Raw genomic sequence first — 57671 nt, forward strand, 5'->3', positions numbered from 1 at the left:
TGAACGAAGTCAGCGCCATGCTGACTCGCATGAAAGAACTGAACGTACAGAAAGAAAACGGAACATACAGTGCAGGCGACAAGTCGAACATCAGCGCCGAGTTGAACCAACTGGGACAACAAATCGACGACATCATGACGAACACGAAATTCAACGGTATTGCAATTACGTCGAACGTATCGGTGCAAGCGGACGATAGCTCGTTCAAGATCGATATCACAGGCGTATCGAGAACAGGCTTCAGCGGTCTGACTTCGACGACGACGCTTGCTAATATTACATCGGCAATCGAAACGGTTGCAAAAGAACGTTCGAGCCTGGGTGCGGTACAAAACCGTCTGGAGTACACGTCGAACAACTTGGGAACGACTGTAGAAAACCTGACAGCAGCCGAGTCGCGTATCCGTGATACGGACATGGCGAAGGAAATGGTCGCCCTGTCGAAAAACAACATCTTGCTGCAAGCGTCGCAATCGATGCTGTCGCAAGCGAACCAATCGCCGCAAGGCGTACTGTCCCTGCTTCGTTAATTTTAAGTTCTTTCTTAACAGCCTGCTTTCGAGCAGGCTGTTTCTTTTTTGTTTTTTAGAAATACTATTTAAACTTGGGATTACGCAGCCGATATATATAACAGGGCAGGCAAGTCGTTGACGAACCAAGCCAACCACACGGATGTGGGAATCAACCAATTCAGGGAGGAAACAAACAATGATTATCAATCACAACCTTCAAGCCGTAAACACGCACCGCAACATGGGACTGAACAGTGCCGCAGCCAGCAAGAACATGGAAAAACTGTCTTCGGGTCTTCGCATCAACCGTGCAGCCGACGACGCAGCGGGCCTGTCGATCTCCGAAAAAATGCGTGGACAAATCCGCGGTCTGGAACAAGCGCAACGTAACGTTCAAGACGGCATTTCGTTCGCACAAACGGCGGAAGGCGCAATGAACGAAGTCAGCGCCATGCTGACTCGCATGAAAGAACTGAACGTACAGAAAGAAAACGGAACATACAGCACAGGCGACAAGTCGAACATCAGCGCCGAGTTGAACCAACTGGGACAACAAATCGACGACATCATGACAAACACGAAGTTCAACGGTATTGCAATCACGTCGAGCGTAAAAGTGCAAGCCGACGATAGTTCGTTCCAAATCGATATTACGGGTGTATCGAGAAGCGGCTTTAGTGGTCTGACTTCGACGACGACGCTGGCTAACATTACATCGGCAATAGAAACGGTTGCAAAAGAACGTTCGAGCCTGGGTGCGGTACAAAACCGTCTGGAGTACACGTCGAACAACTTGGGAACGACTGTAGAAAACCTGACAGCAGCAGAATCGCGTATCCGTGATACCGATATGGCGAAGGAAATGGTTGCTCTGTCGAAGAACAATATCTTGCTGCAAGCATCGCAATCGATGCTGTCGCAAGCGAACCAATCGCCACAAGGCGTATTGTCCCTGCTTCGTTAAGATTAAAAATCAGTTGATAGAAAACCTCGCAAAAGCGGGGTTTTTTATTTTTTATATTCAGTTTTCATAAAGAATTCAGACTAAATTCCGATATATAAAGTAACGACAACTTAGTAGTGCGGCAAAGGTATACTTAATCAGAGCGGAGGTCCAATTATGAGTTCGAACATAACAGGCGGTTTAGGAGGAGCAACTCCTATGCCGCAACCGTCCTTTAGCAAAAAGGAGTACACACCTACTTTCAGTGAAAGCCCTGAAAGTTCTGCCCAAGCCGCGCCTTTAACCACAATTCCTCAAATTCATCAAGATCAAGAAAAAACGATGCAAGAATTGAGGAAGGCAATCGATGCCATTCAAGGACCGCAAAAATCGCTTGAAATCTCTGTTCATAAACAAACGAATGCAATTATGATCAAAGTCATGAATAAGGAAACGGGAGATACCATTCGGGAAATTCCTTCGGAAAAAATTTTGGATGTAGTAGCGAAGATGATGGAATTCACGGGAATACTGGTCGATAAGAAAGTATAACGGGGAGGAATTTACGTGGTAACAAGAATCTCAGGCATGGCTTCGGGGATGGACATTGACTCCCTTGTAAAATCTTTGATGACGGCAAGACAGGGTCCGTTGAACAAGCTCAACCAACAAAAGCAAACCCTCGAATGGCAGCGCGACGATTATCGTAAAATGAGTACCAAGCTTGTTACCTTTATGCAAGATAGCATTACTAAGCTTTCCCAAAGCAGTACAATTAATGCGCAAAAGGCTACGGTTACGGGGAACACAAGTGCAGTTACTGCAACTGCTTCTTCTACAGCAAGCGGAACGATGACGATTGACGTTAAGGAATTGGCAACTTCGGCTTCAGTTTTAACTGATAAGTTGAAATGGACTTCCACGACAGCCGGAAAGTTGGCGATGAGTGACCTGAAAGATGGTGATGGGGATCCGCTTTTTACATCTGGCGGCAAAGTTACTATAGGTAATGCTCAAATCGAATTTAAACCTACTGATACAATTGAGTCATTTGTAGCACAAATTAATTCAAATAAAGATGCTGGTGTAACAGCTGTTTATAGCTCTTCAAGCGGTTTGTCTTTAACTTCAAAAACAGTTGGCTCGCAGAGTATATTGACCTCAGCTACTGCAGCGAAACAAGGAGTTACGGATGCACAAGCTGCTGTAAAAAGCGCTCAAGAAGAAGTAGATAAGAATTCCGACCCTACTGCCAAGGCTGCGGCAGAAAAAAAATTGGCGGACGCAAAGATCGATCTTGAAACAGTCCAAAAAGTTATTGGTATCGATGAGAAAATCCAAGAAGCTTTTGGACTAAAGATAGATGCTACCGGCAGCAAAGGTACAGATTCGGAAGTTATCGTTAACGGCTTGTCTGTCACAAATTCTTCTAATACATTTGAAGTAAGTGGGGTTTCACTTACGTTGAATGCTAAAAGTGTCGGCAGTCCGACTACAATTACAGTAGCGAAAGATACAGAGAAAGTAGTAAAAGCCGTTCAAGATTTCGTCAACGCTTATAATGACGTTCTCTCCTCCGTCAACAGCAAGGTCGGCGAAGAGCGCTACAAAAAATATACACCACTTAGCAGCGATCAAAAGAAAGAAATGACCGATGACGAAATCAAACTTTGGGAAGATAAAGCCAAAAGCGGTATGCTGAAGAACGATCCAATCCTTCAACGAACTGTAAGCGATATGCGGTCAGCTCTAATCCAAGGCGTAGATATCGGCAGAACAGTAATAGAAGATGGAAAAACTGTCAATAAACCGCTGACCATGACTGAGCTAGGGATTACGACAGGCACCTACGACACAAAAGGTAAACTCGTGTTGGATGCAGATAAGCTGACTAAAGCTTTGAATGATAATCCCGATATCGTCAATCAGTTCTTCGGTCAAAACTATTCAAAGGCTACATTGAACAATAACTATGCGGCAGATGATGGGATCTTGGCGAAGATGAGAAAAATCTCGACAACTTCTCTTGCAAGCCTAGCTGAAAAAGCAGGTACGTCTAAAGTCAGCAGCGATTTGACTTCGACCTTCTTGACCACAAGTTTGATGGGCCAGCGGCTGACATCGATCGATCGTGAAATCACGAACTGGAACAGCCGTTTAACTCGAATCGAAACGAACTACTACAAGCAATTTACGGCCATGGAAACGGCCATGAACAAATACAATACGACAATGTCCAGTCTTTCGAGCATGTAATTACAGGGAGGGCATAAATTTTGATCTACTCACCGCATCAGAAATACCAACAAGCACAAGCTCAGACCGCTTCCAAGCCGAAGCTGTTGATTATGCTGTATGATGGAGCCATTCGTTTTGTTAAAGCTGGTATCGACGGAATCACGACGAAGAATGTAGAAGTGGCCAATAACAATCTTTGCAAAGCTCAAGCAATTGTACATGAGCTCGTATCCTCTTTGAACTTCGACTATCCGATCTCTAACGAACTTGTCCGAGTATACGAATATATGCTGAACCGTCTGATTGAAGCTAATGTGAAGAAATCGGTCGAGCCTGCAGAAGAAGTATTGGAGTATTTGAACGACCTGCGTGAAGCCTGGCTAGAAGCAAGCAAATCCTCGGGCATGGCAGGAAGTATGTAATGACAGCCACAGAAGTCGGAAAAATTCTCGATGACTTGCAGGCAATCACCGAGGAAGCCGTTGCCCGACTGAATCTGATGAATGAAGAAGAGCTTCTCCAGCTGGCAGACCAACGAGAAGAACTTGTAAAAGCTTTAGAGCCATATAGACCTGACATTACTCCTGAGAACCGTACACAGATTGCTCACATACTGGGTTTTGACTCTTTGATTCTTAGCAGAATGAGCTTTCTGAAAAACGAGGCAGGTCAATGGATGCAAAAGCAAGGAGCAATTAAAAGCCAGCAAAATGCTTATCATAATGCTTATGCAATGAATAGCGTGTTCATCGATCATAAAAATTGAAAAAATCCCCTTTCGATCAAAAATCGGTCGAAGGGGGATTTTTTTGACTTAATGTTCACTCAACCCTAAAAAAATCCGATATAGTAAATATAGAAATTAACATTTTCGGAATGGTGGTTATCGCGTGTCCTATTTCCAGGCTAACCTAGCAGTGCTTCAAGAACGTTTTCCGAATACTTTGAACGTTATTAAACAAGATGAGGATAATGCAAGAGAAGCTTTTATATCAATTTCTGAACCTCTTGAAAAAGATCAGGCCTGGCTCAATGCAGTTCGAGGTTCCGTTGGCGATATGAGCGTTATTTTTGTATACGGATTTGGGAATGGTATTGGGCTTGCCGATTTGATCGAAATGTATCCGGATCGTTTTTTTATCGTACATGAACCAGATTTAAGTTCTTTTCATAAAATGGTATACGATTATGATTTTAGAGAACTATTGAAGTGGCCAAAGCTTCTCTGGATCTCGGTAGGCGAATCTCAATTGAAAATATTATTTCATAAAATTTGTACTTATATGAACGAAGAATTAGCCTTTGTAGCATTAAGGCATTATCTCGAAAATGATATGGATGTACTACAGAAGCTTAAAGAAGAATTTGTAGATTATCGAAACATATTTGAATCCAATCGCTCTACCGAGAAAAGATATCAAAAAGAATGGTTTGAAAATAGTATAAATCAAATTGCTAATGTTCTTAACGCACCTTCCCTTTTTGAATTTACTGGAAGCTTAAAGGGGTGCACAGCTGTCATTGTTGCTTCCGGTCCTTCTTTGGAACAGGATATTGAATGGATTCGTGAGTTAGCATCGCATGCTCTGGTTATTTCTGCAGGATCAAGTATTCAAGCGTTGGCGAAGCATGGAATTCGTCCACATATTTCGGCAATTATGGACGGAGGAGAAATTAACGAGCAAATCTTTTCCGTAGAAGGCGCCTTGCAGTCTTCGCTATTCTATACATCATCCGCGTATTACAAAATTTCGGAAAGAAAATACGGCGATTCTTTTCATGCAGTTGTACAAAATGATATTACCAGTAGATACTTGCTTGATATGAGTGAGAACGATCCTTTAATGATTCCTACACCTACAGTTACAGGAACGGCAATTCAAGTCGCAGCTTGGCTTGGGGCTTCAACCATTGTTCTGACAGGACAGGATCTTTCTTTTCAACAGGATAAATTTTATACTTCAGGCGTAGCTCATACTGATACTGCAGATATGGAACGAATTGTTCAAGATTCAAAGCATCATGTAATGAATGTTTATGGAGAGTATAACCGTACAAACAATTCATTTTTAATGATGAAAGATGCGATAGAAAGTCTGATTACGAGCATTCCTAAAATCCAATTTATTAATGCGACACGCGGAGGAGCCGCAATCGTGGGAGCTGATTGGAAACCGATAGAAGAAGTCTATGAAGAAGTTAAGAATCAAGTCATGGAAAAAGAAACAATTAAGTGGCTCTTGCAAAAAGAAAATAAGGGTATTCGAACAGATGACGTTTTTCAAAATCGGATCTTGCTTGTCAAAAACCGAATTATTAATGTTTTAAGCGATAGCCTTAAGTTACAGAATGAACTTCTTCAAATAAAAAGACAAATCGATAAACTTCCCGAACTTAGTAGAAAAAAGGCAGCGAAAGCTTGGAATACTTTAGAAGATATTGAGAAAGCTTGGGCTAAAGTTGTTTCAAGAGAGTGGTTTAATCCGGTATTTGACACTATTTTATCTGATCGTTTGGATGATTTTGATCGCGCGCTTCCACAAATCAAAGTTGAAACAGAAATTCGAAAAAAGTCCGATTTGCTCTATCAATATTTGGGAGGATTGATCACGGCTATTCAAACAGAAATCCCTTGGGTACAGCAGCTCATGCAAAACGGACTTGCTAGGATTGAAAGAATCAACGATAAAGGATGAAGTCGTACATGGAGCAGAGTATTTATAAAGGGAAAAAAATTCTGATTATCGGTGGGACTGGAACGATTGGTCAACATTTAACACGTATGTTATTGAAGGAAGATCCTCAAGTTCTTCGCATTTTTAGCCGAGATGAACACAAGCAGTATGAGATGAGTCTCAGTTTTCGGTCGGAGCGAGAGCGTTTGCGCTTTTTGATCGGAGATATTAGAGACTCTGATCGGTTAAACAGAGCAATGGAAAGTATCGACTATGTTTTTCACTGTGCTGCGATGAAGCACGTGCCGGCGTGCGAATATAATCCTTTTGAAGCTGTACAAACAAACGTTTTAGGAACGCAAAACGTAATCCAGAATGCTATCAGCAATAAAGTAGGAAAGGTTTTGTTTATCAGTACTGATAAAGCCATTTCTCCGACAAATACTTATGGCGCGACCAAGTTAATGGCAGAAAAACTTATCTCGGCAACCGAGCTCAATAAAGGAGATAATTCTACCATTTTTGCGGCTGTTCGATTCGGAAACGTTATGGGCTCGCGCGGCTCGGTCATTCCGCTTTTCAAAAAACAGATCAAGGATATTGGAGAGATTACCGTTACGGACTCCGATATGCTCCGTTATATGATGACGCCTACTCAAGCCGTGAAACTTATTCTTAAAGCAAATCGGTTAGCTTCCGGTGGTGAAGTTTTTGTTTTAAAAATGCCGCTCGTCCGAATTGGAGACTTGGCGGTTGTAATGATCGAGGAGTTAGCCGCCCAATCTGCTTCAGGAACAAAAATTGCGATCAAGCAAATTGGCTTGCGTCCCGGCGAAAAGCGATTTGAGGAGCTAATGACGGATGACGAAGTCGAATATGCCAACGAAACTGAGGACTTATACATCATTTTTTCTCAATATGGAAGAAACGACATTTCCAAAGAAGCTCCGGGAAAAAAATGTCTCAGTAAGCCTGTTCCTCAAATGGAGAATATCATTTCCAAAGAAGAAATCAGAGCATGGCTTTTGCAGGAAGAGCTCATTTGACTTTAGCTTTTTCACACTGGAGGATTGTTTATGATCGCAGTTGTTGGCGGAGCGGGATATATTGGTTCGCATGCGGTAAAGCATTTGATTGAAAAAGGTGAGCGGGTGGTCGTATTTGATAATTTGTCAAATGGACATCGTGAATTGCTTCATCCTAAAGCCGCTTTTTTTCAAGGAGATTTGGCTTCTCGGTCGAATTTAGAGGCTTTTTTCGATCAATACGAAGTAGATTCTGTGATTCATTTTGCAGCATTCGCCTATGTAGGGGAATCGGTCAAACAACCTGCGAAGTATTACCGGAACAATATGGCCAATACATTAAACCTGCTGGATGCGATGTTAAAGCATGAGGTGGAATCTATAGTTTTCTCCTCAACCTGCGCCACTTACGGTAATCCGGTTAAGCTGCCGATTGACGAAACTCATCCCCAGCAACCAATTAACCCTTACGGACGCACGAAATTGATGATGGAACATATGATGGAGGACTACGCGTCGGCTTATGGAATGCGCATAGCGGCGCTTCGCTACTTTAATGCAGCTGGTGCGGATTTAGAGGGAGAGATTGGAGAATGGCATGAGCCGGAGACACATCTGATTCCGTTAGTATTAGAAGCGGCAAGGGGAATTAAGGATGAACTTTTGATTTTTGGACATGATTTCGATACAAAAGACGGTACCTGCGTACGCGATTATATACACGTCATGGATTTGGCAGATGCGCATTATCGGGCTTTGATTTATCTTCGTGAAAATTCAGAAAATCTCAAATTGAATCTGGCCAATGGAGAAGGTTATTCCAATCTTGAAATTATTCAAATGACAGAGCGAATTACCGGGCGGAAAATCAACTATACATTAACTGGGCGAAGAGAAGGAGATCCGGCAATTCTAATCGGTTCGGCAGCACAGGCAGAAAAGCTTTTGGGCTGGAAACCAAACTACACGTTAGAGCAGATTATCGAGTCCGCTTGGAACTGGCATGTGAAGAAATGGGAGGAGAAAGTATGAGAAAGCGCATATTGGTGACAGGGGGCGCTGGTTTTCTTGGGTCGCATTTGATTGATCGTTTAGTTGCACGCGGAGATGACGTGGTGTGTATAGACAATTTGCAAACAGGTTCATTGCAAAACATTTCCCATGTACGCGATCAAATTGCATTCGTGGAACATGATATCATTCAGCCTTTGCCGGAACTCGGAGAGTTTCATGAGATTTTTAATTTGGCCTGTCCTGCCAGCCCGGTTCACTATCAGGTTGATCCTATTCATACGTTCAAGACCAGCGTGTTTGGAGTACTAAACTTGTTGGAGCTAGCCAAAAAACAAAATTGCAAAATTTTACAGGCGTCCACATCAGAAGTATACGGAGATCCTTTTGTGCATCCACAGCCTGAAAGCTATTGGGGAAATGTCAATCCGATCGGCGTTCGAAGCTGCTACGACGAAGGAAAACGCGGGGCTGAAACGTTGCTGTTCGACTACGCTCGAATGTACGGAGTAACGATCAAAGTGGCACGTATTTTTAATACTTACGGACCGCGTATGGATTCGAAAGATGGACGGGTCGTCAGTAACTTTATTGTCCAATCTTTACGAAAAAAACCGCTTACAGTATACGGAAGCGGCGAACAGTCACGTTCTTTTTGTTATGTAGAAGACTTGATCGAAGGTTTTTTACTTTTGATGGATACGCCTAAAGTTGTTCAAGGACCAGTCAATCTGGGAAATCCTTATGAGTTTACAATGTTGGAATTGGCGCAAAAGGTGAATATGCATACGGGAAACCACGTGCCTTTAAAATTTGAAGCATTACCGCAAGATGATCCGAAACAAAGAAAGCCGGTTATTGAAGAAGCGCAGCGTCTTCTGAATTGGATACCGTCTGTGCTGTTGGATGAAGGTTTGCAGCGTACAGTCGATTATTTCAAAAATAACCTTTCGATAAAAAGCGAATAGAATAGATAAACGGAGTCCTATACCATGATTGCAGAAAGGGTTCGATGGAATGAATATTGCGGTAATTGGAACGGGTTATGTAGGTCTAGTAACAGGAGCTGTTCTGGCAAGCATGAATCATTGCGTAACCTGCTTGGATATCGATAAAGAAAAAATCGATTTATTGAATCAAGGGATTTCACCTATTTACGAACCTGGTATGGATGAACTACTACGTACCCATATTCAAAAAGGGATGCTTCTTTTTACTGTGGATAAAGAAGAGGCTTTTCGGCATGCAGAAGTGGTTTTTGTGGCTGTAGGTACACCGCAAAGTGAAAAAGGAGCAGCAGACCTGCAGTATGTGGAGCAAGCGGTCAAAGACATTGCAATGACCATTGATCATGATGCAATCATAGTTGTAAAAAGTACGGTTCCGGTCGGAACGAATGATCGAGTAGAAGAAATTGTTAACGTGCATAAACGCTTTGATATCAAGGTGCAGGTTGTATCAAATCCAGAATTTTTGCGTGAAGGTTTCGCTCTGCATGATAGCTATCATGGAGATCGAATTGTAATCGGTGCAGAATCGGAAGAAGCCGGCAATACGGTACAATCGTTATTTTCCGGTCTAAACGTACCTGTGCTTCGTACGAATCGTCGAAGTGCCGAGATGATTAAGTATGCATCGAATGCTTTTTTGGCCGTCAAAATCAGTTATATAAACGAAATCGCAAACTTATGCGAGAAAATCGGGGTCAATGTGCTGGAAGTAGCGGACGGGATGGGAGCCGATCAGCGAATTGGTCGTTCCTTCTTGAATCCTGGTCTTGGCTATGGGGGCTCCTGCTTTCCAAAAGATACGGAAGCTATTGCTTATCTGGGCAGAGAGCATGATGCCCCGCTTACCATCGTAGAAAGTACGATTAAAGCGAATTTTCGACAGCGGGAACTTTTTTTGAACAAAGTACTAGATTATTTTAATGGCAATATTCAAGGGAAAGTCATCAGCATGCTTGGGCTTGCTTTTAAGCCAAATACGGATGACTTGCGTGAAGCCCCGTCTCTTTATTTAATTGAGCAGCTCAAAAAACATGGTGCTGTGGTAAAAGCATATGATCCTGTAGTTAAGCATTTGGCAGAGTGCTGCGCGAATATAGAAGAAGCGCTGCAAAATGGTGAACTGATTTTGTTGGTTACGGAATGGGAAGAATTCAAGCAGATTGACTGGGAAGTTTTGAATCGTGGCCGTGTCGGAATTTTGGATGGACGTTATGTGATGAACATGAACAAAGTTTACCAGCTTTAATAAATTGCAAAGGAAGGGATTTATATGGATACGGTCGGCTTTTATCAAAAAGTGAAAGAAAATCCTTATGAATTTCTAGCAATTTACGGAACAGGTAGCGGAGCATTAAAGCTAATCAATGAATTGGGGGATCTGTATCACGAAGTAGATTACGTACTGGATTCATTCAATGAAGAAAAACTGTTTTGTAAGAAGAGACTTTATCGTCCTGCAGAGATAGAACAAGAAATGCTTCAAAACACGTTGATTTTGGTTGCTTCCGAACGTTTTACGGAGATTAAATATCACTTGAAATTGTTAAGTGTTGAAGAAAAGCAACTCGTTCCAATATTTACACAAACGATTTTTGACGAAAATAGGTTGAAAAATAGGATTATACATGGAATTAAAGTCGGAAAATGTACTTATGGATTTGAAAAACACGTGTTTGCCGGATCCACCGTAAAAGAAATAGGTGCTTTTTGTTCGATTAATGAATCTGCAATGATTGGTACTATGACCAATCATCCGGTTCATTTTATTACTACACATCCATTCTTGTATGTTCCTGTACAGGAGGGAGCCAAGGTGAATTCGTTTTTAGATGAAATGGAGATCTTTGATTATAAGGAACGTGCCCAGGAAATCGTAATAAAAAACGACGTTTGGATCGGAGCCAATGTGGTTGTTATGCCCGGAGTGACCATAAACGATGGTGCAATTATAGGAGCAGGCGCAGTTGTTACAAAAAACGTACCTGCATATGCCGTAGTTGGCGGTGTGCCAGCCAAAGTCATCAAGTATCGTTTTGAAGAAGAAGAAATAGAATTGCTGGGGAAAATAAAATGGTGGGAATGGGAACTAGAAGTCATAAAAAGTCGTTCGCGTTTCTTTACGCAACCTAAAGAATTTTTGAAGCAATTTAATTTAAAGTAAGCGAACATGTTGAATGCGTCTTATTTCAACATAAGGGGGATACTTATTATGAAGGATACTCTTATTTTCGGAGCATCAAAGTTAGGTTCGGCGGTTTTAATGCTCTGTGGGGGAGCCTACAATGTCGTTGGATTTTTGGATAATGATCAAAACAAAAAAGGAACTTTTTTAAGTGAACTGCCTATCTATCAGATAGAGGATATAACCTTGCAAGACTATCACATCATTATTGCAAGTTCGTACTTTGAAGAAATTCAAGAACAACTTCATGGGTTAGGTTATTACTCATATGAAGTATTCAGTTATGGCGTATCCATGTTAGGCAATCAAAATAGCTTGGTGAAAAATGAAGGTAAGTTAAAAAAAATTTCCGTAGGTGCGTTACTGCATGATCTCCCGAAAATTTCTATAGAAGATTTGAGTTTTGTAGGAGGAGGATCTACGGCACTGGATTATTTTTTATTGAAAGGGTTGGCTCAAAAGATCGGCGCAGGTCTTTACTTAGAAATCGGAACTTGGACTGGAGAAAGTATTGCAGCAGTGTCAGAAGTCGTAAATCATTGTATCAGTATTTCTTTGGCTGATGAACATTTGACTGCAGATTTTAAAAATAGGCTTGAAAAAGATAATTTTAGCAGGTACTTCTCGAAAAAAGCTAATATTACGCATTATAAAGGCGATTCTCAAACATTCGACTTTTCGGCGCTGGACATTCCTGACTTGATTTTTATTGATGGTGATCATTCGTTTGAGGGAATACGTAAAGATACGAAAAATGTTTTTGATTTTGTAGGTTATGAGAATACGGTTGTTGTTTGGCATGATTATCGCACCATGAGAAATGAGATTATCAATTCCACCCATAAGGCTGTACAAAGCGTACTTTCTAAGAAATATCAGGATCGATTGTATTTAGTTGAAAATACAATGTGCGGGCTTTATCTCCCTGAAAAATACGCGTTCTTAGCGCAACACACCGAGTTGGAAAAACAAATGTACTCTTACCGGGTAGAGTTGTTTTCCAAATTAAATGAACTTTAAGAGTAAGGAGACGTAGTATGAATATTGTATTTGCGGCCGATAATCATTATATACAGCACTTATCTGTAACCCTCACTTCTTTGCTAGAAAATGCAACGCATAAAGACAAAATTACTATCAATATAATTGGAAAAGATATCGAAATCAAGAACAAGCTTTTTTTGGATCAGTTAGTGCAAGGTTATGGTTCGAGAATCGTGTACAAAGAAATAAATCCCAATCTATTGAAAGAAGCAGTGATTAATGGTCATATTACAGAAGCGACTTATTATCGAATTTTGATTCCAAATTTATTCGAGGCGGACGTGAAAAAAGTACTGTATTTGGATTGTGATTTGGTGATCACCGCAGATATCTGGGAGCTTTGGGATACGGAGCTGGATGGACATGCTTTAGGAGCTGTACGCATATACGAATATGTCAATGATGGAAGAGTGCCTGAAAATGCGACTTATTTTAATGCAGGGGTGCTTTTGATTAACTTGGATAAATGGAGAAGTGAAGATCTTACGCGTAAGGTTCTTGAATATATCAAGGCCTACCCGGACAGACTCCTGTCTTGGGATCAAGATGCATTAAACGGCGTGCTATATGAAGAATGGGTCGAACTGCCGTTCCACTGGAATTTTAGAAGCCAGTTGTTTGAACTGAATAGTGAACAATTTCCTTTCGTGGAGAAGCGAATATTTGAAGAAAGCCAATCTAATCCTTCAATCGTACATTTCACTACAAACTCGAAGCCTTGGCATTATATGAATGAACATCCTTATAAAAATGAATATTTCAAGTATTTAGATAATAGCGGCTATCCTTATACAAAATATAAAGAAGAAGCAATATTGAAAAGATTGAATTATATTTTGTTTGGTGCAGGTTTAAAAGGCCAAACGGTTAAAACTCGTCTGGAAAAAAAGGGACTTAGAGTAACAGGGTTTTTGGATAATAGTCCAAGTAAATGGGGAAGTGTAATTGAAAGTTTGCCAGTGCTGAAACCAGATGTGGACAATATCGATTTCGATAAGAATGTAATTGTCGTCAGCAGCCAGTATGAAAAAGAAATATCGGAGCAGCTAATCCAATCAAACCTCAAGCCAAATGAGCATTTTTTTAATGACATCGATAATTTATATTTGTTAGCGAATCAGCTTGAAAAGAAAAAGAACCGACGATGAAGATTATACATTTTACCAGCGGGGAGATAAGCGGTGGAGCAGCCAGAGGAGCATTATTTCTGCATGAAGCTTTAAAGAAAGAAGGACTGGATTCTGTTTTTTTTGTTGGACATCAGGATGCTTTGATATCCCACCCGAATGGAGCATATCCGACCTCTGAGAAATCCATTATGATGAAAAGGTATAGAAACGTCGTTTTTGAAAAATTTATGCTTAAAGAATATGACCATTCGGCTCAGGATTTATTCAGCTTAGGGACCGGAACCTTTGATCGCGAAATTGTGGAAATTAGCAAAGTTGCCGATATTGTTCACCTTCATTGGATAAATAATCAGATGCTGAGTATAGAGGCTATATCCCAAATACGAGTTCCGATCATATGGACACTTCGGGATATGTGGCCTTTTACCGGAGGATGTCATTATTCCAAAGGGTGCAATCAATATACCAAAGGTTGCGGAAATTGCATTCTATTGAAGAGTCCTAGTACAAAAGATCCTACCTACTGGACCTATCAACAGAAGTTGGCACATCTTTCTCGAAATATATATCCGGTTGCATTAAGCGCTTGGTTGCAAGAGTGTGCAGCTCAAAGCCGATTATTTGCACAAAATGATGTGCAGATGATTCCGAATTGCATAGACATAAACACTTTTACTGCCTTTGCAAAAGAAGAAATGCAAAGCAAGCTAGATCTGCCAAGCGGAAAAAAAATCATTTTATTTGGAGCTGTCAATTCTTTTTCGGACGAAAGAAAAGGTTTTGGGCTCTTAAAAAGAGCGCTATTGGATATGCCAAATAAACACAGATACCATTTGGTAACTTTCGGAGATTCAAATGACGGAGTAGTGGCAGATATGGGTTACTCATTTACCAACTTCGGTAGGGTAAGTAGCGACTTTTTGCTGGCTCAAATTTATTCTGCGGCACATGTGTTTGTTGCTCCTTCGATAGAGGAAGCATTTGGCAAGACAATTGCGGAAGCTATGGCTTGCGGTACCCCGGTAGTTGCTTTTAATGCTACGGGTCCACGGGACATTATATCGAATCTGGTAAACGGGTATCTTGCAGAGCCGTTCAGTACAAACGATTTAATCAACGGCATAGAATGGATTACAGGCCTTGAACCTTTTGAAGCGCAAAAGCTTGGCGAGCACGCTCGGAAACAGGTATGCGAACAATATAGCCAATCTGTAATAGCAAGAAAATATATGGAGCTTTATCAGAATGTTTTCAATCGAGATAGCGCTGCGATTTCGGTTTTACAGGATTCCGGAGAACTTACTTGTAAAAGAGAGCGAGATCAGAAGGATTTCTCTCACTTCCTTCTTCAAGAGTTCCAATTATATAATAAATGGTATATTTTTGATGATAAATGGTTGCAGAATTTTCGTTCTCAAAAAAGAAAAGTGGCTGTATACGGAGCTGGCAGTTTTGGCTTGGAAGTAGCAGAACTCTTGGCCGAGTATAGGTTTTCTGTCGATTGTTTTATTGATAGCAATGCCCAAAAAGCTGGCACACTTTTCGGGGGGTACGAGATTAAAAACGTGGCAGAATGTACAGATCATTTTATTTTCATTGCTTCAGAATGGTACAAAGAAATTGAAAAAACAATCGTAAACAAAGGTTTAAGCAAAAATCAGTACGTAATATGCATGAAATGGGGATAGTCTATCGCAATGAAAACAGCTTTAATTACAGGCATTACAGGTCAAGATGGAGCCTACTTGACCCAATTTCTTTTGGAGAAAGGCTACTATGTGCATGGATTGATTCGACGGGCGTCAATAGAACGCTTTGACAGGATAGAAGCTTATCTTAATCATCCTCGTGTCAATCTTCACTACGGTGATATGACGGACTCTTCCAATCTTATTCGTCTTATGTCAGAAATCAAACCCGATGAAGTATATAACCTAGCCGCAATGAGTCACGTGAAAGTTTCTTTCGATACACCGGAATATACGGCTAACGCTGATGGATTAGGTATGCTTCGCCTGCTGGAAGCGATTCGCATACTGGGTTTGGAAGAAAAAACCAGGGTTTATCAAGCGTCTACCAGTGAGTTGTATGGAAATGCCAAAGAAACGCCACAGTCGGAAGAGACCCCTTTTTATCCGCGGAGTCCATACGCTGCAGCTAAAATCTATGCTTATTGGATCGCTGTCAATTATAGAGAAGCATATCGGATTTTTGCATGCAACGGCATCTTATTCAACCATGAATCTCCTTTACGCGGAGAGACTTTTGTGACGCGTAAAATTACGCTAGCCGTAGCTGCAATTAAACATAATCGGCAGGAATGTCTCTATTTAGGAAACATGGATGCTAAGCGAGATTGGGGCTTTGCCGGGGATTATGTAGAAGCAATGTGGTTGATGCTGCAGCACACGGAACCAGAAGATTTTGTTGTTGCTACAGGTGAGACGCATACCGTTCGCGAATTTGTTGAACTGGCTTTCGCAGAAGCCGGAATCGTAATTGCCTGGAAAGGAGAAGGAGTAGAAGAAAAAGGTATCGATACAAAAACGGGTAAAACGGTGGTTGCTATCGATCCGCAGTTTTTTAGACCGACCGAGGTGGATTTACTGTTGGGCAATCCTGAAAAAGCCAGAAGAAAGTTAAACTGGCAGCCCAAAATTTCTTTTCATGAGCTTGTGCGAATGATGATTCAATACGATTTGAAGCAAGGCTAGACTATGTTTTGAACTTTTCTTTTATTGGCCTGCGGCTGTTGTTCGGTATACAGACATACTTGGCCGTTTGAGGTTTGAACAGTGTCAACAGCAAGGGAGCGTAGAGGATGAAAGTTATCTTACTTTCAGGTGGATCAGGAACAAGACTCTGGCCCTTATCAAACGATTCACGTGCAAAACAATTTTTGAAAGTATTGCGAAATACCGAGACCGGACAATTGGAATCGATGGTACAGCGAGTTTATCGTCAGTTATGTGAAATAATGAGCGAAAAGGATATTATTGTAACGACCAATTCGGCGCAAGTAGATATTTTGCGAAATCAGCTTGGTGATATTCCGATCGTGGTAGAAACGGAGCGGAGGGATACTTTTCCCGCGATCGCGCTGGCCTGTACTTATTTATACTCAGAGTTAGGTATCGAGAAAAAAGAAATAGTAGCAATTGTATCAGTAGATACGTTTGTAGATAACTCATTTTATCAACAGGTAAACGAGCTTGAGAATCTTCTCACCTGCACAGGCGCCGAAATTGCATTATTAGGTATCAAGCCCACGTATCCTTCATCAAAATACGGGTATATTATTCCGGAAAAGCATGATGATTATATGCAGGTGGCGTATTTTGTTGAAAAGCCTTCTGAAGAAAAAGCGGAAATATTGATTGAAGCCGGTGCATATTGGAACAGCGGAATATTTGTATTCCCGCTTCAATTGATTTACGATACGCTGCAAGCCAATCAGCTGCCGTGCACATTTGAAAAGTTAAGATCGAATTTTTCATCATTGCCTAAAAAAAGCTTTGACTATGCCGTTCTTGAGCAACTATCTCGAATCGTGGCATTGACGTATGACGGATATTGGAAAGACCTCGGTACTTGGAACACTTTGACAGAGGAAATGTCTCAACAGATTATAGGGAATGGAGGAATTAGCGAGGATTGCCACAATACTCATATCATTAATGAATTAGAGCTGCCGGTGAAAGTGCTTGGGGTATCTAATGCAGTAATTGCAGTAAGCGCAGATGGGATTTTAGTGACTGATAAACCGTCCAGTTCCAAAATGAAAGATATGTTGCACGAAGGATTGTTTTCGCGTCCGATGTACCAAGAACAGCAATGGGGATGGTATCGAGTTCTGGACTACGCGAAAAAAGCGGAAAAAGAAATTTTGACTAGAAAGTTATTTTTGAAAGCCGGAAGGCATATAGAGTATCCATCAACACCTTCTTGTACTTTCGTGTGGACAATAATATCTGGAGAAGCCGCTTTTTTACAAGATGAAAAACACGAAATATTAAAAACTGGAGACGTTATTCATGTTTCTGCACAAAACCTATATGTGCTGCATGCGGTAAAAGATACGGAGTTTATTGAAGTGCGTATTGATGAACAAGCAGTTAAAAGCGTGGATTGGGAAGATTGAAAACTATTCAAATTCCATTAGGGTATGCCGAATTGCTATGAAGTAGGCGGTGAGGATGAACGTATGAGAAAAGATGCCAAAATTTATGTGGCCGGTCATCGTGGATTGGTCGGATCAGCTATTGTAAGAGCTTTAGAGGAAAAAGGATATCATAATTTGATTTATCGAACCAGCTCTGAACTAGATTTGCGACAGCAATCTGCGGTTCAACATTTCTTTGCAGAGGAAAAGCCGGATTATGTATTTCTGGCGGCAGCCAAAGTAGGAGGTATTTTAGCAAACTCGACCTATCCGGCTCAATTTTTATATGACAATTTAATGATTCAGGCGAATGTAATCGAAGCCGCTTACCGGAACAAAATAGATAAGTTGTTATTTTTGGGAAGCACCTGCATTTATCCTAAATTGGCTCCTCAACCGCTTCAAGAAACTTATCTGCTCACAGGCCCACTTGAAGAAACTAATGAGGCTTATGCAATCGCCAAAATCAGCGGGATTAAATTGTGCGGTTCATATAATAGAGAATATGGAACAAACTATTTAAGCTTGATGCCAACCAATCTGTACGGTCCTAACGATAATTTTGATCTAGGGACTTCGCATGTAATGCCAGCACTGATGCGTAAAATCCATGAAGCTAAAATGATGCGACAGTCGACGGTTACCGTATGGGGCAGCGGCAATCCGTTGCGCGAATTTCTTCACGTGGACGATATGGCACAGGCATGCATCTTCGTAACAGAGCATGTGAAGGCCGAAAAAGCGGGCGAATTTATAAATATAGGCACTGGAGTGGAGATTACGATTCGAGATCTGGCTTTATTGCTTTGCGAAGTCATTGGTTTTGAAGGAAAGTTGATATTCGATCCAAGCAAACCTGACGGTACACCGCGTAAGCTGACAGATGTATCGAAGATTCATCATCTCGGTTGGAAGCATCGGATCGAATTGAGAGAAGGTATTCAAGACACCTATCAATGGTATTTGAAACAGATGGAGGAAGCCAATGAGTAAGCCGAAAATCACTATCGTTACAGCTTGCTATAACGCGGAAAAAACTATCGAGCAGACAATAGAGAGTGTATTGAAGCAAGCTTATGAGAACTTGGAGTATATTATTATCGACGGTGCTTCGACCGATCATACCATGGAGATAGTAAACCGGTATCGAGATCGCATCGATTTGGTTGTGTCCGAGCCGGATCGAGGTATTTATGATGCATTCAATAAAGGAGTCCGGCTAGCAACTGGAGAGTACATTAACTTCATGAATGCAGATGATTATTTCAGCAATGAATCTGTTGTGGAGCAAGTCGGGAGCTTTCTTGAACAAAATCCAGAAACTGTCATGACTTATGGGAGAGTGCAGGCTATGGATGACGAAAACGGACATTGGTATTTCAGGGGGCGTCCGCTCACTCTACAAGAATACCGAAATGGAGATATGTATCCGCACCAATCCGGATTTACACAAAAAAAGTTATTCGAAGAATTCGGTTATTTTGATACTCGTTATAAAATATTGGCGGATAAAGACTTTACTGTTAAGTGTATTAAAAAATATGAAGAGTTTATAAAATTTTTACCTTTAGAAATTGCCGTCTTTAGACTTGGTGGTATAAGTTCATCGCTAGAGAACGAAAAAGAACGCGATTTGGAGCATGCACATATTCAATTAAATCATTTTGGTTCTATACCCGAAAAATTGATGGATACAATTAATCATGCAGATATCTATTTGACTCAGAAGATTTATATGGTGTGGTTGAACCAACTGTTGCTCGGAAAAGACCGGATCATAAAAAAAATAATTGAAAATAATATACGAAAAGTGTATATATTCGGCACCATGGATAATGCGACCCGACTTTATCACTATTTTTCGGGCAAAGATACAGAGTTTTTGGGTTTTGTAGATAACAATCCACAAATGCAAGTCAAAACCCTGCATGGACAAAAAATTTGGAATCCGAACGAACTGAAAATCGATTCCGATACAGCCGTCGTGATTTCGATTGAAAATCCCAATACCGTTCGTGTCGTAGAGCAACAATTGATTGCTCTGGGCTTATCGGTATCTAATATTTTTGAATGGAAAAAGCTTTTGTTATAAGCATTCAATTTAAAGTTCATTAAAGATAGGAAGATCGATATGAGACCGTTGGAAGATTTTTTGATCGAGAAAAGCCTGGTTTTATTTGGAACCGGAACTACGGCCGGCAAACTTAATGAACAAATCAGCGTTGCCGGCATTCGTATCGACTATTTTAGTGATAACGATCTCACAAAATGGGGAGAGAACTTTCAACAACATCTTATTGTGGCTCCATCGGAATTACGGACAGAGCGAGACGTTATCGTGATTGCAAGCGAATACGAAGCCGAAATTGCCGAACAGCTGACGAGAATGGGATTTGTAATGCATCACAACTGTCTTTTGCATACTCGTCTTTTGATACGAAATAATAAAATCGAGTACTGTTGGGATACAAAAGTACTTTCCGAGCTGAAGGCTATCGTTCCTTTAGATGATCTGAAGGCGACAAGCCTAGAAAAAATTCCGGTTTTGCAAAGTGATTACCGATTTCTTTGTCAAAATCCGATAAATGTAAGTGGATCCCAGTATCCGAGTTTTATGATTCCGCAACAGTCTTATCCTTTAAAAGACGTGAACATCTATATTTTTGAGCAAGGCACAACGACAGGCGACAACGGAGTCATATTGACTGCGGAAGGTTACTTGATTCGCGAATTTTCGACTTTCACGACCCTTGCGTTAAATATATGGGATGCGCAGAGGGTGAAGATCGACGTGATCGGAAATAAGGATGTTGCGGTTTTAAAGCATACCGTAGCCGTTACCACTACGCAGTGGAGCGGTGCCAATTATTATCATTGGATGATGGAAGAGCTGCCGCGTTTTTACTTGCTAGGTGCTTACAAGGAACCGATCGATTACTATATCAGCAATTATACAATGCGTGCGTTTCAACAAGAGACGCTTGAATGTATGGGCATTCCTATACATTCGATCATTAAATCAAGCAACATTTACGCGATTCAGGCTGAGAAATTGGTCGTTCCGTATTCGCCTGCTTACGATTCCGGATATGTCTCGAAATGGATATGCAATTTTTTGAATCGTTTATTTTCGTCAGCGTTGCAAATCGATGAACGTAAATATCATAAGCATATTTATATAGCTAGAGGAAATGCGAAGAATCGAAAAGTGGTCAATGAAGAAGATGTCATAGAATATCTGACAAACATGGGTTTTCAAATTGTTTATTTGGAACGACATAGCGTACGGGAGCAAGCCGCCATTTTTTACAATGCGGAAGTGATTATAGGTCCTCATGGCGCCGGATTGACCAATCTTGTTTTTTGTAGAAAACAAACAAAAGTCCTGGAACTTTTCAGTCCTATGTATGCTCCGATTATGTTTTGGAATATTTGCGAAAATCAAGATCTTATTTATCATTGCGCTGTAGGTGATAGGACGGATTTTGAGTATACTGAGCGTGTGGGCGTATATGTGAACGAAAAAGATATTCATGTCAATATCGAGGATATTTCCAGATTTGTTTCCTTGTATCTCTAGGAAAGGCGGTTAACGAAATGAACGGAAAAATCGCTGTTTGTTATCATAAAAAAATGCCATTCATTCATAACGAAGTTTTGACTCCTTTTTTGCTTAATGCCCAAAAAAAACCTCTTCCTGGATTTGAATATGCGGACGATATCGGAGAAAATATTTCATCAAAGAATGAAACTTATTGCGAAATTACGGCTTTATATGCGATTTGGAAAAACGAAGTCTGGCAGGATATGGACTATATCGGATTATTTCATTACAGACGAATTTTATCGCTAAATAAACAATTGAACGATCAGCTTTCCGAGCATGACTTATTTGAAATAAATGAAGTGAACGGTGAATATACTCAATATGGGCTTTCCAAATTTCAAATCGATCAAGTCATGCAAAACTGTGACGTGATTCTTCCGATGCCGAGAACATTTGCGGACACCGTTTATGATCAATATGCAAACTCGAAAGATCATTATATCGAACATGTAAAAAGCGCGTTAGCCTTTATCAAAAAGAATTATCCTGCTTACAAAGAATCGGCACAACATGTATTCGATTCGCATCAGGTTAGCCTATACAACATGTTTGTCATGCGGACCGATTTGTTTCGAATATACTGCGAATGGCTTTTTCCGATTTTACGCGATGCAGAGACCGCAATGGACGATAGTCTTTTCAATATTCAAGAACGTAGGTATATCGGTTTTTTGACTGAACGCCTTTTTAACGTTTTTATTCATTATCAACAAAAATATCGGCAGCTGGATATACGGTATTTTCCCGTTTTTCAACTGAATTATGAACAGCCTTCCACAAAGCTGCAGGAAGTTTTGCGAATCCGTGACAAAGTGGCGCTTTTCGGCACCGGAACCTACGCAGCTAAAATGACAGTCATGCTGAATAATCCAATCGTTTGTTTCGTGGACAATAATGAAAAATTAGAATCTTTTGCCGATCTTGAAGTGCTTACGCCTGTCGAGTATCAGCGGCGATTCGGTAAACGGAATCCGATTCTGATCTGCAGTAGTTACGAAGAGCAAATTTCGCAGCAGTTGTCTTCCATGGGGTACGAACACAATCAAGATTACTTTAAACTTGATACTTCTTATTTTATTGCGCAGCGGCTTGAAGCGCACTAAAGTTGTTCGGATTGAAAAGGAGCTTCCCTAATGAATATCGTGTTTACTATTGATCGGAATTATATTCAACACCTGTGCGTGACGTTAAAATCCATTTTGCGGCATACAAAGACAAACTTGTCTGCCTATATTATAGGGAAAGACTTGGGCGAACCGGACCGAAGACTCATTGAAGAAAACTTTATTGATGATGAAATCCGGTTCTTTTTTATAGAGATCAATCCGGATCGGCTTTTACGGTTGGGAATCGACACCAATCATCTACCCATTGAAGTATTGTTCCGCCTTGTTGCTCCGGAGTTGCTGCCGGATTCGGTAGAAAAAGCGATCTTTATGGACTGTGATATTGTAGTTCTCGACGACTTGGCGATTTTGTACGAGACTGAATTGGAAGGGTATCTGCTTGGCGCGGTAGTGGACATTATTTATGAGGCGTACCGTATTCTGAATTTGGATTCCATATTGGATTATTTTAATGCCGGAGTTATGTTGATTGATATTTTCTCTTGGCGAAAACAAGATTTTACCGCACAGGCATTGAAATACGCCTCCGAAAACGCGGCTATATTGCGTTATGCGGATCAGGATATTTTGAACGGGTTACTGCGGGGAGTTTGGAAAAGACTTCCGCAGCAATGGAACGTCATTACGAATCTTTTTGAAAACCCGACCGTTTTTCAAAAGACTTTTGGCGAAGAACGGCATGCGCAGGTTTCTGGTCGTCCAAGCCTGGTTCATTTTACAGGAGATATAAAACCGTGGAGTTTTTTTTCCAACCATCCTTATCGCGATCGATATGATCTTTATTATAGGATGTGTAGCGGTTTTGCCTGGGAAAGAAAATCATCGTTCGCTTATGCTTGTCCGCTCTACCTGTTCGGTTCCAGCGTGAATGCCATAGAAATGTCCAAAAAGCTTGAAGCCGCAAATATGACGATACAAGGATATATAGATAACGACCGTCAAAAACAAGGCCTTTTGTTGAGAGAGAAGCCGATCATTGCTCCGGATACATATAATGCTGCGGAGAACTCTTTGATTATTATAGCAAGCTCTTATACGCGCGAAATTTCAGAACAGTTGGAACAAATGGGTTTGATTTATAAACAAGATTTTTTCAAAAATCTTTCCGAATACGAAAACTATTTGACGGGTTGTGAGAAGAATGTTTGACACGATAGTCATTGGGGCGGGTTATGCGGGGCTTGTGCTGGCAGAACGATTGGCTTCCCAGCAAAATGAGCAGGTGCTGGTCATTGAACAGCGCCGACATATCGGCGGCAACGCGTATGACCGCTTTGATACGAACGGCGTATTGATTCATGAGTACGGACCCCATATCTTTCATACGCGGTCGAAAGAAGTTTGGGACTATCTTTCTTTGTTTACGAATTGGCATTACTATGAACATAAAGTGCTGGCTAAAGTGGATGGCAAAGAAGTCCCGATCCCTTTCAACTTAAATACGATCGAAGAAGTTTTTACGCCCGCTTTAGCGCATCGCATGCAGCAAAAGCTGGTTGATCTGCTTGGATACAACGTCAAGGTCCCAATTCTTAAATTGAAAGAGCAAGATGACGAGGACTTGAAGTTTCTTGCGAATTACGTGTATGAAAAAGTGTTTTTGAATTATACGCTCAAGCAGTGGGGAATCGGACCGGAAGAATTGGATCCTACGGTAACGGCGCGCGTACCTGTATATATTTCGCGGGACGACCGTTATTTCCAGGATGAATATCAAGGACTGCCGAAGTTTGGTTATACGGAAATGTTCAAGGCGATGAGCGATCATCCCAATATTCATATGCTAATGAATACGCGGTATCAGGATATAATGGATATTGGAGAAGAAGGGAATCGGCTGTTCGGTCAGTTTTTCGAAGGAAAGATTATCTATACGGGCATGATCGATGAACTGTTCGGTTTTTGTTTCGGAGAACTTCCGTATCGTTCGCTTCGATTCGAATACGATACATACGATACGGAATATAAACAGAGTGTAGGTCAATTAAACTCGCCCAACAGTTACGACTTTACGCGTATAACGGAGTTCAAACATCTAACCGGACAACAGCATCCAAAAACTACTCTTGCCCGCGAGTATCCGCAGGCTTATCGTAGTGGAGAAAACACAGCTTATTATCCAATAATTGCTGAAGAAAATCAGAAGAGATATAAACAGTATAAAAAGCGTGCGGCAACTCTTCATAACGTACATCTTGTCGGTCGTTTGGCAGAATACAAATATTATAATATGGATGCGGTTGTCGCCACTGCTTTAAAATTATACGCGAAATTGCAACACAAATGATTTGCACGAGTAAAATGAATTTATGTCTTCCCGCATACACTCAATGAAGCATAGTGAGGGTTAAAATGAAAATTTCATGCGTGATTCCGCTTTACCATGCCGAAAAATATATTGTTGAAACGTTGGATAGCCTGATGGCGCAAAGTTATGCATTGGATGAAATCCTTGTGGTAGACGACTGCGGGCAGGATCGTTCGGCGGAATTGGTACAGGCATACAGCATGCGGCATCCGGTTGTCCGTTTGATCCGGCAGCCTTCGAATCAAGGAGGTTCCGCTGCGCGCAATCGAGGTTTGCATGAAGCGCGCAATACATGGCTGCTCATGATGGATGCTGATGATACCGTTCATCCTAATCTGCTGGAGCGACAGATTGAACTGTTGCGGCAAGCTGAAGCTATAAAACCTTCGCCGGTCTGTGTGCATTCTGCTTACTTGCAGACGGATGCCGACGGCCAGGTATTAGAAAATAGCGAATACCGCGGAATGCAGTTGCCTTTTAACGAAACGTTCGGATCGCTTTTGGTACGCAATTATATTATCACTCCATCGGGCCTGCTTCTAAATCGGGATGCGGCGCTGGAGATCGGCGGTTATCGTACCAACATTTTTATTTCCGAAGATGCCGAGTTTATTTTGCGGTTGGCGAGAAAAGGTTCTTTCATTTATCTGGATGAACCTTATGTATATTTCAGGCGTCATGCGATGAGTATTACTTCAGATCTAAATAAGGCTTCCCAAGCAGGACAAGCTATTCTGGATATTTACTCGATCGATGAAATCAAAAAGGCTGTGTTCGAAAGAGGTTATTCGGAACAGAAAAATCGACTTGATTTCATCACGTTATTATATCAGTATCAACGGTATACAGAAGGATTTGCAGCTTTAGAACAAATTACGGAAGAAGAATTTTTGCATAGCAAATATTTTTTGCAGGCAGTTTTTTATCAAGAACGTCAGCAGTGGAATGAAGCTTCGCTTCTTCTGGATCGGCTGATTTCGCAAAATCATAATCATGGAGCAGCTTTAAACAATCGGGCTGTTTTATACGCGTATAGCGGCGATAGCAAAGCGGCGATGGAGCTTTGGGAAAAAGCGATTGCATTATTTCCGGGCTATATGGATGCTACGGACAATTTGAAAGTATGGAAGAGTGGCGTAGGCGACTATCGATTTACGAAAAGGGAACTGCGCAAAAATCTGCTCAGATACTCTTGAATAAGAAAGGAACAGAGTTATGAAGACTGTAGCGATCGTTCAAGCTAGAATGGGATCTACGCGCTTGCCGGGAAAAATCATGAAAATATTGGCCGGTCGCACGGTGCTCAGTCACGTTCTGGAGCGATGTCGGGCTATTCCTTCCGTCGATCAAGTGATCGTAGCTACCACCGATCTACCGGAAGACGAAGCCGTCTGTCAGGAAGCGGAGCGCAGCGGGGTTGAGTTTTATCGGGGAAGCTCCGGCGACGTGCTCAGCCGTTATTATCATGCCGCGCAGACATCGCAGGCGGACATCATCGTAAGGGTGACTTCGGATTGTCCGCTACTGGATCCGTATATTTCGAACGAAGTGATTCTCGATTTTCAGCGAGGAGCTTACGATTATTCGTCAAGTGAAGGCTTTCCGAGAGGAATGGACACGGAGGTCTTCACGTTTCGTGTCTTGGAGCAGGCATATTGTGAAGCCAAATTCGATTATGAACATGAACATGTTACGCCTTACCTATATCGACATCCGGAAAAATTCGATCTTCGCACTTTTCGAAGCGAACATGACAACTCGGAGTATCGGCTGACATTGGACACCGAAGAAGATTGGACATTGATCTCGCAAATTTATGAACGCCTGCATAAAGGTGGGATTTTCAAACTGGCTGACGTGCTGGAATTGTTGAAGAAAGAACCGGAGCTGGCATTGATCAATGGTCATATTGTACAAAAAAGGTTGGGGGAGTAAAAATGAAGGTGGCGATTCGCGTCGATTCCTCCGATTTGCTCGGTTCCGGACACGTGATGAGGTGTCTTACGCTAGCAGACATGTTAAGCTCGTTCGGTGCTGTGGTACGTTTCATCTGTTTAAATCTTCCGGGTAACCTATCTGATTACGTGCTCGGTCGGGGGTTTCACGTTGATCATATCGAACCAAGGCGTCGGTACGCATCATCGAATCAGGAAGAGCTGCTTGCAGAGCTGCGTTTGGATGAGGACTACGACTCGGAGCAGACTCTTTCGCTTCTCGAACGGCACCCTCTCCACGATTGGATAATTGTGGATCATTATGCGCTCGATGAAAGATGGGAACAAAGGGTCCGCAAGCGAACATCCGGTATTCTGGTCATTGACGATCTGGCAGATCGTGCACACGATTGCGATCTGCTGTTAGACCAGAACTTTCATTACGATATGAAGTCCCGTTATGCAGGTCTTGTTCCAGACAACTGCCTCCTGCTGCTGGGGCCGGAATTTCTGCTGCTGCGTGAAGAATTTCGTGAATTTGAAGGCAGGCGAAAAAATCGTGATGGGACGCTCTCCCGGCTGCTGATATTTTTCGGCGGAAGCGATGTGAGCAACGAGACGGAGAAAGCTTTACAGGCCATTCGTCTTTTGGATCGCGATCTTCATGTCGATGTAGTCGTGGGCGCAAGCAATCCGCACCAAGAACGGATTCGGGCGATATGCGATTCGACGGCAGGCATGGTGTTTCATTGTCAGATCGATTATATGGCCGAATTGATGAATGAAGCGGATTTGGCGATCGGAGCGGGAGGGGCTACTACCTGGGAACGCTGTTATCTGGGGCTGCCCGCATTGATCTTGATTCTGACGGAGAATCAACGGATCGGGATTCGGCAGTTGGAACCCACGGGAGCCTTTGTGAATCTGGGAGATTGCCTTCAGGTTAGTCAAGAACAAATCCGCCGTCATCTTGAAAGACTATTGGATAGCCCGCAACTTCTGAAGGAGTTAAGCGAAAAAGCGTCGGCCCTTGTCCCGTCAAAGATCGTTTACGGAACAGCCGAATGGCGGCGTTTGTTCAAAAAGGAGGAATCGGAATGAACGCAGGTACTTATTCCATGAGTCCGATTCGCGAAGAGCATTTGGAGCAACTGTTGGAGTGGCGCAACTCTGAAACGATCCGCTCCAAAATGATTACCGATCATCTGATAACGATGGAAGAACATCGGAACTGGTTCAAACAAAAAGAAAAGCAGGCGACGCCTCTTCATTTCGTTTTCGAGTATAAAGGTAAGCCCGTCGGTTATATCGGGTATACCGATAGGGATCCGGCCAGCGGCATTTGTTCTTCCGGGCTTTATATCGGCGATCATGAAGGATTGCCTCCCACGTCGGGATTCGCGATCGAGTTTCTGATGCTGGAGTACGCGTTCGAGCGTTTGGACGTTCGCAAGCTTTGGGCCGGGGTATTTTCTTTTAATCGCAAAGTCATTCAACTGCACGAATTGTTCGGATTTCAGCATGAGGGGTTGTTGAAAGCTCATGTGCTGAAAAACGGGCAATATGAAGACTTTGCGCTGATGGCAATCTTTTCCGGGGACTGGGCAGAAAAAAGAAGTCGTTTTTACCGATATTTCAAGTAGGTCGATTCAATTCGACAAAGAAAAGAGGAGAGCAACATGGAACAAAAGCTGAGAACCATTTTTGCCGAATCGTTGGAGATTCCCGAAGAAAGGGTAAAGGACGAGCTGGAATACAATACGTTGCCGGAGTGGGATTCGATCTCTCATATGTCGCTCATTGCGGCAATCGAAGACTCTTTCGACATTATGCTGGATACGGAAGACGTCATCGATATGAGCAGCTTCGGCAAAGCCAAAGAGATCGTTGCTAAATACGGAGCGTAAAGGGATGCTCCTTAAAGATCGAATCGTATGGGTAACCGGCGCCTCTGGAGGAATCGGAAGAAGTACGGCTTTAAAGCTCGCATCCGAAGGGGCGACTTTGATACTAGCCGGTCGGCAGGAAGAACGCTTGCACGCGGTTGCGGAGGAGATTCGGGCTTCTGGAGCTTCAGCATGTACGGTGTTCGCTTATGACGTTGCGAATCAGGAAGAAGTGCAGCAGACTTTCAAAGAAGCCGCAGCCAAATACGGTCGATTGGACGGAATGGTTAATAATGCAGGCATTTTGGAGGAGTCGTTGTTATCGACGCTGAAGCACGACCATCTCCAACGCGTATTTTCCGTAAATGTTTTCGGTACGCTTTATCACATGCAGATGGCTTCGCGGTTGATGATGAGAAAAAAACAAGGAAGCATCGTGAATATTTCCTCGATCATCGGAAGCAGCGGCAAAGAAGGACTTAGCGTCTACGGAGCGAGTAAGGCGGCAGTGAACGGAGCGGTCAAATCGGCGGCCAAAGAGCTGGCTCCGTTCGGAATCCGCGTGAATGCCGTTGCCCCTGGATTCATCGCGACGGATATGACCGGCAAACTCAAAGAAGATATTTATCGAATGCGGATGGGAAGCATCAAAATGAAGCGTGCCGGGCTGCCCGAAGAGGTTGCGGATACGGTACTGTATCTGTTGTCCGACCTTTCAAAGTACGTGACGGGTCAGACAATAGGCGTGGATGGAGGAATGGTTGAATGATGTATTTTTGGAATAATGGGCATCCAGGAAATCATGCCGCTTTTATCGAGGAAGAGGAAACGATTCTCTTTTCGGAACTAGATCGTGATGTTAAAGCATGTATGGAAAAGCTGCATTCGGAAACGAAGGAGCTTCTTTTTCTGTTGTGCAAAAATACATATTCTACCATATGCCTCTATCTGGCTGCTTTGCGCGGCGGAAAAACAGTTTGTCTGCTGCCCGCCTCGCTCGACCCCGGGCTTTTAGCTCATTTGATAGAAAGTTATCAGCCGGAGTGGCTTGCGGTTTCGGATCTAAACGCAGGCGGTGAGTTGTTTGGCTACGAAACTTTTCAGCATTTCAGATCGCATACGTTATTTCAGCGCCGCAAAGTTGGCGAACACCCGCCGATCCATCCCGAACTTGCTTTGCTTCTTTCCACATCAGGCACTACAGGCAGTCCCAAAATGGTACGTCTTTCATACGATAACCTCCAGGCTAATGCTTCGTCTATCGTTGAATACTTGAAGCTGAACGGCGACCATAGGCCGATTACGACGCTGCCTATGTCATATTCGTATGGGCTTTCGGTGATTAACAGCCATCTGCTGGCAGGAGCTTGCACGATCCTGACGGAGGAGTCTATCGTTTCCCGAACATTTTGGGATCAGTTTAACACGAACCGCGCAGCGTCGATCGCAGGTGTACCCTACACGTACCAAATGCTTCGGCGGCTGAAATTCGCGGAAATGGATCTCCCGTCGCTCAAGCAAATGACGCAGGCTGGAGGAAGGCTTCCTGCCGACCTGCAGCGATATTTTGGAGAGGTATGCAGCGTCAGGGGCATTGAATTTTATGTCATGTATGGCCAGACGGAAGCTACGGCGAGAATGAGTTACCTGCCTCCTGAAAAAATGCTGACGAAGCCGGGTTCGATCGGGATTGTCATTCCGAATGGGAATCTGCGCGTCGACGAACAGGAAGAGTTGATTTACGCCGGACCGAACGTGATGCTCGGTTATGCGGAATCGCGGGGAGACTTGAAACGCGGCGACGAACAGCAGAGTGTGCTGCGTACCGGCGATCTGGCCGAATTCGACGAGGATGGGTATTGTTTTATCAAAGGAAGGCTTAAGCGATTCGTAAAACCTTTCGGGCTGCGGATCAATTTGGACGATATCGAAAGCTATTTGGAAAAGAAATTTGCCGGACGCTTCTTCTGCGTGGGCAACGATACGAAGATCGTGATTTTGTGCGAGTCCGAACCGCTGCTTGAAGTGGCGCGGCTGGATACTCTCCAGAGGTACGGGCTGCATCATTCGACCATCAAAGCGATTCGAATCGATGACGTTCCGATCTTGAATTCCGGTAAAACGGATTATTCTGTATTGCAGCGGAAGGCGGGGATCGAATGAACGTGCAGGAGATGTTCGAGATCGGGCCTTATGCGCTCGATAAAAAACAAAAAAGTTTGTTTTTGAATGCCGAGCTTCATCGTTTGACTCTGCATCACCGGCGGCATTGCGAAGCTTATGCCAATATCTTGAATGCGACCGCCGGAGCTTCTTCGTATTTGGACGAATCAGGAATCGAATCCGAACCGTTTCTGCCGGTGCGTCTGTTCAAAATGTTGGAGTTGAAAAGCATCGGGCGGCAGGACGTGGTGAAGGTGCTGACTTCGAGCGGAACGACTTCTCAGACGGTATCCAAAATCTTTTTGGATAAACAAACGGCGGGCCTGCAAGCCCGAGCCTTGGTGCACATTGTGAAATCTTTTTTAGGGCCCAAAAGAATGCCGATGATCATTGTCGATACGCCGAACGTTATCAAGGATCGCAAATCGTATAGCGCCAGGGGAGCCGGAATCATGGGTATGATCAATTTTGGCCGAAACCATTTTTATCTGCTGAATGACGAAATGGAGGCCGATTGGGAAGGGCTTGAACGTTTCCTCAAGGTTCATACCGATCAAAAAGTACTGTTGTTCGGATTTACTTTCATGGTCTGGAAGTATTTCGCGCAGGCGGCCGAGCGCCAGGGCAAAAAAGTGGATCTGGGCGACAGCCTGCTGATTCATAGCGGAGGATGGAAAAGGCTCGAAGAAGAAGCGGTCGATAACGTGACGTTCAAAAAAGTGTTGCGTGAACGTTTGGGCATCGGTCAAATCCATAACTTCTACGGGATGGTCGAGCAGGTAGGGTCCATTTTCATGGAGTGCGAGCACGGGCATTTGCATGTTCCCACTTTTGCCGACGTTCGCGTAAGGGACAGTGAGACGCTTGAGCCGCTACCTGCAAACCGCCCAGGGTTGCTTCAGGTGCTTAGCGTCCTTCCCGAAAGCTATCCCGGCCATAGTTTGCTGACGGAGGATATCGGTCAAATCCATGGAGAAGACGATTGTCCATGCGGACGGCAAGGCATTTATTTCTCCGTGCACGGCCGTTTGCCCAGAGCGGAAATCAGAGGCTGCAGCGATACGCACGAGTCCGTTTGAGGAGGGATCATATGCAAATACTGTTTCCGGTTACGCAACAGGACCGGACTTGGCAAGAATTAATGGACATGTTGAAAAAACGGCCTGCGCTTCAAGCTTTTGATCCGCTCGTGGTCGAATTCATTCATCGGCTGTCGAAACGGATTTTGCTTGATCGCGGGTTTCGCGGATACGCGGAACTGATGGCGATGGCCCATTGGATGAGAAGAGCTAATATCGAACAGTTAGAACGCGATTACCGAAAAAAAAGAAAAGAACGAATCTGGCAGCCCAGGGGAGTGGCTCTGCATTTCGCCCCTTCCAATGTCGATACGATCTTTATGTACTCCTGGTTCTTGTCGATGCTTGTTGGGAATAAAAACGTGATTCGTTTGTCGGGGCGGCGCGATGAACAGGTCGATATGCTGATTGGGTTGATTGAAGATATAGCCGGAGAAAGCGAATTTAAAACTATTGCTGAACGAACGCTGATCGTCAGTTATGAACATGATGCCGCCAAAACCGCTGCTTTATCCGGTTACTGTGATATTCGCGTAATTTGGGGCGGCGACGAAACTATTCGAAGTATCCGCCAATCTCCGCTTCCGCCAAGAGCGACGGAACTTGTTTTTGCCAACCGATTTTCGCTTTCGGCAATTCGGACGTCGAGTCTTGACAAGTTGAACGAAGAGCAGTGGAAACAACTGGCGGCAGACTTTTATAACGACGCCTACTGGTTCAATCAGATGGCCTGCTCGTCTCCGCGTTTGTTGGTATGGATCGGGCAGCACGAAAAAGAAAAAGAATTGAAGCAAAAGTTTTGGGAGGAATTAAGCAAAGTCATTCGTCAAAAAGGAATACGTTGGGAAGCAGCCGTAGGGATCAACCGCTTGGTGGAAGGATATTCCTACGCGGCAAAAGGAATCGTGGATCGCTTGTCAACGCGTTATACGGGCCATCCTTACCGCGCGAATATCGGTCAATACTCCGATGAGATCAAATCGGTTGATTGTGGCGGGGGATTTTTCTTCGAGCTTGTCCTTGAAGAGATCGGACAAATTGTCGATATTATCGGCAAGCAGGATCAGACTTTGACGGTACACGGATTCGAATCCGAAGAGTTGCGAACGCTGGCCTGGAACTTGACAGATAAAGGCATAGACCGGATCGTGACGATCGGTCAAGCACTTCACTTTTCCGAAGTTTGGGACGGATATGATTTCTTTGTGCATTTTACGAGAGAAATATCGCTTCGCTGTTGAGCATAAGAATCGGAGGGATGAACTTGGAATTTCAAATTGGCGAACGGTGGATCGGCAAGGCGCACAAGCCTTTTATTATTGCCGAGATGTCCGGCAATCACAATCAATCGCTGGAGCGCGCTTTGGCTATCGTGGAAGCTGCCGCTGCAGCGGGAGCCGATGCGCTCAAGCTTCAAACTTATACCGCGGATACTATGACGCTGGATATCCATGAAGGCGACTTTTTTATCGACGATCCGAGTAACTTGTGGAAGGGTAGTTCGTTATACGATTTGTATAAGGAAGCCTATACGCCTTGGGAATGGCATAAGCCTATCTTTGATCGTGCGGCCGAGCTCGGCATACTGGCTTTCAGTACGCCTTTTGATGAAACGGCCGTGGACTTTCTGGAAAGCCTGAATGTGCCTGCTTACAAAATCGCTTCGTTCGAAAACACGGATATTCAACTTATTCGGAAAGCGGCGGCGACAGGCAAACCTTTGATCATCTCGACAGGAATGGCCTCTCTTGCGGAACTCGACGAATCGGTTCGTGCCGCACGGGAAGCGGGCTGCAAAGAGTTGGTTTTGCTTAAGTGCACGAGCACGTATCCGGCAACGCCGGAAAATACAAACATTTTGACACTTCCTCACATGGAGGAGCTGTTCGGCTGTACCGTCGGAATGTCCGACCATACGATGGGAGCGGGAGTGTCAGTCGCTTCCGTTGCCTTGGGCGCGTCGGTTATCGAAAAGCACTTTACCCTACGTCGGGCAGACGGAGGAGTCGACTCGGCATTTTCGCTGGAACCCGAAGAGCTGTCCGCCCTGGTTCTCGAAACGGAAAGAGCTTGGCAATCCCTCGGCCGCGTTTTTTACGGAGCCACGGAACGCGAACGCGGATCGCTGAAGCATCGCCGATCTTTATATATCTCTCAGGATTTGAAAAAAGGAGATACTTTGACGCGCGAGAACATTAAAGCGATTCGGCCGGGTTCGGGACTGCCGACAAAATATTTGGACGAGATGCTCGGCCGTGCCGTTTCGAAAGATGTTGCTAAAGGCACGCCGTTGTCCTGGGAGGTCATTTGATCATGTCGAAAAATGTTCTGCTTACCGGCGGAGCCGGGTTTATTGGCCGCTGGGTGACAAAAAAGTTGCTTGACGAAGGTCACAGAGTATGGATTCTGGACGATTTGTCAAATGGACGAGAAACGAACCTGGAAGAGTTTCGGCAGCACTCGGACTTGAAAAAATTCGTGCGCGGCACTCTTCTCGATGAACAAATTCTGGGCGATCTGTTCGAAGAGCATAAGTTCGATATCTGCTACCATTTAGGTGCTTCTATCAATGTGCAGGACTCGATCGACGACCCGCGAACCACGTTCAACAATGATACGGTCGGTACGTTTTATATTTTGGAGCAGTGCAAAAAGTATGGAACAAAAGTCGTGTTTATGAGCACCTGTATGGTCTACGACCGCTGCAGCGACGAGAGCGGCATTGACGAGAATCATCCAACTAAACCAGCCTCTCCGTATGCAGGAGCGAAGATCGGTGCGGAGAATATGGTGCTGTCCTACTATCATGCATATGGGCTGCCGACCGTCGTTATTCGTCCGTTCAATACCTACGGCCCTTTCCAAAAGACGGGGGGCGAAGGCGGGGTCGTGGCGATTTTCTTGAAAAACGAGCTTGAAGGCAAAACGCTCAACATTTACGGTGAGGGTACGCAAACGCGAGACCTTCTCTATGTCGAAGACTGTGCGCGTTTCGTGGTACAGGCCGGCTTTAGCGACGAAGTGAACGGCGAGATTGTTAACGCTGGTCTGGGCCGCGATATTTCCGTCAATGATCTGGCGCTGCTGATTACGGGCGACGCCGCAAGAATCAAACATGTGGAACATATCCACCCGCAGAGCGAAATTCAGAAGCTGCTGTGCAATTCGGGCAAAGCCAAGCGGCTGCTCGGCTGGGAGCCGCAAGTCTCTTTGGAAGAAGGCATCTCACGGACGCGCGATTGGATTGCTCAAGGCGGGCTGGCGTAATGCATGATATTTCTTCGAACGGGAAGGAGCGCGATATGAGCGGAAACGGAAAAAGGGAAAAAATGCTGCCTTACGGCCGGCAGTGGTTGGATGAATCGGACATCGAAGCCGTTCTACAGGTGCTGAAAAGCGACTTCATCACGCAGGGGCCGGCTATCCGAACTTTCGAGCAAAAGGTGGCCGATTATGCGGGTGCGCGCTACGGAGTCGCTTTTTCCAACGGTACGGCGGCGCTTCACGGAGCTTGCTTCGCTGCAGGCATAGGCAGGGGAGACGAAGTTATTACGACTCCGCTGACGTTCTTGGCGAGCAGTAACTGCGTTTTGTACCAGGGAGGTACGCCGGTGTTCGCGGATATCGATCCGGACACGTATAATATCGATCCGCGTCAAATCGAGCAGAAACTGACCTCGCGGACAAAAGCAATTATTCCTGTCGATTTTAGCGGACAGCCTGCCGAGATGGATCGTATTCAGGAAATCGCTCGGCTGCATGACCTTATCGTCATCGAAGATGCGGCTCATTCTATCGGGGCGGAGTATCAAGGTCGAAAAGTCGGAACTTGGGCAGACATGACTATGTTCAGTTTTCATCCGGTCAAGCACGTCACAACAGGCGAAGGTGGCATGATCGTAACCGACAATGAGACATTTTATCGGAAACTACTTCAATTCCGCAATCATGGCATTACACGGGACCCGCAGGAATTGACGAGAAACGAAGGGCCTTGGTATTACGAAATGCAGTCTCTAGGTTATAACTATAGAATGACGGATATTCAGGCAGCTTTGGGTATATCACAAATGAATAAGCTGGATGTGTTTATAGAACGGAGGCGCAGGATCGTATCCATATATAATCATGAACTTTCGGGTATACCAGGACTTGAGTTACCTCTTCAGCTTTCTGAAACAAAGTCGAGTTGGCATTTGTATGTCGTTCGTTTTTTGCCAGAGTATTTCGAAGGTTCACGTCTAGACATATTCGAACAGTTGCGAAATTTGAATATCGGGGTGAATGTTCACTATCTTCCTGTCTATTTACAGCCGTATTATCAAAACCTTGGATACGAAGTTGGAATTTGTCCTCATGCGGAAGCCTATTATCGAACGGCGATCACCCTTCCAGTTTTTCCGGAAATGAGTGATAAAGATGTGTTCGATGTTATATCTGCAGTCAAAGATATTCCATCCCGAAAGATTTGATTTGTTTAAAGGAGTGCAGAAATGACAGTTTTTGATGATGGCTCGGGATCGCGGAAAAAAGAGTTAGACGCAATAGATCAACTCTTCGACAGATTATTCCCGATTTGCAGAAGCATTATGGGAGAAGGACTGCGCCAAACGTTGACCATTCTAGGTGAGTATCTTCCTCTCGAGCGCTTTGGCATTCCTAGCGGTACTCAAGTCCTTGATTGGACAATTCCGCAAGAATGGATAGTTCGAGGAGGAGTGTTGAAGGGACCAGAAGGGCAGGTTATTGCGGATTTTGAAGAAAGTAATCTCCATATCGTGAACTACAGCCAGCCGGTAAATCAAACATTAAGTCTCGAGGAACTTGAACCGAATCTTTATTCTATTCCTAGACTACCTAAAGCGATACCTTACGTGATTTCTTACTACAGAAAACGCTGGGGATTTTGTATTCCGCAAACGGTTAGGGATGCTTTGCCGGAAGGACAGTATCATGCGTTCATTGATACCGACTTTATAGACGGAGAACTCAATTTTTCCCATTCGCTACTTGCTGGCAGCACGGAAAAAGAAATCATGATCAGTAGTTATGTGTGTCATCCTTCCATGGCGAATAACGAACTTAGCGGACCGCTAGTGGCGACATTTCTTTATCGTCGCTTAGCCAATAAACCGTCGCGGCGCTTTACTTACCGTTTCGTTTTCACACCGGAAACAATCGGAAGCATAAGTTATCTTTCAATGTTTGGAGAAGAATTGATGAAGCGTCTGCATGCAGGGCTTGTTCTTACTTGCATGGGCGGCGATCGCGATTTAAGTTATAAGCAATCTCGTAGGGAAAATACTCCTTTGGATCTAATGTGGGCGCATCTTTTGAAATGGAATGAAATTTGCGGGGAAACGCGAGCGTTTACGCCCGTTCACGGGTCGGATGAAAGACAATATTGTTCTCCTGGTTTTAACCTGCCTGTGGGACAACTGTCCAGAACTGTCTATGGTACCAATGAAGAGTACCATAACTCTTTCGATACCAAGGAGTTCATGACTATCGATGCTTTACAAGCAAGTGTAGATGGGCTTGAAAAGCTTCTGGATGCTATTGAATGGGACGGTTATTACGTGAATCGCTCTCCTTACGGAGAAATCAAGCTTGATCGTCATGGATTGTATCCGGATTTGAATGCGCCTGAAATCATAGGCAAATATTCGGCGAATGGGTTGATGGACCAGAGAACGCAACTTTCTCGGATTCTGATTATTTTGAACTATTCGGATGGACAATACTCTATGCGCGAAATAGCAGAAAAATGCGGCTGCAGCATCCTGGCTTTGATTCCGATTATAGAACTCCTGTTGAACAAGGAAATCTTATCAGGGCCTTTTGAAGACAAGCAGCTAATGGCGCCTTTACATCCATAAGGAGATGGGAAAAATGAAAATCATGTTTTTTACGGGATCGCATCCTCGGCATAGCCATGTGGCTTCGAGGCTTCAAGCGGCCGGGCTTCTTTCGCACTTGGTCATTGAGCAAAGAGAGTCTTTCACGCCGTTGCCGCCCGATTCGATTTCTTTGAAGGACAAAGAACTTTTTGTTCTTCATTTTGAAAAACGAGAACAAGCGGAAGAAAAATTTTTCGGGCCGATTTCTACAGAATGGGAAATTCCCGTGCTACATGTTTCTTCGCAAGAACTTAACGGGGAAAAAGTAAAGAATTGGGTGAAAGAGCATCGTCCGGATGCGGTAATCAGTTATGGTGTGCATAAAATAAGTGGTGAAGTACTCGATATATTTCCGAATATCGCATGGAATATTCATGGCGGCTTGTCTCCATGGTATAAGGGGAACATCACGTTGTTTTGGCCTTTTTATTTTTTAAAACCAAACTGGGCAGGAATGACGCTTCACCGTCTGACAGCTCAATTGGATGGAGGCGGAATTTTGCATCACTCAGTTCCAAAGTTAGAATTCGGTGATGGAATCCATGATGTTGCTTGTAAGGCCGTCATGCAGGTTGCGCAGGATCTAATAACCATTCTACAAAAAGTTAAGGCCGGAGAAAAACTCAATGAAGTTCCCCAAAAAAGCAGCGGTAAACTTTTTAACGGAACGGATTGGCAACCTCATCATTTGAGACTCGTATACGAATTGTTCAATGATGACATCGTTGATCATTATCTTCGAGGCGATTTACAAAATACAGAGCCACTTCTAATAAAAGCTTTTTAAATGATTAATATTTGAGAAAGGGGTTAAGAATGGATTTGGAGCAGTAAAGCTGCAACATACAGTGGTTTCTCTGAACTATGTCCTGAAGAAATAATATGAAATTGACAGAGAAAGGTCGGCACTGGAGCAATGATTGTGTTCGGCTTCCATTTGTTCAACCTGTGGTGATTGAATAAGGTGAGATAGTGGTTATGTAAAATTTCATTACTTTTACAAATATTAATAATATTAAGAAGTGTGCTTAACATCTTTCTTGTTTTCTGTAATTTATAATAAATATTTCTCGTATTTTATTCGTTAAATAAGGAAGTTGGCTTTACGGATCAATCGATTCTGGAAATTTTTGGAATTAGTCATACATTTTCTATAGAATTACGAATGCATATTTATAGCAAGGGGAATAACCAATGGCAGAAAATCATACGTTTAATGTACTTGCTCACCCAAATATTTATACGGGAAATACAGGAAGAGAACTGCGGATCGAATTTTCTATCCCGTCGGCTGGCGTTCAAGCTAATACAGGATTCATCATTTTGGTTCCGGGATTTGGAGCTACCATCGATTCGAATGTATATCAGAAAATGAGGGAACAGTTTGCGGATTCGTATAATGCAGTCACCATTCAATGCGAGTATTTCGGAAGTGCCCATATGCAATCAGCAGACAAAATAAGTGTAACGAATCAGCAGGCGCTTCGTTCGATCTTGAGCGAGGCAGAATGGAGTCATATCCAACAAAATCCCGGGGCATTTACTCAGTTGATTTCCTCTAAGGAAGTTACGTTCCCTGTAAAAGCAGACTTGAGCGAAACCGTCGAAGACTTTAATGATATGGGCTACATGCAAGCGATCGATATTATTACTGCATTCGAAACCGTTAAGTTGCTCTTGGACGATAACAAACTGGAATATGATGTTAATCGGGTCATTGGCTACGGGCATTCTCACGGTTCATACTTATTGCATTTATGCAACGTAATGTCACCTTGGACTTTTTCTTTTATCGTAGATAATTCGGCTTGGCTTGAACCACTTTACATAAATCATTACAGAGTGCTTTATAAGGGATTGGGCAAATGTACATTAGCAATCCATTTCGATTATCTTGCAAAGCAGGTACTTGAAAATAAGTCCTTATTGAACCTGTTCGGTTTGTATCAAACATTTCAAAATCAAGCCAAGATCATTTCGTTTATGGGTATTGATGATAATCTGGTTAAGGCCCAGGAGAAAGAACGGTTTATTGCCAACATTCCGAATGCCGATTTCATTCTGGTAACGAAAGACGATGTCGATCAGGTAAAATACAAATCAACTTCCCATGGTTTGGATGCAGATTTCCTTGAGCTTTTTGCTTACGCGTTGCAGTTTGAGAGTCATGAAAAGCAAAATCAGACAATGGAGCTTCAATATGAAATCCACTATGAAACTTTAAAAATTCAAGCTGATTTTACTCAAGGATTGCCTATATTCAAATTCGATTTTGAAGCCAATCTGCAAACTTTAGTTTAACACCCAAATAAATGTTTCAACTTATCAGATAATTGTTTATATAGAACTCAAGTCTATTATCCCGGATTTTCAACTGCAATATTCTTTTAATCTTTTATTGGAATATAATTGCATGTAATCATTTTAAATTCCAATTGACATTGGAGAAAAACGGCAGTATATTCGAGTAGTAGGCCACACCTATTTATTTGATAATGAAGGGAATGTTCGTGCATGCAAGGTAAAGTAAAATGGTTTAACGCAGAAAAAGGTTACGGTTTCATTGAAACGGAAGAAGGCGGCGACGTTTTCGTTCACTTCTCGGCGATCCAAATCGAAGGATTCAAAACGCTGGAAGAAGGACAATCCGTTGAGTTTGATATCGTTGAAGGCGCTCGCGGACCGCAAGCATCCAACGTTACTCCTCTGTAAGTCGTCGCAGCCGTATACCTGACCTACATAGATGATTAGGTTTAATGATTTATGATGGTTGGAGACTACACATGGCTCAATCGAAAGACCTCACCTAGGTGGGGTCTTTTTCTATGTCAAAAAGAAGAGAAGAGTATAGATATAAATATAAATTCTCAATCCTTTATACCCATATAAAGTAATATATTGTACTAAATACAAGGTTCATTGTTTTTCGAAACGTTTAAGCAAAAAGTAGTGTATTTTATGAGCCTTTTAGCCCAGTCTATCGACGGACAGTCTGCAGAAGTGTTTTTAAGGAATGATTCGGAGAGGGGAACATCTAGTGCGAAACAACAGAATGGGTAAGGGGTTTATCCTTATCATGGCTATTTTGCTCACCGTACATACTTTTTTCGGGGGATTTATAGCTTCAACTTACGCGGCAGAAGCACAGCCTTCACCTGGCGGGCAATCGTCGGACAGTGTGCAAGTTCAATCCGATAATGCACCTGTTCAAAATGAGTCTACGAGTTCGGAAGCTAACGCTTCGGAAGACACGCAACCGGCGCAAGGACAGGCAGGCGAATCGATCGAAGCCCAAGCCCAAACGCCGGAAGAATTCGCTTCGCAAGGCGAAGCAACCGAAACGGTCGATCCGGAAGCCGACCTCGAAGCAGCGGAGAAAGCCGATACCGAGGAAACCGAACAGGCAGCCCAAGCACCCGTGCCTGTATCGGAAAACATTTTGAACGCGGTCACGTTGACCGACGATGCCGGACAGCCGATCATTTCGGACGACCCGGATCGCTTCTTCAACGGAGAAAACGCAATTAGCCTGAACTACGCGTGGTCGCTCGAAAACGGGCATCCGTACACGGCAGGTTCCGTGTTCGAATTCGACGTTCCGTCGCAGTTCCGCATTTACACGCCAATCTCCGACGCTCCCCTGATCGTGAGCGGAGAAGACGGAAGCGGGCAGTCCGCCGGATCGTTCTCGGTCACGACCGACGGTCATGTCACGGTCACGTTCAGCGAATTCGTCGAATCGCACTCCGACGTTGCCGGAACGCTGACGATTCGTACCGAATTGACGCGCGAAGTGGTACAAGACAGCACGCAGGTCAAATTGACGTTCCCGATCGCAAGCGGAGAACAGGCTTTCGTGTTGCATCTCAAACCGGAAGCGGGATTGACTCTTTCCAAAACAGGAACTGCCGATAATGCCGCAGGCGTTATTCGTTGGTCCGTCGATCTTAACACGTCGGAACAAACGCTGCGCGGAGTCAAATTGAAAGACGCGATTCCCGAGGGTCTTGCGCTCGAAGCGGAATCCGTCACGGTAACGAAATTGAACAAAATTGCAGACGGAAGCTTTGAAAAGGGGGAGGCTGCCGATCCGGCAAGCTACACGCTCAATACCGCTGCAGGCGAATTGGAACTGGATTTCGGCTCTGGCGAGCTCAAAGGAGCGTACCGCGTCGACTATTCGACCAAGCTTCAAGCCGGCAAAGCGACGTCGTTCAAAAATACGGCCGTATTGTCCGCGCAAAGCCGTCAGGATGCTTCGGCTTCCGCCACGGTCACCGTGCAGCGCGGCTTGCAGATGGACAAAAAGGTCGCCGCTTACGACGACAAAAATCAGACGATCGATTGGGAAATTCGCTATAACTACGGCGATGCCATTTTGATTCCCGCGGATCAAGCACGGCTTGAGGACCGCTTCACGAGCGGGCAAAGCCTGATCGAAAATACGTTCCAAGTGTACAAAGGATCTGAACTTCTCGTTCGCGATCGGGATTACACGCTGACGATCGTTCCGGAATCCGGCGGACTGAGAGGCTTTAATCTTCAATTCCTGCAGGATGTGAGCGCGGAGCATAATATAAAGTACAGCACGAAAGCCGCTATTGCCGTTTACGCGAAAGACCGGATCACCAACACCGTGACGAGCGGCGGGATCAAAGCGTCGGCTTCGCAGGTGCTGGAGCGCAATCTGTTCGTAAAAACGAATAAAGGCGCCGATTTCAAAAAGCGCGTGACTTCGTGGCAGATCGCGATCAACACCGACCGTTTCGATATGCGCGATGTGATGATGAAAGACACGTTCCCGGAAGGCGGCCTTGAATTCCAGGAAAGCACGCTGGTCATCAAACGGGAAAACGGATCCGCGCTTGTGCGCGATGTCGATTACACGCTGACGACCGATAACGGAATCCGTTCCGGATTCGAAATCAAGTTCACCAACGCCGTTACGCAGCGTTACTTGATTACGTACGACACGCGTTACGAAGTGGATTGGAAAAAGAATCAAAAAGAAAAAAGCTTTTTGAACAGCTCGCAGCTCGACTTTACGCATGAAGGCAAACCGCGCGTCAAAACGTCTAGCGCCCGTTTTTGGCCGGATGATCTGACGGTGGCGAACGGCGCGAAAAGCGGCGTTTACGATCCGTCCACCAAAGAAATCACGTGGACGATCAAAGCCAACTACAATCAAAAACGCGTTGACGATGCCGCGATCGTCGATCGCTTGACGCAAGGCCAGCGTTACATGGAAGGTTCGTTGGAAGTGAGCGACATGAACCTGACCGGAACATGGTTGGGAGCCCGTAAGGGATCTCCCGTCGATCCTTCGCGTTATTCTGCTGCTTATCCTGACGCAAACAACGGGAACGAGTTGAAAATCGCATTCCCGAACGGCATCGACTCCGCTTATTGGATCACGTTCAAAACGACGCTCAAAGGCAGCGTGATCGAAGGAACGAACGTGACCAACCAAGCGGTATTGACCGGTAACGATCAAACCGTGAATACGTGGGACGCCAGCGTGAACATTCCCGGCGGCGGCACGTATACGGCCAAAGAAGGCGTGCAGCAGGCCGACCGCATTCTGTGGAAAATCAAATTGAATCAAGGTCAATCGTACGTGGAAAATGCGCGGATCGTCGATACGCATTCGGGCAACCAGTTCCTCGACGATCAGACTTTCCGCCTGTACCGCCTCGTTTCTTCGTCCGACGGGAAATCGACCCGGGGCGAGGAACTGAAACGCGATGTCGATTACACGCTGGATATCATGTCCGGCGACAGTGAACGATTCGAATTGAAATTCGCGAAGCCGATCGAATCGGCTTACGAACTGGAGTACCAGACCGTTATTCGAGCGAATGACCGCGAAAAATTGTCCAACAGCGTTCGTTTCGAAGGAGACGGCGTGAAAAAAGGAACGGTGGATTCAACTCGCGAAATCATCGTGCGCACCACTTCCGGTTCGGGTACGGGAGGCGGCGTGACGGGAGCGGTCGAAGTGACGAAAACTGATGCGGCCGACGCCGGAATCAAACTGCCGGGAGCCGTATTCGTTCTGCAGGATTCGGCAGGCCGCAGAGCCCCGATCACCCGCACGACGGACGAAAACGGGCAAATCGTATTCGGCAATCTTCTGTACGGTTCGTACACGTTGACGGAAACGAAAGCGCCGGAAGGGTATAAACTCGGCGATGAAGGCCCGGCGACGATCGTGATCGGAACCAAGACGCTTGCGGAAAACAACGGACGCGTAAAAACGACCGTCGAGAACGAAAAGCTTCCGAACATTCCGACGACACCGCCGACCGAGCCGGGTACGCCGACCGAGCCGGGTACGCCGACCGAGCCGGGTACGCCGATGGAACCAGGTACGCCGACAACACCGCCGACGGAGCCAGGTACGCCGGTAACACCGACCGAGCCGCCTGTCGTGCAAGTACCTGACGAAAACATTCCGCAAGGACCGACCGAGCCGCCGACGGACAATACGCCGCAGCAGCCTCAGCCGACCGAACCGGGAGTCGAAGTTCCGGACGAAAACACGCCGCAGGGGCCGCCCGTAGTGCCGGCTCAACCGGTTTCGCCGGAACAGCCGACGACGCCTTCGGAAAATCCCGAAGTGCCGGTACCCGTCGATCCGATCCCGCAGGGCGTTCCGCCCGTGGTTCCGGGCGAACCGGAATTCTACGTGCCGGACGGCGACGTTCCGCAAGGCACGCCTCCCGTTGTGCCGGGAACGGTAGTTCCGGGCACCGTAGTTCCTAACGCCGATACCGACGTTCCGCAAGACGTTCCTATGCTGCCTCAGACGGGCGAAGAAAGCAAACTGCCTTATGTTTTGGCGGGCATCTGCCTGATCCTGTTTGGCTTGGTTTTGAGACGTAAAGCTTCGGTGAAAAACCGTTAAAACTTCTTTTCTCAATCTTGCTTTCGATACCTGTATCGGATCGAAAGCAAGGTTTTTTTCTTTATGGCCTAACATTTAAAATGATATAATGAAGTCAAAACACAGAGCTCCGCATCACGAATACACATCTTTGTTTGATCAATCGAAAACAAGCAATTGTCCAAAGAAGAACTGACTCAAAAAACGGGCAGGTTGGATATTCGCGCCGAGACGCGTAAAGGCGTTCTGATCAACATTGAAATGCAAGTTGCGGAACAAAAATACATGGCACAAAGAACCTTGTTTTATTTCAGCAAATTGTATGCGGATACGATCAAGGCCGGCGAAGAATATCAAAAGCTCAAAAAAACGATCATGATTAATATTCTGGATTTTGAACTGCTGGATGCCGGGCGCTATCATACAACATTCCATTTGTACGAGGATCAGGATCGCAACCTAAAATTGACGGACGATTTGCAAATTCACTTTATCGAACTTCCCGTATTGGGCAGAGTGCAAAGAAATTTTTCGGACCCTCTTCATCGTTGGCTTACTTTTATGGACGAAGATATTGAAGAACCTGAATTAAAGGAGCTGATCAGCATGGATAAATCGATTCGCGAAGCGGAAGACCGGCTTGAGTATTTTAGCGGCAATCCCGAAGTCCGACGCTTGTACGAAGCACGCGAGTATGCCAAATACGAATGGAACAGCATGCGCAGAGAGAGCTTGGAGCAAGGATTGGAAGAAGGACGGAAAGAAGGAAAAGAACTAGGGATCAAGCAAGGTATCGAACAAGGTATCGAACAAGGTATTGAACAAGGCAGGAGGGCAGCTTTAGCAGCGAGCGTGCAGCGCATGCTGGATAAAAGTTATGCAGTCCCCGAAATCGCCGAGCTGCTTGGACTAACGGAAAAAGAAGTCGGCGAATTGATTCTGCTTTTATCGGATTCCGACAAAAACGCATAAGCCTAAAAATTGCCTCGCTTCCTTACAGCGATCAATCCGAAAGCCAGTTATTCAACAACATGCGTTTTCCATGCCGCTTTTTCGGTTAATTGAATCTAACAACGATTTTCGACCAGGCGATCCGCGCTCGGAAAAATCGTTTTTACACAAAACGTTAACACTGTTTTTACTCGGCGTTAACGCTGTGTTATAATGGTGACATAAGGAGGAGTGCCCTATGGATTTTGCGATTCGAGGACAACAAATTGAGGTTACTGACGCTCTGAGAGATTATATCGACAAGAGACTCAGCCGACTTGAAAAGTACTTCGATATTCCCCCGGCTACGGAGGGTGCCGTGACGCTCAGCGTGACAAGAGGCATTCACAAGGTCGAGGTGACGATTCCTCTTCCCGGCGGCGTGTTCCTTCGCGCCGAAGACCGCAGCGACGATATGTACACGTCGATCGATTCGGTACTGTCGAAGCTGGAACGTCAGATTCGTAAGCACAAGACCAAAATGAACCGCAGATTCCGTCAAGACGAAAGTCTCAAGGGACTTTTCGTGGACGAAGGCGCGAATGCTTCCGTTTCTCCATCCACGGATGAAGAAGAGGATGAACTCCAAGTCGTGCGCAACAAGCGTTTCCTGCTGAAACCGATGGACGTCGAAGAAGCGATCCTGCAAATGAACATGATCGGCCACAACTTCTTCGTATTTTCGAACATCGAATCCGAAACGGTTAACGTCGTATATCGTCGTAACGACGGCAAATACGGCCTGATCGAACAGGAATAACGACTCACTTTCACAAAAAAATCATGAATTTTGAAGAAAAAGAGTCTTATCCGCACCGGATAAGGCTCTTTCTGCGTATATAATATGTTGAGAAGTTTTACGGATCCTTGCTGGGTGGGCTCTTACGCGGTTGCCCGTGTCCGCTCAAGCTGGTACAATTTAGGCAAACCATCCGTTTTGCACGAAAGGGGCACAACATGTTAGGACTTGTCAAAAAAATCTTCGGGGATATGAACGAACGTGACGTCAAAAAGTTCATGCGTACCGTCGACATCATCAATAAAATGGAACCCGATTTCGAAAAACTCACGGACGAGCAGCTTAAAAATAAAACGGTCGAATTTCGCGAACGTTTAGCCAAGGGAGAATCGATTGACAGTCTGTTGCCGGAAGCTTTCGCGACGACGCGCGAAGCGTCCAAGCGTACGCTCGGCAAACGCCATTACGACGTTCAGTTGGTCGGCGGCATCGCTCTGCATAACGGCCGAATCGCGGAAATGAAAACCGGCGAAGGCAAGACGCTGGTCGGCACCCTTCCGGTTTATTTGAATGCACTCGCGGGCCAAGGCGTGCACGTCGTTACCGTCAACGATTACCTGGCTCAGCGCGACAGCGAAGAAATGGCTCAAGTCTATAACTTCCTGGGCATGACCGTAGGTCTGAACTTGAGCGGCATGGAACATGCGCAAAAGCAAGAAGCTTACGGCTGCGACATCACGTACGGAACGAACAACGAGTACGGCTTCGACTATCTGCGCGACAACATGGTGTTGTACAAAGAGCAGATGGTTCAACGTCCGCTCTATTTCTGCATTATCGACGAAGTAGACTCCATTCTCGTCGACGAAGCGCGTACGCCGCTGATCATCTCCGGTCAAGCGCAAAAATCGACGGAACTGTATTTCCTCGCGGACCGCTTCGTGAAGCGTCTGCAGGCGGAAGAGGATTACACGGTCGATATCAAGGTCAAATCCGTATCGCTGTCCGATAAAGGCGCCGCGAAAGCAGAACGCGATTTTGGCATCGACAACCTGTACGACCAGAAGCATGTCATGCTCAATCACCATATCGTTCAAGCGCTGAAAGCCAACGTTATCATGCGCCGCGACGTGGATTACGTGGTCGTTGAAGACGAAGTCGTCATCGTTGACGAATTCACGGGCCGCCTGATGGCGGGACGCCGCTACAGCGACGGCCTGCACCAAGCGATCGAAGCGAAAGAAGGCATCACGGTTCAAAACGAAAGCATGACGCTTGCGACGATCACGTTCCAAAACTACTTCCGCATGTACCGCAAGCTGGCCGGCATGACCGGTACGGCCAAGACGGAGGAAGAAGAATTCAAAAAGATCTACGGACTTGAAGTCCTTCAAGTACCGACGAACCGTCCGAACCAACGCATCGATGCGCCGGACGTCGTGTATAAGAGCGTAGCCAGCAAATTCCGCGCCGTCGTGGCCGAGATCGAAGAGCGTCACGCCAAAAACCAACCGATCCTGGTCGGTACGGTATCGATCGAGAACTCCGAAGTGCTGTCGGAAATGCTCAAGAAAAAAGGCATTCGTCACCAGGTGTTGAACGCCAAGTATCACGCCGAAGAAGCCGAGATCATTTCGAGCGCCGGGCAAGCCGGTTCCGTTACGATCGCGACCAACATGGCGGGACGCGGTACCGACATCGTATTGGGCGAAGGCGTGCATGACGTCGGCGGCCTGCATATCATCGGTACCGAGCGCCACGAATCGCGCCGGATCGATAACCAGCTGCGCGGCCGTGCCGGACGTCAAGGCGACCCGGGTTCGACGCAGTTCTACCTGTCGCTCGGCGACGAATTGATGAAGCGTTTCGGCGCGGACAACGTGTTGAACATGATGGAGCGTCTGGGCTTCGAAGAAGACCAACCGATCGAAAGCCGCATGATCACGCGTGCCGTCGAATCCGCTCAGAAGCGCGTAGAAGGCAACAACTTCGATACGCGCAAAGTCGTTCTCCAATACGATGACGTGATGAACCAACAGCGCGGCGTCATCTACAAACAGCGTATGGAACTGCTTGAGGCCGACAACGTGAAGCAGATCGTGCTCGACATGATCCGCGGCACCATCGAACGGATCGTCGAAGCGCATACGGGCGACGACATCCCGGAAAACTGGGAGCTGCAAGAAGTGGCGGACTACATCAACGCCAAGCTGCTTGAAGAAGGCGAAATCACTCGCGACGAGCTGTGGGGCAAAGAAGCTTCCGAAATCACGGAATATCTGTACGATAAAGTTCAACAGCGTTACGACGAGCGCGAAGCTTCGCTTGGAGAAGCCATGGTTCGCGAATTCGAGAAAGTTATCGCGCTGCGTGCGGTTGACCGTAAATGGATGGATCATATCGATGCGATGGATCAACTGCGCCAAGGTATCCACCTGCGTGCTTACGGCGGTACGGACCCTCTGCGCGAGTACCAATTCGAAGGCTATGAAATGTTCAACCAGATGATCGCCAGCATTCAGGAAGAGGTTGCGACGTACATCATGAAAGCACGCGTCGAATCGAACCAACAGCGTGAAGCGGTTATCGATGAGAAGAAGATCAGCACGAACAGCCCGACACCGGAGAAAAAGGCTTCCCGCAAAGAGCGTCGCGCTCAACGTTAAGATTGCGGTAGACCCATTTTAAAGATAGTCAAGCAACGGCCCGGTTCCAGGAGGCGACTTCCGGGATCGGGCCGCAGGGCTGTCTAAGGTGATAAAAAGGAAGACGATTACGTTTTCCCATACTATAGAAGAGGTGACGACATATGATCGATCCGTCAGTCAAGCAGGATCTGCGCGAAATGGCGCAGAAATTAACCAACCTTAGGGGGTCTCTTTGACTTAGATCTGAAGCAAGAACTGATCTCCAACTTCGAAGAGAAAATGTCCGCACCGGATTTTTGGGACGATAACGATAAAGCGCAAGCCGTTATCGCAGAAATGAACGCCGTCAAAGGTTCGGTCGACCAATATGCGAAGCTGCAGCAGGATTACGACGATGCCGCGCTGATGGCCGAACTGGCCGATGAGGAAGACGACCAAGATATGGCTAACGAAGTCGCTGGAAGCATTGAAGACCTCGTTAAGCGGGTCAGCGAATTCGAACTGCAGCTGCTGCTCAGCGAACCTTACGATAAGCTCAATGCAATCTTGGAGCTTCACCCGGGCGCAGGCGGCACGGAGTCGCAGGACTGGGGAGAAATGCTGTTCCGTATGTATAGACGTTGGGCGGAAAAACGCGGCTTTAAAGTCGAGACGCTCGACTACTTGCCGGGCGACGAAGCCGGCATCAAAAGCGTTACGCTGCTGATCAAGGGCTATAATGCCTACGGCTATCTGAAAGCGGAAAAAGGCGTGCACCGCCTGGTTCGCATCTCGCCGTTCGATTCGTCGGGCAGACGCCATACGTCGTTCGTGTCTTGCGACGTCGTACCGGAAATCGACGATACGATCGATATCGAGATTCGTACGGAAGACCTGAAGGTCGATACTTACCGCGCAAGCGGCGCCGGCGGCCAGCATATCAATACGACCGACTCGGCGATCCGCATTACCCACCTTCCGACCGGAATCGTGGTTACCTGTCAGAACGAACGCTCGCAGATTAAAAACCGCGCGCAAGCCATGACCATGCTGCGTTCCAAGCTGTATGAGCGCAAGATCGAAGAGCAGAAGCAGGAACTGGCCGAGATTCGCGGCGAGCAATCCGAGATCGGTTGGGGCAGCCAAATCCGTTCGTACGTGTTCCACCCGTACAACATGGTCAAAGACCATCGTACAGCGCATGAAACCGGCAATATCGGCGCGGTGATGGACGGCGATCTGGACGGATTCGTCGATGCTTATCTGCGCAGCCAACTGAAGATCGAAACGGAGTAAACGAGAACGATGAAAACAAGCAAAGGCGGCAGAAAGCCGCTGGTCCCGATCGACGGTACCCAACGCAATGTACTGGATGCGGTGCTGATTATCGTAGGGGCTTTTATCACGGCGCTCGCGTTTAACCTGTTCCTGTTACCTAACCAGATCGCATCCGGTGGCGTATCGGGGTTGTCGATCATCATCAAGGAATGGTTCGGCTTTGAGCCAGCATTTACCCAATGGATCTTCAATATTCCGTTGTTTGTCGCAGGCGTTATTTTTCTGGGCAAAAAGTACGGTGCGCGTACATTGATCGGCACCATTTGTTTACCTTTGTTCATCTACGTCACGCGCGATTGGCCGATCTCGACCACTAACCCGCTGCTTGGAGCCTTATATGGCGGTATTGGAGTCGGGTTGGGCCTTGGACTCGTTTTCCGCGGACGTGGATCGACGGGCGGCTTGTCCATCGTGGCGCAGCTGCTGCAAAAATTCAGCGGGCTTAGCTTATCGCTCTGCGTTATGCTGGTCGACGGTTCGGTCATCATGCTGGCAGGCTTTACCCTGTCGCTAGAAAATGCGCTGTACGCGTTGATCGGCCTGTACGTTACCGGAAAAGTGATCGACGCCGTAGAGATGGGCCTGGGTTATACGAAAGTGGCCTATATCATTACGGATAAGCGCGAAGAGCTCACGCAGGTCATTCTGAAAGATCTCGATCGCGGTTTAACCGAGTTGACAGGCAAAGGCGGCTATACGGGGGAGTCTCGTCCTGTCTTAATGGTCGTTATCGGGCAAAGCGAGACCAGTCGATTGAAAACTTTGGTACGCTCCGTCGACCCGGAAGCTTTTGTGGTTATCAGCAATGCGCAGGAAGTGTTAGGCAAAGGGTTTAAGATTCAAATGTAATCCTTTTTAAAAAGAAAAAAGAGAGCCGCTTTTCAGGTCGTTAGATCTGAAAAGCGGCTCTTTTAATCATAAAAACAGTGCAGCGTCAATCAAGACGGGTTCTCGTTCTGCAATTCTTCCACGTCACTCAGACTCAAGCCCGTCAAGCGCGCGACTTGCGCGGCGCTCATACCTTCTTTCAACAGATTACGCGCGATTTTTAAACTAGCGGAAGCTTCTCCTTCAATACGCCCTTCGGCGAGCCCTTCCGCCAACCCATCTTCCAAACCTTTTCTACGCATTTCATAGTACTCGTCGCGCAATGCTTTTGTCAGATTCGAAATCATGATATCTACTCCTTTCGGATCTTCATATTCGTCGAGAATATGACCGATTTTTTCGGTTTCTTTGGGATTCGTCATTTTGAACCAGGACTTGAATAGTTGAAACAGTTCAGGGTTCAGGTTTTTCAATATTTGGCTCGACTTCCTCAACCGATTGGTAAAAGGCACTGCTCCCGGATTTTGCTCAACGAGAAAAATCAGCCCGATTAAATTGCCCATTTCCTCCAACTGCTGCGCATCCAGCCTTTTCACATCCAGGAGCACATAACGAAAATTGAGCAATTCTGCACCAAAATGGTGTTCGCCCTCCATCATTTCCCGCAAAGAACGAACCGCTGTCCATTTTGCGTTGCCATTATATAAAACGATCGGAACAACGGCAGGGAGTTTATGGTTTTTTCGGCGCTTCTCCGACTGTGGCGTGTTGTTCTGTACATCCCGCCAAATCTCGGTCATATACGTAAGTAACCGATGCGGCATTTGAAAATCAACCCTCGATTGAAACTCCAGCAATACATAAAAGTAAAACTCTTGTCCATTCAATTGCGCTCTGTAAACAAGATCCGCTTCTTTTTCTTTATAATCGCTCAAAACATAGGACTTGTCGACCCTAATTAAGTCGTCAGTACCCAACTTTTTCGCCCAGTCTCCCGGAACGAAATGATGGAGTAGTTCAGCGAACATCGTGCGACTGGAAAGCAGCACTTTGTATGCTTTGTCGTAGGGGTGATGAGGCTCATCCGGTTTGTTCGGCGGCATATCCGACCTTCCCTTCTCTGATTCAGATATTCAATAGAAGATCGCGCCCGGGTCGGGTGTGCGCCTTGTCTTTTCCTTTATACATATTATAAGGGATATGAACTAAAAAAGGAACATATGTTCTTGTTCCGAGATCGAAAATATAGGTCATAAACTTGTCGCTTAGCGCGGGTCTGCTTAATCTTTTTGCCCGGAGGGGTTAAAGATTAATTGGACCTATCACACAGAATGTGAACTTTTCCCGGAGAGGTTGTATTTATATGATGCCGAACGTATAATAATACATATTATTTTGAAAACATGCACGGAATTATACGAAAAAAACGGTGCGGATGGAGGTTAGGAAGCATGGACAACGGTACAATCAAAGCAGCAATCGTCGGCGCGACCGGCTATGGAGGAGCAGAACTGATTCGCTTGCTACAAGCGCATCCTCAAGTGGAGGTTAGCTGCGTATTATCTTCATCGAATAGCGGTACGCCTTTAAGCGCAAGTTTCCCTCATTTGACGAACATTATCGAACTGGAACTCACGGCGATCGAACCTGCGGTGATCAAAGAAAAGGCCGATGTCGTCTTCCTCGCCACCCCGGCCGGAGTCAGTTCCGAACTGACGCCGAAGCTGTTGGAACAGGGCTTGAAAATCATTGACCTATCGGGCGATCTTCGTTTGAAAGACGGAGCCGTTTACGAGAAATGGTACAAGCGCGCTCCGGCGTCGCAGGACATTCTGGAAAAAGCCGTTTACGGACTCAGTGACGTGTACGGAGATTCGGTAGCCGGACAGTCGGTCATCTCGAATCCGGGCTGCTTCCCGACGGCGACGCTGCTGGGTTTGATCCCGGCGGTAAAGGAAGGCTGGATCGACCCGTCTACCCTGATCATCGATGCCAAGACCGGTGTGTCCGGCGCAGGACGCGGAGTCGGGCTCGGCACGCATTACAGCGAAATCAACGAGAGCGTGAAAGCTTACAAAGTGAACGCACATCAGCATATTCCGGAGATCGAGCAGGTACTGAGCGAAACGGCAGGTAGCGAAGTTGTTGTTACGTTCACTACTCACTTGATTCCGATGACGCGCGGTATTCTTAGTACGATGTACGCATCGGTAAACGGATCAAAAAGCACGCAGGATTTTATCGATTTGTACCGAAGCTTCTATAAAGACAGACCTTTCGTGCGTATCCGGGAAAACGGCACTCTGCCGGCGACCAAAGAAGTATCAGGCTCGAACTATTGCGATATCGGCTTTGCCGCGGATGAGCGGACCGGGCGCGTAACCATCGTGTCGGCAATCGACAACATGGTCAAAGGCGCAGCCGGACAAGCGATTCAGAACCTCAACTTGGCGATGGGCTGGGACGAGGCGACCGGTTTGAACTTTATTCCGATGTATCCTTGATTTTCGAAAATATAGCGATTATATAGCGAAAGGCGGAAGCGTCTCATGGCAGTTCCTTCTTATACCGTCGTCGAAGGCGGTTCGATCATCACCCCGCGCGGATTCCGAGCGGCTGGTCTGCATTGCGGGCTGAAAAAAACGGAAAGAAACGATATCGGCGCGATTGTATGCGAGGTGCCTGCGGCGGCTGCGGCGGTGTACACCACGAATATTTTCCAAGCGGCTCCGCTGCAAACGACACGCGAAAGCTTGGCGAATGGCGTACTGCGTGCCGTGATCGTCAACAGCGGGAACGCGAACGCGTGCACAGGCAAGCAAGGCGACGCCGACGCTTACGAAATGCGTGCGCTTGCGGCTGAAAGTTTCGGCGTCAGCGCGGATGACGTAGCGGTGGCTTCGACAGGCGTGATCGGCGAAAACCTGAAAATGGACCGGGTACGCGACGGCATTGCCCGACTTTCGGGAGTTTTGAGCAGCGACGCCGACGGCGGCGAGCAGTTCAGCCAATCGATCCTCACGACCGACCTGGTGAAAAAAGAACTGTGCGTCACCGTACAGATTGACGGAAAGCCGGTCGTGATTGCAGGCGCAGCCAAAGGCTCGGGCATGATTCATCCGAACATGGCGACGATGCTGGCCTTTATGACAACGGATGCGAAGATCAGCAGCGAAGATTTACATCAGCTGCTTCGACGGACGACAGACGATACATTCAATATGATCACCGTCGACGGCGATACCAGCACCAACGATATGCTGGTCGCAATGGCAAGCGGTTTGTCGGATCAGAAAACAGAGCTGAACGAACAGCATGCGGACTGGGCGGCGTTTGCGGAGGCATTTGCCGCGGTATGCGAACATCTGGCCAAAGCTATTTCCCGCGACGGCGAAGGCGCAACGAAGCTGGTCGAAGTCACCGTCAACGGCGCGGAAAGCAAGGACTCGGCTCGCGCGATCGCGAAGACCGTTATCGGTTCGAGTTTGGTGAAAACGGCCGTGTACGGCGCGGACGCCAACTGGGGACGGATCATCGCGGCGGTCGGCCGTGCAGGCGTTCCGGTCAACCCGCATACCGTCGATATCAGACTCGGCGAGATCCTTGTGCTTGAGCACTCCCAACCCGTTAAATTCGACGAAGACATTGCTTTGGAATATTTGAAAGGCGATGACGTGCTGATTACGGTCGAGCTGAACATGGGTCCTGAACAAGCAACCGCATGGGGCTGTGACCTGACCTATGACTATGTACGGATCAACGCGGCATACCGGACTTAACGAAGGAGGAAGAAACGAAATGACTCAAGCAAATGCAAACGAAGTCGGCGGATCTTCCGCTTCGCAAGCCGGAAGCGCCAAAGCATCCTTCGTTATGAAATGCGGCGGAAGCACGTTGGCCGCGCTGCCGGAAGCCTTTTTCACCGATCTGGCCGAGCTGCAAAAAAGCGGCGTCAAGTCGGTCATCGTGCACGGCGGCGGCCCGGCGATCTCGGAAAACCTGGAGAAGCTAGGTATTCCGACAGAGTTCGTCAACGGACTGCGGCGCACTACCGAAGAAGTGCTCGACGTGGTCGAAATGGTACTGGCCGGCACGATCAACAAACTGATCGTTCGCCGTATCCAATCCGCAGGCGGCCAAGCGCTCGGTTTATCCGGTTCGGACGGTTCGCTGATCCAAGCCGAGCCTGTCCCGAACGCAGCCGAAGTCGGTCTCGTGGGCGACGTAACCTACGTTGAAGCAAGCATCGTCGACGGCATTCTCGATCTGGGCTATATGCCCGTTATCGCCCCTCTGGGCGTCGACGAGAGCGGACAACGCTACAACATCAACGCCGACACCGCAGCCGGAGCCGTGGCCTCCTTTATCGGAGCGTCCCGCATGATCGTCGTCACCGACGTTCCCGGCATTCTCAAAACCATCGACGGCGTCAAAATGGCTCTCCCTTCCGTCACCTTCGCGGAGATCGAAGACATGATCGCGAGCGGCGAAATCTACGGCGGCATGATCCCGAAAGTCCGCGCCGCCATGAAATGCATCCACGGCGAGGTCCAGGAAGTCGTCATCGTAGACGGCAGCGAACCCCGCGTCCTGCCCCGCCTTCTGTCCGGCGAACAGATCGGAACGGTCATTCGACGATGAGTTTCGGTAAACGGGCGGTTGAGACCGGGTTTTGAAAACGAAAGTTTAAAGACCCTTTGTCGCTGCCGCAAAACGTATTCCGACTTATCGTTCATCGGGTACAGGGTAATTGTCTGTTATCGTCAGCGTTTCTGTAATCCGGATACAGATTCAACGACGATACAATCCCGAATACCGTTCAATAATATAAATTTATCGAGCAGATTCGTTCTTTTCTTTTTATTACGTTTTGCCCGAAAAGAACTGCCGACAAGCTTTCAGCTTCATCCCTGTTTATCCCGACATCCATGATTTCACTTGAAGTCTTACCCAAGAGAGAATCGACATCCAAATTCGATTCTGTGTCTTATCCCTAAAAGCTTGCGAACGGCCAATCGTACCAAGCGGAGGGAAAAGTCCAGTGGAGAAGCGTCAGCGTTCGCCTTTGAACTCGGGGAATCACCTTTTAAATCCAATTCAAATTCCCCGAGTTCAACAAGCGATCGTAATCGGACTTTTCCCGGAGCCTCCCACCGACTTCAGGAAGGAGCACCCCACTATGTCCACCGAAAGCGCATTGTTTCAAACGTATGCGAGAAATCCTTTAGCCCTCGTCAAAGGCGAAGGCAGCTGGCTCTGGGACGACCAGGGCAACAAATACCTCGACTTCATGAGCGGTCTCGCCGTCACCAACCTCGGCCACGCGCCGAAGAAAGTATCCGAGAAGCTCAAGGAACAGATCGATACCCTGTGGCATACCTCCAACCTGTTCGTGATCCCGAAACAGGAAGAAGCCGCTAAAAAAGTCGCCGAAGTCGCGCAAGCCGACGCCGTGTTCTTTTGCAACAGCGGCGCGGAGTCGAACGAAGCCGCAATCAAGCTGGCTCGTCGCTATTTCCAAAAAGTGAAAGGCGAAGAGCGCTACGAGATCATCACGCTCGGCAAATCGTTCCACGGGCGCACGCTGGCCACGCTGACCGCGACCGGACAGGACAAAGTCAAAGAAGGCTTCCTGCCGCTTCCTGCCGGATTCGTGACCGTGCCTCCGCATGATATCAAAGCCATCGAAGACGCGATCAACGAACGCACTGCCGCGGTTATGATCGAAATGGTACAAGCCGAAGGCGGCGTGTATCCGTTGGAGCAAGAATATGCGCAGCAGATCGAACAGCTTTGCCGCGACAAAGGCATTCTGCTGATCGTCGACGAAGTGCAAACCGGAATGGGGCGCACGGGAGCATGGTTCGCGCATCATCGCTATGGCATCAAGCCGGATATTTTTACCGTCGCAAAAGGCATCGCTTCCGGCTTCCCGGCAGGCGCCATGATCGGACGCGAGTATCTCAAAGAAGCGTTTACGGCGGGTAGCCATGCCACGACATTCGGCGGTACGCCGCTGGCATCGTCCGCGATCATTGCCACCATCGAGACGATGCAGGAAGACAATCTTCCGGCCAGAGCCGCAGAGATCGGCGACAAGCTGATGAACCAACTGCGCGAGCGCCTAAACGGCAATCCGTTCGTGAAGGAAGTGCGCGGACTCGGTTTGCTGATCGGCATCGAATGCGCGGAACCGGTCGCCGATCTGGTCGCAGCCGGACAAAAGCGCGGTCTGCTGTTCGTATCGGCCGGCCCGAACGTGATCCGTTTGCTGCCGAACTTGTACGTGACCGAAGAGGAAGTTGCACAGGCGGTCGATATTGTCGC

50 protein-coding genes (1 of these 50 running past the window's edge) are annotated in these 57671 nt (G+C 46.0%); 49 read left to right on the forward strand and 1 reads right to left on the reverse strand.

Annotated features, from left to right (window positions below; genetic code table 11):
* The 45 genes from SACSAC_RS13385 to SACSAC_RS13605 all read left to right on the forward strand — a co-directional run.
* The coding region (locus SACSAC_RS13385) for a flagellin (protein WP_037287187.1) at positions 1-530 on the forward strand (530 nt) is incomplete at its 5' end.
* Between the two features lie 178 nt (positions 531-708).
* Positions 709-1476: a flagellin N-terminal helical domain-containing protein gene (locus tag SACSAC_RS13390; RefSeq protein ID WP_037287189.1), complete on the forward strand. Its 768-nt coding sequence runs from the start codon at positions 709-711 to the stop codon at positions 1474-1476.
* A gap of 156 nt (positions 1477-1632) precedes the next feature.
* Positions 1633-2007 (forward strand): flagellar protein FlaG, encoded by a 375-nt coding sequence (locus tag SACSAC_RS13395; protein ID WP_037287192.1) that lies wholly within the window; start codon positions 1633-1635, stop codon positions 2005-2007.
* 15 nt (positions 2008-2022) lie between these two features.
* Complete coding sequence (fliD, locus tag SACSAC_RS13400) at positions 2023-3711, forward strand: flagellar filament capping protein FliD (RefSeq protein WP_037287195.1); 1689 nt, start codon at positions 2023-2025, stop codon at positions 3709-3711.
* A gap of 20 nt (positions 3712-3731) precedes the next feature.
* Positions 3732-4115: a flagellar export chaperone FliS gene (gene fliS / locus SACSAC_RS13405; RefSeq protein WP_037287198.1), complete on the forward strand. Its 384-nt coding sequence runs from the start codon at positions 3732-3734 to the stop codon at positions 4113-4115.
* Positions 4115-4459 (forward strand): flagellar protein FliT, encoded by a 345-nt coding sequence (gene fliT / locus SACSAC_RS13410; protein WP_037287201.1) that lies wholly within the window; start codon positions 4115-4117, stop codon positions 4457-4459. The genes fliS and fliT overlap by 1 nt, the downstream gene beginning before the upstream one ends.
* 124 nt (positions 4460-4583) lie before the next feature.
* On the forward strand, positions 4584-6389 hold the full coding sequence (locus SACSAC_RS13415; protein ID WP_037287204.1) for a motility associated factor glycosyltransferase family protein: 1806 nt from the start codon (positions 4584-4586) through the stop codon (positions 6387-6389).
* An 8-nt stretch (positions 6390-6397) separates the two neighbouring features.
* Positions 6398-7414: a UDP-N-acetylglucosamine 4,6-dehydratase family protein gene (locus tag SACSAC_RS13420; protein WP_084778053.1), complete on the forward strand. Its 1017-nt coding sequence runs from the start codon at positions 6398-6400 to the stop codon at positions 7412-7414.
* Positions 7415-7444: 30 nt separating this feature from the next.
* Positions 7445-8425 (forward strand): UDP-glucose 4-epimerase GalE, encoded by a 981-nt coding sequence (gene galE, locus SACSAC_RS13425; RefSeq protein ID WP_037287206.1) that lies wholly within the window; start codon positions 7445-7447, stop codon positions 8423-8425.
* Positions 8422-9372: a UDP-glucuronic acid decarboxylase family protein gene (locus tag SACSAC_RS13430; RefSeq protein ID WP_037287209.1), complete on the forward strand. Its 951-nt coding sequence runs from the start codon at positions 8422-8424 to the stop codon at positions 9370-9372. Before galE ends, SACSAC_RS13430 begins: the two co-directional genes overlap by 4 nt.
* 49 nt (positions 9373-9421) lie before the next feature.
* Positions 9422-10660 (forward strand): UDP-glucose dehydrogenase family protein, encoded by a 1239-nt coding sequence (locus SACSAC_RS13435; RefSeq protein ID WP_051507509.1) that lies wholly within the window; start codon positions 9422-9424, stop codon positions 10658-10660.
* Positions 10661-10684: 24 nt separating this feature from the next.
* Positions 10685-11575 (forward strand): CatB-related O-acetyltransferase, encoded by an 891-nt coding sequence (locus SACSAC_RS27125; protein WP_051507100.1) that lies wholly within the window; start codon positions 10685-10687, stop codon positions 11573-11575.
* Positions 11576-11623: 48 nt separating this feature from the next.
* Positions 11624-12616 carry a class I SAM-dependent methyltransferase gene (locus SACSAC_RS13445; protein WP_037287212.1) on the forward strand — a complete coding sequence of 331 codons (993 nt, stop codon included), beginning with the start codon at positions 11624-11626 and terminating at the stop codon, positions 12614-12616.
* Positions 12617-12633: 17 nt separating this feature from the next.
* Positions 12634-13788 (forward strand): glycosyltransferase, encoded by a 1155-nt coding sequence (locus SACSAC_RS13450; protein WP_037287215.1) that lies wholly within the window; start codon positions 12634-12636, stop codon positions 13786-13788.
* Positions 13785-15458 carry a glycosyltransferase family 4 protein gene (locus tag SACSAC_RS13455; protein WP_037287219.1) on the forward strand — a complete coding sequence of 558 codons (1674 nt, stop codon included), beginning with the start codon at positions 13785-13787 and terminating at the stop codon, positions 15456-15458. The genes SACSAC_RS13450 and SACSAC_RS13455 overlap by 4 nt, the downstream gene beginning before the upstream one ends.
* A 9-nt stretch (positions 15459-15467) precedes the next feature.
* Positions 15468-16484, forward strand: coding sequence for a GDP-mannose 4,6-dehydratase (gene gmd, locus SACSAC_RS13460; protein WP_037287222.1), 1017 nt, complete (start codon positions 15468-15470; stop codon positions 16482-16484).
* 107 nt (positions 16485-16591) lie between these two features.
* Positions 16592-17911, forward strand: a complete 1320-nt coding sequence (locus tag SACSAC_RS13465) for a sugar phosphate nucleotidyltransferase (protein ID WP_037287224.1) — start codon at positions 16592-16594, stop codon at positions 17909-17911.
* A gap of 63 nt (positions 17912-17974) precedes the next feature.
* A complete protein-coding gene (gene fcl, locus SACSAC_RS13470) occupies positions 17975-18925 on the forward strand; it encodes a GDP-L-fucose synthase (RefSeq protein ID WP_037287226.1) in 951 nt (316 codons plus the stop codon).
* A complete protein-coding gene (locus tag SACSAC_RS27130; RefSeq protein WP_051507101.1) occupies positions 18918-20024 on the forward strand; it encodes a glycosyltransferase family 2 protein in 1107 nt (368 codons plus the stop codon). Before fcl ends, SACSAC_RS27130 begins: the two co-directional genes overlap by 8 nt.
* A 39-nt stretch (positions 20025-20063) precedes the next feature.
* Positions 20064-21512, forward strand: a complete 1449-nt coding sequence (locus SACSAC_RS13480; protein WP_037287228.1) for a glycosyltransferase family 61 protein — start codon at positions 20064-20066, stop codon at positions 21510-21512.
* 17 nt (positions 21513-21529) lie between these two features.
* Complete coding sequence (locus tag SACSAC_RS13485; protein ID WP_037287230.1) at positions 21530-22642, forward strand: DUF4422 domain-containing protein; 1113 nt, start codon at positions 21530-21532, stop codon at positions 22640-22642.
* A 30-nt stretch (positions 22643-22672) separates the two neighbouring features.
* Positions 22673-23815 carry a glycosyltransferase family 8 protein gene (locus tag SACSAC_RS13490; protein WP_037287232.1) on the forward strand — a complete coding sequence of 381 codons (1143 nt, stop codon included), beginning with the start codon at positions 22673-22675 and terminating at the stop codon, positions 23813-23815.
* Positions 23808-24953, forward strand: a complete 1146-nt coding sequence (gene glf / locus SACSAC_RS13495; protein WP_037287234.1) for a UDP-galactopyranose mutase — start codon at positions 23808-23810, stop codon at positions 24951-24953. The genes SACSAC_RS13490 and glf overlap by 8 nt, the downstream gene beginning before the upstream one ends.
* 65 nt (positions 24954-25018) lie before the next feature.
* Complete coding sequence (locus SACSAC_RS27135) at positions 25019-26170, forward strand: glycosyltransferase family A protein (protein ID WP_051507102.1); 1152 nt, start codon at positions 25019-25021, stop codon at positions 26168-26170.
* 19 nt (positions 26171-26189) lie between these two features.
* Positions 26190-26909 (forward strand): cytidylyltransferase domain-containing protein, encoded by a 720-nt coding sequence (locus SACSAC_RS13505; protein WP_037287236.1) that lies wholly within the window; start codon positions 26190-26192, stop codon positions 26907-26909.
* A 2-nt stretch (positions 26910-26911) separates the two neighbouring features.
* On the forward strand, positions 26912-28009 hold the full coding sequence (gene pseG, locus SACSAC_RS13510) for a UDP-2,4-diacetamido-2,4,6-trideoxy-beta-L-altropyranose hydrolase (protein ID WP_051507103.1): 1098 nt from the start codon (positions 26912-26914) through the stop codon (positions 28007-28009).
* Entirely contained in the window at positions 28006-28551 is a 546-nt protein-coding gene (gene pseH, locus SACSAC_RS13515) for a UDP-4-amino-4,6-dideoxy-N-acetyl-beta-L-altrosamine N-acetyltransferase (RefSeq protein ID WP_037287238.1), read from the forward strand. Before pseG ends, pseH begins: the two co-directional genes overlap by 4 nt.
* A 36-nt stretch (positions 28552-28587) precedes the next feature.
* Positions 28588-28815 (forward strand): acyl carrier protein, encoded by a 228-nt coding sequence (locus SACSAC_RS13520; protein ID WP_037287240.1) that lies wholly within the window; start codon positions 28588-28590, stop codon positions 28813-28815.
* A gap of 4 nt (positions 28816-28819) precedes the next feature.
* The gene (locus tag SACSAC_RS13525; protein ID WP_037287243.1) at positions 28820-29563 is read left to right on the forward strand and encodes an SDR family NAD(P)-dependent oxidoreductase; all 744 of its coding nucleotides are present in this window, start codon (positions 28820-28822) and stop codon (positions 29561-29563) included.
* Entirely contained in the window at positions 29563-30957 is a 1395-nt protein-coding gene (locus SACSAC_RS13530; protein ID WP_037292804.1) for an AMP-binding protein, read from the forward strand. Before SACSAC_RS13525 ends, SACSAC_RS13530 begins: the two co-directional genes overlap by 1 nt.
* Entirely contained in the window at positions 30954-32036 is a 1083-nt protein-coding gene (locus SACSAC_RS13535; protein ID WP_037287246.1) for a LuxE/PaaK family acyltransferase, read from the forward strand. Before SACSAC_RS13530 ends, SACSAC_RS13535 begins: the two co-directional genes overlap by 4 nt.
* A gap of 11 nt (positions 32037-32047) precedes the next feature.
* Positions 32048-33277: an acyl-CoA reductase gene (locus tag SACSAC_RS13540; protein WP_037287248.1), complete on the forward strand. Its 1230-nt coding sequence runs from the start codon at positions 32048-32050 to the stop codon at positions 33275-33277.
* A 17-nt stretch (positions 33278-33294) separates the two neighbouring features.
* Complete coding sequence (gene pseI / locus SACSAC_RS13545; protein WP_037287251.1) at positions 33295-34347, forward strand: pseudaminic acid synthase; 1053 nt, start codon at positions 33295-33297, stop codon at positions 34345-34347.
* 2 nt (positions 34348-34349) lie between these two features.
* Positions 34350-35303 (forward strand): NAD-dependent epimerase/dehydratase family protein, encoded by a 954-nt coding sequence (locus SACSAC_RS13550; RefSeq protein WP_037287253.1) that lies wholly within the window; start codon positions 34350-34352, stop codon positions 35301-35303.
* A gap of 35 nt (positions 35304-35338) precedes the next feature.
* The gene (gene pseC, locus SACSAC_RS13555) at positions 35339-36508 is read left to right on the forward strand and encodes a UDP-4-amino-4,6-dideoxy-N-acetyl-beta-L-altrosamine transaminase (RefSeq protein WP_037292806.1); all 1170 of its coding nucleotides are present in this window, start codon (positions 35339-35341) and stop codon (positions 36506-36508) included.
* 21 nt (positions 36509-36529) lie between these two features.
* Positions 36530-37915: a DUF4910 domain-containing protein gene (locus SACSAC_RS13560; RefSeq protein WP_211251340.1), complete on the forward strand. Its 1386-nt coding sequence runs from the start codon at positions 36530-36532 to the stop codon at positions 37913-37915.
* Between the two features lie 13 nt (positions 37916-37928).
* Positions 37929-38723, forward strand: coding sequence for a formyltransferase family protein (locus tag SACSAC_RS13565; protein WP_037287256.1), 795 nt, complete (start codon positions 37929-37931; stop codon positions 38721-38723).
* A 407-nt stretch (positions 38724-39130) separates the two neighbouring features.
* Positions 39131-40237 (forward strand): DUF2920 family protein, encoded by a 1107-nt coding sequence (locus tag SACSAC_RS13570; RefSeq protein WP_037287258.1) that lies wholly within the window; start codon positions 39131-39133, stop codon positions 40235-40237.
* A 213-nt stretch (positions 40238-40450) separates the two neighbouring features.
* The gene (locus tag SACSAC_RS13575) at positions 40451-40648 is read left to right on the forward strand and encodes a cold-shock protein (protein WP_037287260.1); all 198 of its coding nucleotides are present in this window, start codon (positions 40451-40453) and stop codon (positions 40646-40648) included.
* A gap of 364 nt (positions 40649-41012) precedes the next feature.
* Positions 41013-44843 (forward strand): collagen binding domain-containing protein, encoded by a 3831-nt coding sequence (locus tag SACSAC_RS27140; protein ID WP_051507105.1) that lies wholly within the window; start codon positions 41013-41015, stop codon positions 44841-44843.
* A 141-nt stretch (positions 44844-44984) separates the two neighbouring features.
* Positions 44985-45794, forward strand: a complete 810-nt coding sequence (locus tag SACSAC_RS13585; protein WP_084778060.1) for an Rpn family recombination-promoting nuclease/putative transposase — start codon at positions 44985-44987, stop codon at positions 45792-45794.
* 217 nt (positions 45795-46011) lie between these two features.
* Positions 46012-46572: a ribosome hibernation-promoting factor, HPF/YfiA family gene (gene hpf / locus SACSAC_RS13590; RefSeq protein ID WP_037287261.1), complete on the forward strand. Its 561-nt coding sequence runs from the start codon at positions 46012-46014 to the stop codon at positions 46570-46572.
* 197 nt (positions 46573-46769) lie between these two features.
* Positions 46770-49217 (forward strand): preprotein translocase subunit SecA, encoded by a 2448-nt coding sequence (gene secA, locus SACSAC_RS13595; RefSeq protein WP_037287264.1) that lies wholly within the window; start codon positions 46770-46772, stop codon positions 49215-49217.
* Between the two features lie 143 nt (positions 49218-49360).
* Positions 49361-50474, forward strand: a protein-coding gene (gene prfB / locus SACSAC_RS13600) for a peptide chain release factor 2 (RefSeq protein WP_156951002.1) whose coding sequence is annotated in 2 segments (ribosomal slippage) — positions 49361-49432 and positions 49434-50474 — 1113 coding nt in all. Because the reading frame shifts where the segments join, the coding sequence is not laid out codon by codon here.
* 9 nt (positions 50475-50483) lie between these two features.
* Positions 50484-51365 (forward strand): YitT family protein, encoded by an 882-nt coding sequence (locus SACSAC_RS13605; RefSeq protein WP_037287268.1) that lies wholly within the window; start codon positions 50484-50486, stop codon positions 51363-51365.
* 89 nt (positions 51366-51454) lie between these two features.
* Here the strand turns inward: SACSAC_RS13605 and SACSAC_RS13610 are convergent, their stop codons facing one another.
* On the reverse strand, positions 51455-52447 hold the full coding sequence (locus SACSAC_RS13610; RefSeq protein ID WP_037287271.1) for an Rpn family recombination-promoting nuclease/putative transposase: 993 nt from the start codon (positions 52445-52447) through the stop codon (positions 51455-51457).
* A 348-nt stretch (positions 52448-52795) separates the two neighbouring features.
* Here SACSAC_RS13610 and argC point away from each other — a divergent pair, with 348 nt between their 5' ends.
* The 4 genes from argC to SACSAC_RS13630 all read left to right on the forward strand — a co-directional run.
* On the forward strand, positions 52796-53848 hold the full coding sequence (gene argC / locus SACSAC_RS13615; protein ID WP_037287274.1) for an N-acetyl-gamma-glutamyl-phosphate reductase: 1053 nt from the start codon (positions 52796-52798) through the stop codon (positions 53846-53848).
* A gap of 45 nt (positions 53849-53893) precedes the next feature.
* Entirely contained in the window at positions 53894-55123 is a 1230-nt protein-coding gene (argJ, locus tag SACSAC_RS13620) for a bifunctional glutamate N-acetyltransferase/amino-acid acetyltransferase ArgJ (protein ID WP_037287277.1), read from the forward strand.
* 19 nt (positions 55124-55142) lie between these two features.
* The gene (argB, locus tag SACSAC_RS13625; protein WP_037287280.1) at positions 55143-55985 is read left to right on the forward strand and encodes an acetylglutamate kinase; all 843 of its coding nucleotides are present in this window, start codon (positions 55143-55145) and stop codon (positions 55983-55985) included.
* Positions 55986-56523: 538 nt separating this feature from the next.
* Positions 56524-57671, forward strand: partial view of an aspartate aminotransferase family protein gene (locus SACSAC_RS13630; protein ID WP_037287283.1) — the 5' portion only. Its footprint extends 40 nt past the window's final position; the window shows 1148 of its 1188 coding nt (coding positions 1-1148); it begins with the start codon at positions 56524-56526; its stop codon lies beyond the right edge, outside the window.

The organism is Saccharibacillus sacchari DSM 19268 (genome assembly GCF_000585395.1).
Taxonomy (GTDB): Bacteria; Bacillota; Bacilli; order Paenibacillales; family Paenibacillaceae; genus Saccharibacillus; species Saccharibacillus sacchari.

Coding starts and splice junctions, on each gene's coding strand:
- SACSAC_RS13390 (WP_037287189.1), top strand. CDS start 709: ATGATTATCAATCACAACCTTCAAGCCGTAAACACGCACCGCAACATG.
- SACSAC_RS13395 (WP_037287192.1), top strand. CDS start 1,633: ATGAGTTCGAACATAACAGGCGGTTTAGGAGGAGCAACTCCTATGCCG.
- fliT (WP_037287201.1), top strand. CDS start 4,115: ATGACAGCCACAGAAGTCGGAAAAATTCTCGATGACTTGCAGGCAATC.
- SACSAC_RS13420 (WP_084778053.1), top strand. CDS start 6,398: ATGGAGCAGAGTATTTATAAAGGGAAAAAAATTCTGATTATCGGTGGG.
- galE (WP_037287206.1), top strand. CDS start 7,445: ATGATCGCAGTTGTTGGCGGAGCGGGATATATTGGTTCGCATGCGGTA.
- SACSAC_RS13430 (WP_037287209.1), top strand. CDS start 8,422: ATGAGAAAGCGCATATTGGTGACAGGGGGCGCTGGTTTTCTTGGGTCG.
- SACSAC_RS13435 (WP_051507509.1), top strand. CDS start 9,422: ATGAATATTGCGGTAATTGGAACGGGTTATGTAGGTCTAGTAACAGGA.
- SACSAC_RS27125 (WP_051507100.1), top strand. CDS start 10,685: ATGGATACGGTCGGCTTTTATCAAAAAGTGAAAGAAAATCCTTATGAA.
- SACSAC_RS13445 (WP_037287212.1), top strand. CDS start 11,624: ATGAAGGATACTCTTATTTTCGGAGCATCAAAGTTAGGTTCGGCGGTT.
- SACSAC_RS13450 (WP_037287215.1), top strand. CDS start 12,634: ATGAATATTGTATTTGCGGCCGATAATCATTATATACAGCACTTATCT.
- SACSAC_RS13455 (WP_037287219.1), top strand. CDS start 13,785: ATGAAGATTATACATTTTACCAGCGGGGAGATAAGCGGTGGAGCAGCC.
- gmd (WP_037287222.1), top strand. CDS start 15,468: ATGAAAACAGCTTTAATTACAGGCATTACAGGTCAAGATGGAGCCTAC.
- SACSAC_RS13465 (WP_037287224.1), top strand. CDS start 16,592: ATGAAAGTTATCTTACTTTCAGGTGGATCAGGAACAAGACTCTGGCCC.
- fcl (WP_037287226.1), top strand. CDS start 17,975: ATGAGAAAAGATGCCAAAATTTATGTGGCCGGTCATCGTGGATTGGTC.
- SACSAC_RS27130 (WP_051507101.1), top strand. CDS start 18,918: ATGAGTAAGCCGAAAATCACTATCGTTACAGCTTGCTATAACGCGGAA.
- SACSAC_RS13480 (WP_037287228.1), top strand. CDS start 20,064: ATGAGACCGTTGGAAGATTTTTTGATCGAGAAAAGCCTGGTTTTATTT.
- SACSAC_RS13485 (WP_037287230.1), top strand. CDS start 21,530: ATGAACGGAAAAATCGCTGTTTGTTATCATAAAAAAATGCCATTCATT.
- SACSAC_RS13490 (WP_037287232.1), top strand. CDS start 22,673: ATGAATATCGTGTTTACTATTGATCGGAATTATATTCAACACCTGTGC.
- glf (WP_037287234.1), top strand. CDS start 23,808: ATGTTTGACACGATAGTCATTGGGGCGGGTTATGCGGGGCTTGTGCTG.
- SACSAC_RS27135 (WP_051507102.1), top strand. CDS start 25,019: ATGAAAATTTCATGCGTGATTCCGCTTTACCATGCCGAAAAATATATT.
- SACSAC_RS13505 (WP_037287236.1), top strand. CDS start 26,190: ATGAAGACTGTAGCGATCGTTCAAGCTAGAATGGGATCTACGCGCTTG.
- pseG (WP_051507103.1), top strand. CDS start 26,912: ATGAAGGTGGCGATTCGCGTCGATTCCTCCGATTTGCTCGGTTCCGGA.
- pseH (WP_037287238.1), top strand. CDS start 28,006: ATGAACGCAGGTACTTATTCCATGAGTCCGATTCGCGAAGAGCATTTG.
- SACSAC_RS13520 (WP_037287240.1), top strand. CDS start 28,588: ATGGAACAAAAGCTGAGAACCATTTTTGCCGAATCGTTGGAGATTCCC.
- SACSAC_RS13525 (WP_037287243.1), top strand. CDS start 28,820: ATGCTCCTTAAAGATCGAATCGTATGGGTAACCGGCGCCTCTGGAGGA.
- SACSAC_RS13530 (WP_037292804.1), top strand. CDS start 29,563: ATGTATTTTTGGAATAATGGGCATCCAGGAAATCATGCCGCTTTTATC.
- SACSAC_RS13535 (WP_037287246.1), top strand. CDS start 30,954: ATGAACGTGCAGGAGATGTTCGAGATCGGGCCTTATGCGCTCGATAAA.
- SACSAC_RS13540 (WP_037287248.1), top strand. CDS start 32,048: ATGCAAATACTGTTTCCGGTTACGCAACAGGACCGGACTTGGCAAGAA.
- pseI (WP_037287251.1), top strand. CDS start 33,295: ATGAACTTGGAATTTCAAATTGGCGAACGGTGGATCGGCAAGGCGCAC.
- SACSAC_RS13550 (WP_037287253.1), top strand. CDS start 34,350: ATGTCGAAAAATGTTCTGCTTACCGGCGGAGCCGGGTTTATTGGCCGC.
- pseC (WP_037292806.1), top strand. CDS start 35,339: ATGAGCGGAAACGGAAAAAGGGAAAAAATGCTGCCTTACGGCCGGCAG.
- SACSAC_RS13560 (WP_211251340.1), top strand. CDS start 36,530: ATGACAGTTTTTGATGATGGCTCGGGATCGCGGAAAAAAGAGTTAGAC.
- SACSAC_RS13565 (WP_037287256.1), top strand. CDS start 37,929: ATGAAAATCATGTTTTTTACGGGATCGCATCCTCGGCATAGCCATGTG.
- SACSAC_RS13570 (WP_037287258.1), top strand. CDS start 39,131: ATGGCAGAAAATCATACGTTTAATGTACTTGCTCACCCAAATATTTAT.
- SACSAC_RS13575 (WP_037287260.1), top strand. CDS start 40,451: ATGCAAGGTAAAGTAAAATGGTTTAACGCAGAAAAAGGTTACGGTTTC.
- SACSAC_RS27140 (WP_051507105.1), top strand. CDS start 41,013: ATGGCTATTTTGCTCACCGTACATACTTTTTTCGGGGGATTTATAGCT.
- hpf (WP_037287261.1), top strand. CDS start 46,012: ATGGATTTTGCGATTCGAGGACAACAAATTGAGGTTACTGACGCTCTG.
- secA (WP_037287264.1), top strand. CDS start 46,770: ATGTTAGGACTTGTCAAAAAAATCTTCGGGGATATGAACGAACGTGAC.
- SACSAC_RS13605 (WP_037287268.1), top strand. CDS start 50,484: ATGAAAACAAGCAAAGGCGGCAGAAAGCCGCTGGTCCCGATCGACGGT.
- SACSAC_RS13610 (WP_037287271.1), bottom strand. CDS start 52,447: ATGCCGCCGAACAAACCGGATGAGCCTCATCACCCCTACGACAAAGCA.
- argC (WP_037287274.1), top strand. CDS start 52,796: ATGGACAACGGTACAATCAAAGCAGCAATCGTCGGCGCGACCGGCTAT.
- argJ (WP_037287277.1), top strand. CDS start 53,894: ATGGCAGTTCCTTCTTATACCGTCGTCGAAGGCGGTTCGATCATCACC.
- argB (WP_037287280.1), top strand. CDS start 55,143: ATGACTCAAGCAAATGCAAACGAAGTCGGCGGATCTTCCGCTTCGCAA.